Source organism: Dyadobacter sp. BE31 (genome assembly GCF_031457695.1).
Lineage (GTDB): Bacteria > Bacteroidota > Bacteroidia > Cytophagales > Spirosomataceae > Dyadobacter.
Genome location: NZ_JAVDXA010000005.1, coordinates 461,235 through 518,905, shown reverse-complemented (window position 1 = coordinate 518,905; position 57,671 = coordinate 461,235). Strand labels below are relative to the sequence as shown.

Sequence of the window (57,671 nt, the reverse complement as noted above, 5' to 3'; positions counted from 1 at the left end):
GTTACAACGTCGCGCTTTCAAAACGCCGCGTAGATGCAGTGAAAAACTTCCTGATCAACGAAGCTGGTCTGCAAGACCCAAGCAAAGTGATCGTAGACTACTTCGGATCATTCAAACCTATCGCCGACAGCGCAACCCGTGCAGGTTTGCAGAAAAACCGTCGCGTAGAATTGAAACTTCTTCCCTAATAGTTGAAGAAACGACTTAAAGAGAAAGGCTCCCGTCGGGAGCCTTTCTCTTTTTAATATATTCACACGCCAAATCAATTAGCCACATCATAACAACGCAACAGGAATTAATGAAACAATATGATTATCTGGTAGTAGGAGCAGGTTTGTGGGGATCGGTATTTGCCCATGAGGCAACCAAACGCGGCAAGAAATGTCTGGTAATCGATCGCCGCGACCATATCGGCGGTAACGTATATTGCGAGAATGTCGAGGGCATTAATGTCCATAAATACGGCGCCCATATATTTCACACCAACGACAAGGACATCTGGGATTACGTGAACTCCTTCGTGGAATTCAACCGTTACACCAATTCACCAGTAGCCAATTTCAACGGTGAGCTCTACAATCTTCCCTTTAACATGAACACTTTCTACCAGCTGTGGAAAGTACGTACGCCTGAGGAAGCTAAGGAAAAAATCCGTCAGCAGGTGGAAGAAGCAGGTATTAAGGACCCGCAAAACCTGGAAGAACAAGCGATCTCATTAGTTGGTACCGACATCTACGAAAAGCTGATCAAGGCTTATACAGAGAAACAATGGGGAAGGAAAGCCACCGAGCTGCCCGCGTTCATTATCAAGCGACTTCCCGTACGGTTCACGTTCGACAATAACTACTTCAACGACCGCTACCAGGGCATTCCTATTGGAGGCTACAATAAGCTTACCGAAGGACTGTTGAAAGGCGTAGATGTTCGTCTGGGTGTGGATTTCTTCAAAGAAAGGGAAGCATTGGCGGCCCTGGCAGAAACGATCGTTTACACCGGTCCTATCGACGAGTATTTCGATTTCCGCTTCGGCCAGCTCGAATACCGCAGCCTGCGCTTTGAAAATCAGCTGCTGGATCAAGACAATTACCAGGGAAATGCGGTGGTAAACTACACGGATGGCGAAACGCCTTTTACCCGCATTATAGAGCATAAGCACTTTGAATTCGGCACGCAGTCCAAAACCGTGATCACCCATGAGTATCCGCAAGAATGGGTGAAAGGCGCCGAACCCTATTACCCGGTGAACGACGACAAAAACACGGCGGTATTTAATCAATACAAAGCCCTGGCAACCGAAGAGCCTAACGTTATTTTTGGCGGAAGGCTCGCTGAATACCGGTACTACGACATGCACCAGGTAGTGGCATCAGCACTTAAAAAAGTGAAAGTACATTTCGATTCCTAAAAATATTTTTTTGCTAGAAAACCCTGTTTCAAGCCATTAGAACAGGGTTTTTCTTTTTTTCGGCGAAATTCTGAAAAAAACTTTTGTAGAAGTCGCGTTACCAAAATTACAAGCCAACGTCTAAATGCTATCACCTAAACCGTGCAGGCAATGTTGGCACACAAAATTCAGATTGCAGATTTCGCAGCATTTCAAGACTGGTCGGAGCACCCGCTTTGGAAAGCGATCCGGTTCCGTTGGTACTGGTTTCTTATTTCACCGGCGCTCTCGGTGTTGGTTGGATTCACTTTCCTGCGGTATAAAACGCCGCATTATACCATTACAGCCTCCCTGCTGGTTCAGGACGACTCGCGAGGCAGTGACTTTCATGAAACGGCCCTATTGGAAGAGCTCGGGCTACCCGACGCTACCAGTAGTGTGGAAAACGAAATTGAAATACTCAAAAGCCGGACCCTGCTGAGCCAGGTCATCGCCGACCTGCATTTAACAATTCAATACTTCGCCTCCGGTCATCTCAAAACGACCGAATTGTACGAGAAAACACCTTACAGAATCAGGTTTATCAAAACTCGTCCTGCAAAACCAGTAACCTATCACCTCAGCCGGCAACCCGGCGGCACATTTACGCTTCAAACACCAGACGGTATTTACAAAGGTCATTTTGGTCAGGGCTTGAAACTTCCACACGGGACGGCGATCATTGATACCACGCGTTTCAAACCTGCTTCCGAGTATCAATATTCCTTCAAAATATCGGAAACAGAACCGGTACTCGACCATTATTCGCGCGTTTTGAGCGTCCAGGCGCCCAACAAAACAGCCAGTCTGGTGAATCTGTCGGTACAGGACGTTTTGCCCATGAAAGGCGAGGCTATTTTGAGGCAACTCCTTGCGCGGTATCAAAAGGCGAGTATCGGCGAGAAGAACAAAGTGGCCGACAACACCATTGCGTTCATTAATACCAACCTGACACGCATTTCACACGAACTGGCGCAGGTTGAAACAAACATCGAACACTTCCGCAAACGCCACAGGGTCATTGATATGACGGAAGACAGCCGCCAGGCGCTTCAAAGGTCAGCGAGCAATGCGATGGAAGAAAAAGAGTTAGCTATCCGCCTGAAAATCGTACAACTACTCGAAGCACATCTGCGCGAAAGGCCCGCTACCGCCATTCCCTCCTCATTGTATCCACAGGAGGGCAGTTTTGAGGCATTAGCAGGAAAATACAACGAAATGCAGCTCACGAGGATCGCAGCGCTCGCGACAATGGCACCGGATCACCCTCAATTGAGGTCGCTCGAAAAACAAATAGGGGCTCTGAGAAATAACCTGTTCGATGCGGTTCAACATCAAATGCGGGAACTCAAACTGAGCCTCGCCGCCATCCACCGACATGCCCAAGAATCCGAGGCCGAAATAGCGCAGCTGCCCGGACATCAGCGGGCGTTTCTCTCACAGTCGCGCGAGCAGGGTATCCAGCAAGAACTGTATTTGTTTTTGCTCAAAAAACGCATGGAAACCGCGATCTCCCGCTCTGCAAACATTGCCAACGCAAGGGTAATCGACCCGCCAAAGGCCGGCCGGCTTCCCGCATATCCCAACCGGCAACTGACCATCCTGATAGCAGTTTTCACGGGCATTCTGGCGCCAGTCGGGGTGTTGTATACCGGGCAGATCTTCAACAATAAAATCACTTCGAAAGAAGATATTCTGCGACACTGCGATGTGGTGATCGTCGGAGAGATCAGCCAGCAAAGCCGCGCCGCTTTGTTGAAAATGGCGGATAATCGCAGCCTTGTCAGGGAGCAGTTCCGTTCGTTGCGTACGAATATTCAGTTTATAACAGGCGCAAGACAATGTACGGTGCTATTACTTACCTCCGCAATGGCCAACGAAGGGAAATCGTTCGTAGCCATGCACCTCGCGGATTCACTTGCGCTCGCATGTAAGAAAGTCCTCCTCATCGATTTCGATTTAAGAAAACCGTCCCTGGCTAACTTGCTAAACCTGCGACCGGAAGGAGTAACAGAATGCATTACATCCGGAAACGAACCGCTGATTCAACGAAACGCCGCCGGATCACCTTTTGACTTCCTCGCAGCCGGGCTACAACACCCCGGAACAGGTGAAATAATACTGTCCGCCAAAGTCGCCGACCTTATTTCAGGCCTTAAAACCCGCTACGATTATGTACTGCTCGATAGTCCACCCGTTGGCCTGGTAGCCGACGCACGTCTCCTCGGCGCTCATGCCGACATGACATTGTACATCGTCCGGCAAAATTTCACATTCATTCACCAACTTGCCGAGATACAAAAGGCCCGCAATCAGTCACATCTGCCTGATTTGCACGTCGTCCTCAACGGGACCCGCGGCTTGCACCGGTACCAATACAACTACTATTAATATCCATCTAATCCACAAAACACACCTATGAAACAGCACATTTATGTTATCGGGGAAGTGGGCCAGGCCCACGAAGGCAGCATCGGCCTCGCACATGCGTACATCGACGCACTCGCTTATGCGGGGGCAAATGCGGCCAAGTTCCAGGTTCACATTGCCGACGCGGAAAGCAGCATTTATGAAGATTTCCGCGTCAAAATCCCCTACCAGAACGGTTCGCGATTCGACTACTGGAAAAGCATGGAATTTAGCCCGGATGAATGGGATGGGCTCAAAAAACATTGCGAAAAAGTGGGGCTGGACTTTCTCGCCAGCCCGTTTTCCCTGGCGGCAGTCGAATTACTGAATGCGATCGGGGTATTCGGCTTCAAAATCGGTTCCGGGGAGGTGGATAACCTGCCGATGCTCGACAAAATAGCCAGTACCGGAAAGCCCGTCATTCTATCGTCGGGGCTTAGTTCCTGGACAGAACTGGACCAAGCCATGGCCTTTCTGCAATCGCGGGGAACGCCGGTCTCCATTCTTCAATGCACAACCGCCTATCCCACCAAGCCGCATCAGTGGGGGCTCAACGTCATGTTTGAGATGAGTCAGCGTTACCAGGTTGCGGTAGGTTTTTCGGATCACTCGGGCGACATTTTCGCATGCCTCGCCGCGGCTGCCCTCGGCGCGCGCCTGCTCGAATTTCATGTCACCTTCGACAAGCGGATGAGCAATCCAGATGCCTCTTCATCGCTGACTCTGCGACAAGCGACCACGCTGATCGCAGGTATACGAAAAATTGAAACTGCCTTGAACTTCCCAGTCAACAAAGATGCGAATGCTGCTTTTTCGAGAATGAAAAGCATGTTTGGCAAGTCCCTGGCCGTCAACCGCGATCTGCGGAAAGGCGAACAAATCCAATGCTCCGATCTGGAAACCAAAAAGCCGGCCGGATTTGGAATGGCAGCGGCAAGGTACCAGGAAGTTTTGGGTAAAACACTGACCAGAGATATTGCTAAATGGGAGTTTCTCACCGAAAACCACCTTCATCATGCGTAAAATCTGCGTTGTACTCACCGCCCGTGCCAGTTACAGCCGGGTTAAAACCGTGCTGACAGCCATCCACGCGCACCCCGGGCTCTCATTACAAATTGTCATAACGGGAAGCGCATTGGTCGATAGGTTTGGAAACATTCTTCCACACCTGGAAGCGGAGAACTTACCGGTTTCAGCCATTATCCCAAACCTGCTGGATGTAGAAAGCGACACCGCCTCGGCCAAAACCACCGGGCTTGCCGTCGTCGAGCTGGCTACATTTTTTGCCAATCATCGCCCGGATGTGGTGGTTACCGTCGCCGACCGCTTCGAAACCATTGCCACAGCCATCGCAGCCGTGAACATGAATATTCCGCTCGCTCACATTCAGGGCGGCGAAATTACCGGCAACATCGACGACCGGATCAGAAACAGCATTTCCCAGCTGGCCGACTTACATTTTACAGCCACTGAAAATGCGCGGGCACGTCTTATCCAAATGGGAGCTTTGCCACAGAAGGTTTACCACACCGGCTGTCCTGCTATCGACCTCGTTTATCAACATAAAAGTTCCGATTTCAATCCCTATGAAACCTATGGAGGCGTAGGTGTGCAGCCGGATTTGAATACGCCGTATTTGATGGTACTACAACACCCCGTAACCACCGAAACGGCGCACTCCAAATGGCAGATTGGCAATACCCTTCGTGCCATGGCAGCTCTGAATATGCCCGGCATCTGGTTTTGGCCTAATGCAGATCCGGGAACCGCCGGTACCGCCCAGGGCATACGGGCATTTAGGGAAGAGCATCCTGAGCTTCCTTTTCATTTTTTCAAAAATATGGAATCCGCTCACTTCATCCAGTTGCTTCGAAAATGCGCATGCTTTGTCGGCAATTCCAGCGTCGGGATACGCGAATGCAGTGCACTAGGCGTACCGGCAGTGAATATCGGAAGCAGGCAAAACGGCCGTGAGCGCGGTCCGAATGTTACGGATTGCCTACCCGACACCGAGGCCATTATAGCCGCCGTCCGGCGCCAGCTAGCGCACGGGCCTTTCGCGCCCGTAAGATTATACGGAAAGGGCAACGCCGGAGAGCAGATATCCAGGCAACTGGCGACCATTCCATTCATTCTCAAAAAACACCTTCTCACAATATAATGGCGCCATTTTCGAAAATCCTCGGCCTCATTCCGGCGAGAATGGGATCCAAAAGCGTTCCCGGCAAGAATATGAAACTGCTTGACGGAACGCCGCTGATCCAATACACTTTTGAAGCAGCGGAGCAGTCGGAGTTACTGAATACGATCCTGGTTTCAACGGATTGCCCGGAAACCGCATTCTTTTCCAATTGTTTTGCCAAAATAACCGCTCCGTTTCTGCGGCCGGCGAATCTGGCCACGGACTACTCGCCGATGATCGATGTAGCGAATCACGCGCTGAACTATGCGGAGGAGCATTTGGGTGCCTTCGAATACATCGTGCTGCTCCAACCTACCTGCCCGTTCCGTGCACCGGGCATTATCGACGAAGCTATCCGGCACGTCGTCCGGCAAAATGCCGACAGCCTGGTCACCTTGCGAAAAATCCCCGACGCATTCAATCCCCACTGGGCATACGCTTTCGGGCAAAACGGACTTGAAAAAGTCGTCGAACGCCACACATTCACCCGACGACAAGACCTCCCCGCGACCTATCACCGCGACGGCGAGATCTACATCACGCGCACCGCACTCATCCGCGAAGGACTGATTACCGGCGGCAAGGCAATAGCCTGGCTGAATGACCATGCATTTGGAATCAATATCGACACGCCTGCCGATTGGGCACGGGCAGAAAACCTTGTTCAACAATGGAAAAAGCAAACCAAAAACATATTCTCGTACTGATTACCAATCCGTTTGCGTTGATCAACGTCATTCATTCCGGGTTGATCGGCGAACTTGCGGAACATTACCGGATTTCCGTCATGTCGGATTTACTGACAATCGCCGACATCGAGCGATTCAACAGGCACTTCGGGTTAAATATGACCCTGCTGCCATTGCCGGTTCCGACAGTTTCAAAGCCTCTGAAATGGGTACGGAGCATCCAGATGCTGCTTTTCGGGCACCATCATAATGTGGACACTATCCGTATCAAACTCATGGAACGGAGCCCGTTGGCGTATCGGCTATTCTCTGTTTCTCAAAAGAGCCCTATGCTCATATTTCTGAGCGGAACGCTATTAGGCTTCATCAGAAACTGGCTCATTCGCCGCACAACGCTGCCGGGTATCGACACGTTGGTTGCCAAATATCACATCCAGGCAGTGATTTCAACTTCTCCGCTCGACCTGCGCGAGAATACTGTCGCTAATTCGCTTAACGTTCATGGAATCCCCATTATATCGATCATCGTCAGTTGGGATAATCTGACTTCAAAAGGCGTCATCAATTCTAAATCAGACCTGGTGCTGGTCTGGAATAAGCAGGTCGCCCTCGAATACAACCGGTTCTATACTTCTTTGGGAGATCATACGTTCGTGCGCATTGCCGGCATTCCGAGGTTTGACACCTATTTCCGGAAACTACCGGATCGACGCCATCACCTGGCCGATAGCGCAGAGCCCCACCTCCCGACGCGGATGATCCTTTTCGCGACAGGCGCGGTCAAACACCACACTTGCCAGAACTACATTATCCGCGACCTGATCGAGTATGCGCAAAATCGCCCTGAAATCATGATTTTGGTAAGATGCCATCCTGGCGACGATCCGAGGCGCTACAATGGTTTCACGAGCATTCAGAACATTCGCTTTTTCCAACCGTTTGGTCAAAATCAGATCCCTCCCGCCGATTTTCTTGAAATGCTCCATTCGCAGCTGATAACATGCGCGGTATGCGTGCAAGTCGCGTCTACCATGCTGCTGGATGCATTTGCTTGCAACAAACCTTGTATCAGCATTGCATACGACGCGCACGAAGGCATGCATTATGCGAAATCGGTGCGGCGGTTTTATGACTACTCCCACCAACAACTGCTACCGGATTACCTGAAAGCCCAAACTGTTTACCATCGTCGGGAGCTATTTGAGAAGCTGGATGAAATAATGCTAGGCCGCTATGCTCCCGGCAACCTCAGCAATGCGCTAAAACAGGCGATTCATCACACCACGCCCGATTCCGTGCAGTTGACCACTCAATATATCCGGGAATGGCTAGGCTGATCGTCGCGGCGGGCAGCATGAGCTTGCTATCCGTTGGCATTGCCTGGCTCATCCTGTTGCTTTTCGACTCACTGCACATTTTCGGAGGAAGCACCATTCAAACTGTATTCGTTTTCGGTTTCTATACCTATTGTGTTGCCGTACTGATCATCCCGTCGGAACACAAGGCATTTTATGTACTTAGCATGCCCGTTCTGAGCCAGTTTTTACATCTATTTCAGAAATACGACTTCCCGGCCGGAGCCAACTCGCTGTGGCGGCTATTTCCTTTCCTATTGGGAGATCTTTACATGCTCTCTGTACTAGCCCGTTTCAAAACGGATCTTTCCGATATTGAAAAAAGCCTGATCGCATCATGGATTGCATTCAATTTCCTGGTGATCGCCATTTCCCCTAACCTCGCAGGGATCATCACCGGCGCATTCACGTTGTTTCTCGTCACCATTCCCCTGTATTTTCTTTACCTGAGCATCCTTTCGCAGCATCCCTCATTTCCCGCTACCCTGGAACGGTCGCTTTGCCTTACTTTCATTCTGCTGGCGCTCGGGACATTTGGTCTGGTGTATTTCGGAGCACAATACAAAGGTGCCAGCAACCTGCTGGTAACCCGGAACATTTCGGATACCAATATAACGATGGCCTATTTCATACTCCTCTGGCCGTTTGCCATAAGTTATGCCATGCGCTCAGCATACTCCTGGCTGGCAGCTCCGTTGTTGATTCTCCTTTTTCTGCTCGTAGTCATACTATCCTTTTCACGCGGGGCAGTCTTTATTGTGCTGCCCTATCTCGTCGCTTCAATATGGATTATGAGTAGTTGGAAGCAAATGTTATGGCTTATGGTACCTGCCGCTGTGCTCAGCGCTGGTTTCGATAATCTGATCCCTCTCATCAATCCGGATCTGGCGTATTCATGGCAATTGCGTTTTGCGGATTTCCGGACTCTCGGGCCGTCGGTACGGAACATTCAGGAAGCGAGCGGAAGGGCGGAAATCCAGCGGCTGGCATACGAGCTGTTTCTTGAAAGTCCTATTTACGGGCATGGCACAGGGAGTTTCGAAATGCTCGGCCCCGGTTATCGTGAAGCGCATTCAATGTTTTTTACCATTCTGGCTGAGCAGGGGCTGATCGGAATGTTGTATCTGTACGGGTTGTTCGCGGCATTAGGCTATGGCCTGATCAAAACCACTGCGCCTCCACGCCCGATACTGCCCGTAGCACTGGGCGTCTACCTGGTATTCGTGCATTCGGTAGGATATGCATTTGTAATTGTCCCCTCCAAAAGCCTCACAATCAACTGCATTGCACCAGTCCTGCTTATCTGCATTTATTTTTATTCCAAAACCATCGGAAACGATCCTGTTCCTACCGCTCATGGCTAAACTTCTGATTATGGGAAAAATGCCGCCACCGATCGGAGGCGTGAGCATGCACGTACAACGACTCACACGAGGTCTGCGGCAGCAGAGATTTGACTTCGACTTTTGCGACTACGGGAAGACCTCCATTTTCAAAATCTTCTTTAAAATAGCCACACATGCAACCATCCATGTCCATTTTTCGAACCCCATTGCGCAGGCGGTACTGGCCGTATTCTGTCGGCTTACCGGTAAGAAACTAATTATTACCTATCACGGGCGATGGGGCAGATACCCGGCGCTCGGAAACCGGGCCGTAAAGTTATCCGCACGCCTCACGCACGTACCCATTGTTCAGGACCGCGCAAGCCTGCTGCAAGCGCTACGCTGCAACCCACGCTCACGCGAAATTTCAACTTACATCGCCGACCCGGAGATACTACCCCTGGCCGCCCCCTTGCGGGCAATACTAACCTCCCGTCGTAAGTACTACCGCGCGACATTTTGCACGAATGCATGGAATGTAACATTTGATAGAAGCGGCCGGGAGATCTACGGCGTTTCAGAAATGATCAGTTGCTTCGCAAGTTATCCGGAGTACCAATTGCTCGTATCGGACCCATCCGGCAATTACCGATCGTACATCCAGCAGCGCATCCCACACATTTCAAGCAACATCTTTTTTATCAACCACTTACACGACTTCAAAAGTATTCTATTGCTTTCCGAGGCATTCATCCGAAATACTACTACCGATGGCGTATCCTTATCGGTTCACGAGGCACGTGAACTGGGAATACCGGTTATGGCATCTGCGGCGGTGCAGAGGCCGCCATTTTGCAGCGTTTTTAAAGACCTTTCGAAAACCGATTTAACGGCAAAACTGGAAGAAGCGAGACGACGGATTACCTTACCTTATGAGGCTCCCGATGTAGTAGTAAAGCTTGTTGAATTGTATCGCGAGATCACGCGGGAGTAGTACTAATTAACTGATAAACAGTCTATAAAAAACAAAGGCATAGAAAAATTTCCATGCCCTGTTTCACACTATACACACACTATATTTTTAATATCTATATATCGCTCGGATAAATTTCGAATTGAATTTCAATACCGCAAAATAACAAACTAAAGTAATCAGAAAAAAACTTTAGGATGCGAATTTCTAAATTCTAATCAGAAAATAATGGACATTTCCTTAAATATTTTTTGACGGATTGTCCTATACCTCAAAATTACGGAAAATTGGCGTAATTATTGCTCAAACTACTCTGCCTGATTACTTTCGTACAATTAACACTCACCAACTCATTCATGGAATCACTTTTTACCACCGACGCACTCATCAGTTTACTCACACTGACGTTACTGGAAGTCGTCCTTGGCATTGACAACGTAATTTTCATCACAATCGTTTCGGGCAAACTGCCTGTCAGCCAAAGAAAAAAAGCGCAAAACAATGGTTTGCTCATCGCACTGGTGCTACGGATCGCACTTTTGTTTGCCATTTCGTGGGTGATCGGCCTCAAAGAAGACGTTCTGACCTTGTTCGGCCATGGTTTTAGCGGACGCGATCTTATCCTGCTCGGCGGGGGACTTTTCCTGCTTTACAGCACCACCAAGGAAATTCACCACAAGCTCGAAGGCGAGCCGGAAGACCTGCCATCAGGTGATATTTCAGGTAAAAAATCCATGTCATTCGGCAGTGCGCTGGTACAGATCGCTTTGCTGAACATCATCTTCTCGTTCGACTCCGTGCTTACGGCAGTCGGTCTGGTGAAAGAGGTCCCGATTATGATCATCGCCGTCATCGCGTCGACGTTCATTATGATTGCTTTTGCGGCCAAAATCGGGGATTTTGTAAATAATCACCCTTCCATCAAAATTTTAGCGCTGTCATTTTTGTTGATGATTGGCACGCTGCTCGTGGCAGAGGCATTCCACTACGAAATCCCGAAAGGCTACGCCTATTTCGCGATGGCATTCTCGTTCTTCGTGGAATTGCTCAATATGAGGCTGGATAAGAAGAAAAATCCGGTGAAGCTGCGCGACCGCGTGAACTGAACATTTAGAAAATTATGCGCATTAACCCCGAAACGGTAGAGAGGATTAAGCACGCCGCAGATATTGTGGAAGTGGTAGGGGATTTTGTGTCCTTGAAGAAAAAAGGGGCCAACTATTCGGCTTGCTGCCCGTTTCATAACGAAAAAACGCCATCCTTTAACGTCAACCCGGTAAGGCAAATCTACAAATGCTTTGGCTGCGGGGCTGCGGGCGATTCCATCAAGTTTGTGATGGACATCGATGGCATTGGCTACGGTGAAGCATTGCGTTACCTGGCCGGCAAGTACAATATCGAGATTGAGGAAGAGGAACTTACAGATGAAGAGACCATCCGGCAGAATGTGCGGGAGAGTTTGTACATCATCCTCAACTATGCCAAAAACTATTACCAGCACCAGCTCCATAACAGCGAGGAAGGCCAGGCGATCGGTCTGAGTTATTTCCGGGAGCGTGGTTTTACGAATGAAATCCGCAAGAAGTTCGAGCTCGGTTACAGCCTCGACAATTGGGATTCGTTTTCCAAAGAAGCATTAGAAAAGGGGTACTCGGCGGAGATTCTTGAAAAAGCCGGTCTGCTAATCCATAAGGAGGGCAGCCACACGGCTGGTTACGACCGTTTCCGTGGCCGGGTTATTTTCCCCATCCACAATATCGCAGGGAAGACGATCGCCTTCGGTGCGCGGATATTGAAGTCTGACAAAAATCAGCCGAAATACCTCAACTCGCCCGAAACGGAAGTTTACCACAAAAGCGAAGTCCTCTACGGCATTTACCAGGCAAAGAACGCGATCCGCAGCCTCGAACATTGTTACCTGGTTGAAGGATACACGGACGTTATCTCGCTGCATCAGGCGGGGATAGAGAACGTCGTCGCCTCGTCCGGGACGTCGCTCACGGTCGAGCAAATCCGGCTGATCGGCCGCTTTACACCCAACATCACCATCCTGTATGATGGAGATATGGCGGGTATCAAAGCCGCATTGCGTGGTTTGGACCTTGTTTTGGAGGAAGGTCTGAATGTAAATGTCGTCCTTTTCCCCGACAACGAAGATCCCGACAGCTATGTGCGCAGGGTAGGTGCCGAGGCATTCAAAGCACATTTGAAGAAAGCCTCGAAGGACTTTATCACCTTCAAAACGGAAATCCTGTTGCAGGACGCCGGAAACGACCCTTTCAGGCTGGCGGCGGTGATCCAGGAAGTCGTCAACAGCATTGTCAAAATCCCCGACGCAATCAAACGGCAGGTGTTTTTCCACCGCACGTCGGAAATGATGCGGGTGGACGAGCAAATGCTGATCACCGAGGGCAACAAGCTGATGCGGAAGCAGCAGACCGCCAAACCAACCGAACGGCAGCCCCGGCAAAATAATGCAGGTTCGCAAGGGTATACTAATTCCAAAGGCCCGGAAATCGACGGTCCGCCCGATCTGGACGCGCTGTTTAGCGACGGTTTCGGACCATTTGCGGGCGAACCGGATGCTAACCCGTTCGTACCGGAGGAAGCTGCGCCCGAAACGTTCCAACGAACGAAGCTGCATTACCAGGAGGAAGCATTCGTGCGCCTGCTCGTCGTACATGGCGCGCGTGAGCTGGAACCTTCCATTACGGTTTGTCAGTATGTTTTGGGGCAAATCGAGGGGATCGAGCTGAAAGATCCTGTATTCAGCCATTTGCTGACCCTATTCCGTGAAAATTTCAACCGGAACCACGTCCTCACCACCGACTACTTCCTGCAACACCACGAGGCGGATATCCGGAACCTGACCATCGAATGGCTAACTCAAAAACACGAGCTTAGCGAACTTTGGCAGGAGAAATACGAGATTTACGTGCCGTTTGAGACGGACGTGCTGGACAAAACTGCATTCAACAATATTCTCAGGCTGAAAAAAGCATTCATTGAAGAAAAAATGAAGGTTTGCCTGCAACAAGCGGTACACGCGCAGACGGAAGAGGAACAACATGCCATTATGACGGAATTTATGTTCTACAAAGGCATCAGCATGGCAGCCGCCAAGGAATTGGGAAGCGTAATCGGATGATTTAACCTTAATACTCGCTGTCATGAAAAATGCCCCGGCCTTTTTGTGTTTTTTTTTGCTGATTACCGCGTGCAGCCCATCCTATAAATTACTGAAAGTCAAAAAAGAAGACTCCTTCAAGCTCTCCGACTTCCCTACTTATGGCTTTTACGATATCGAGGCCAAGGGCGATACGGTTTCCCAAAACTTTGAGAAAAACGTAGGCATTATCAAGGAAGCTATTGCCAAAAACCTGCAAGCCCGCGGGCTCGACGAGGCGCGTGACCCCAGCCTGAAAATCAATATTGCATTGAATGTGCAGGAGCAATTGCAAACGCGGCAAACAGACTTCCGCACCGACGGCCTGCCGCGGTACATGGGCCAGCGGCGCTACTCCTGGAAAAGTGAAGAGGTAGTAACCGGCAAATACCGCGAAGGCACGATCGTGATCGACCTGGTAGATGCTGCGAATAACCGGATGGTTTGGCAAGGTGGGGCGAGCGGCATCATCCCTGAAAAAACGAAGAACTTTACCGAAGATATCAACCAGGTAATCAGCGAAGTAGTGGCTAAAATACCCTGATTACGGACAACAAAAAGGGTCGCTTCGTTATCGGAAACAACCCTTTCAATGTCGTGAATATCGGAGTTACTAAGCATTGTTGTTGACTACGCCGCGAGCTTTTTCGCTCACATTCTCGGCCACACCATTTGCTTTTTCTTTTGCGCTGCTTACGTTTTTCAGGAACCCATCTTTGAGTTTGTCTGCCAGGTGCGACAGTTCTTCAAGGCTTTTCTCATATTTGTCCTTAGCGTTTCCACCCAGGTCATTTGCCTTATTTTTGATCAATTTGCGGGTTTCTTTTCCGTTTTTAGGAGCTACCAAAAGGCCAATCGCGATGCCTGTTAACAGTGCTCCGATCGAGCCAATCAAAAATTTTTGGTTCTTGTTCATACGAATTCCCTATTTTGTGTTGATAAAAACATTAGAACTGAAAATAACAAAATACTGTGCCACTTCGCAAGTCAGCGCGCCGATTTTCCATAAACGGCATTTTCTCTCCCCTGCTTTTATCCCTATTCCTGATTACAGCGGGGAAAAGCACGGCGCAATGGAAGGTCATCGATATCAAAACGAAGATCCATATGCGTGCAGTACACGCCGTATCACCTACTATTTGCTGGATCGGCGGCACGCGGGGCACTGTTTTGAAGACTACCAACGGCGGGCATACCTGGACTACCTACAAAGTTTCCGGCGCCGACTCGCTCGACTTCCGCGACATTCACGCGTTCGACAAACAGGTGGCCATCGCGATGAGCGCCGGTGAGTCGGAAACAGACAAAGCGAAAATCTACAAAACAGAGGACGGCGGAGAAAGCTGGAAGCTTGTGTACCAAACTACACAGAATGGGGTTTTTCTGGATGGAATCGACTTTTGGGATAAAAATAAAGGCATTTGCCTCGGTGACCCGACCCAGGGCAGACTGTTCATTCTCACAACCGAAGACGGTGGCAACAGCTGGCAGGAACTCCCGCTGGACAAACGCCCGGTAGCCGAACCCGGTGAAGCGTGTTTCGCGGCGAGCGGCACATCCATCCTTACCAATGGCAAAGGTGTAGCTTTCATCGGTACCGGTGGTAGCAAAATGGCCAGGGTTTTCAGGACGGAAGACTACGGCCAGAGCTGGCAGGTATCCTCCACTCCATTGCCCGCCGGACCGACTGCCGGTATTTTCGGGTTGAGATTCTGGTCTAAAAAGAATGGGATAGCCGTAGGCGGAGACTATAAAAAGACCACGGATTCAACGCAAAACGTGCTCCTTACCACCGACGGCGGCATTACCTGGACATTATCCGGCATGACCAAGCCTACCGGCCTGAAAGAATCGGTAGCCATTTACCATAAAACTAATGCTACCTGGAACGGCGACACGCAAATCCGTTCGGACAACTATGCGCTGGTGTCCTCCGGTCCTTCCGGCAACAGCGTCTCCTTAGACCGTGGGAAAAGCTGGATTTCACTCGGTACCGAAGGTTTCCATTCCCTGAGTTTCGCCGGAAATGTAGGCTACGGCGTCGGAGCCAATGGCTTGATTGGCAAAATCGAGAAGATTTCGTCTAAAAAGAAAAAGAAGAAGCTGGTATTAGTAGATCAGTGAGCTTCGTGTTCATTCACGGTCGGCCGCAGCCGTGCCTTCGTGGCAGTTTAGATTCGATCAATCAACTCATTCACCTTCCGAACTTCGCGGCCAGCCAAATGATCAGCGATAGCAGCTGCATGCTCACGGCCATTCTCAATAAATACCTTTTCAGTAAATACACCGGCTAATACAGTCCCGCACAAATACAGCCCCGGCACATTGGTTTCAAATGTTTCCTTATCATACTCCGGCACCTTTGTAACCGGGTCGAGCGTCACGCCACATCGCGCGAGTAAATGCTCGTCGGGCAGGTAACCTACCAATAGAAAAACGAAATCCGCCGGTAACCACTCCTGCTCGCCCGTTTCCAGATTTTCGATTAAAAGTCGTCCCGGCTCGATCGCCCGCGTCACCGAATTGAAACGTGTATGAATCTTTCCTTCCTTCACGCGGTTTTTCACGTCCGGCACGAGCCAGTATTTCACTTTGGTACGGAAGTCGGCTTCCTTATGCACGATCGTCACTTTCGCATCGTGGCGATATAGCTCCAAAGCAGCTTCTACCGAGGAGTTGGACCCGCCAACCAACACCACATTGGTGTAAGAGTATTTGAACGGCTCATCATAATAATGCGAAACGTGCGGCAAGTTCTCACCTGGCACATTCAACATACGCGGCACATCGAAATAGCCCGTCGCAAGGATCACATTTTTGGATTGAAACACCTGACCATCGTTCGAATAGGTCAGGAAAGTGCCGTCCGCTTGCTTTTCCGTCCGGTCCACATCCACAAACAGCCTGAAATTCAGGTGATAATACCCGGCAACCTTCCGATAATACTGCAAAGCCTCATTACGATTGGCCTTTACATCCGAAATCGCAAACGGTATGCCGCCTATCTCGATATTTTCAGCGGTGGAGAAAAACTTCATCCGTCGTGGGTACCGCCGGATAGATTCTGTGAGATTTCCTTTTTCGAGGATCAGGTAGTTAAGGCCGCTTTTGGCCAGCTCTACACCCATTGCGAGGCCGCAAGGGCCACCGCCGATTATGATTGCGTCGTAAATGTGCATTGTATGGATGGTGGCCTTTTGCTCGCGGCCGCCCTTAGTCTTTTAACCCTCTAATTTAGCTATTGGTTTCTGAACTTTGTAAATTAGCTAGCTGTTCAGGAAGTCTGATAATACCACTTTTAGCTTGGAAAACGCGGCCGGGGACTTTACGGAGAAACTGAATGAATGGGGCAAAGCCAAAACCCCGTTCTTTTTTTTGGTGGACTACCAATTTCAAAAACCGCTTGCCTGGAAGCTCAGCGACGTCGATTCGAGCGAAATCCTCTTCAATCTGAATGGTTTTACCAATGATGCTTCGGGGTTCAGTGATGACCTTCCCGAGCACATTCAGTTCGATAAACATCCGCTCGCTTTTGAGGATTATCAGCCCAAATTCAACTGCGTACTGCATCATTTGAATGCAGGAAACTCGTTCCTCGTCAATCTCTCGGTACCGACGCCCGTTGAAACCAACCTCACGCTGGAACAAATATTCCGGCATAGCGAAGCACCTTACCGGCTGCTGTTCAAAAACCGGTTCGTTTGTTTCTCCCCCGAAATTTTCGTGCGTATCCGGGGCAACCGCATTGCCTCGTTCCCGATGAAAGGCACCATCGACGCCTCCGTGCCGAATGCAGAGCAAGTCATACTTTCTGATTACAAAGAAGCGGCCGAGCACGCTACGATCGTGGATTTGATTAGAAATGACATGAGTATGGTGGCCGAAAAAGTGTGGGTGGAGCGCTATCGTTATATCGATCGCATTCAGGCTTCCGACAAAGCACTTTTGCAAGTGAGTTCTGAAATAGCAGGTGTTCTTCCGGCCAATTTTAATGGCCACTACGGCGATCTTTTGAAAAAACTACTCCCTGCCGGTTCCATTACCGGTGCGCCGAAACCACGTACATTGGAAATCATTCAGGAGGCCGAACAATATAACCGTGGTTATTACACCGGCGTGATGGGCTATTTTGATGGGGAGAACTTTGAAAGCGCGGTAATGATCCGTTTTATCGAGCAGCAGGATCAACAACTGGTATTCAAAAGTGGTGGTGGCATTACGGCATTGAGCAATGCAAGAAGCGAGTATCAGGAAGTGATTGACAAAGTTTATCTCCCATTTAGCCACACCCCGCATGCTGTGCTTTGAAACGATCTGTGTCGAACACCGGCGATTGAAAAACCTGTCGTACCACGAAGCACGCCTCAATAAAACCCGCCGCGAACTATGGGGCTGCGATGATAACTGGGATTTAGCCGAATTGCTTCACGTCCCGAACCTCGTCGACGACACGATACATAAATGCCGTATTGCCTATGACAAAGTGGTTGGCAATATCCAATGGGAACCCTATTCCCGCCGTGTAATCCGCAAAATCAGGCGGGTTTATCACGATGAAATCGACTACCGATATAAGTACGACAACCGCGACACCCTGAATGCACTCTACGCGCAACGCGGGGACGCGGACGAAATCTTGATCATTAAGAAGGGCCTGGTCACCGATTCCAACTTTTGCAATGTCGCATTCTTCGACGGCGATCGCTGGCTCACACCCGCGAGCCCGCTCCTACCCGGCACGCAACGCGCGCTCCTGCTCGACCGAGGCGTTATTGAAACTGCCGAAATCCGTGAAAGCGATATCGGGTCATTCAGGCAGATACGGCTTTTCAATGCGATGGTCGACTGGGCACAGGCCGCTACCCTCGATGTTGCATTGATTGCTTGACCACAAATTGCGAACTTGCGCCCGAATTAAAGCTTTGAACCAATGACCTCCCTTTTTGAGGAAGAAATAACCTTATTTGCCGACCTGATCCTTCCGGTACCCATTCCGAACCTGTTTACATACCGGGTTCCGCGGGAAATGGCTTCGCTGATCAAGGTTGGGGCGAGGGTAATCGTGCAGTTTGGTCAGAAAAGGGTCATTACGGCCGTGGTGGCGCAGCTGCATTCCAATCCGCCGGTGAAATATCAGGCCAAGTATATCCTGGAATTGCTCGACGAGCAGCCAATCGTTACCCAGCAACAACTCGAACTTTTCGCCTGGGTGGCCGAATATTACCTGTGCAATATCGGCGAGGTGATGAATGTGGCGTTGCCGGCAGGCCTGAAAATCACCAGCCAGTCGCGCATTCAGCTCAATCCTGAGTTTGAGCATGAAGATCTGCTGACCGATCAGGAGATGCTCGTTGTGGAAGAAATAAAAAAGCATCAGACGCTTTCCTACGAGGAAGTGGAAAGGCTTTTACAAAAATCCAATATAACCTCAATTATCAAATCGCTCGTCGGGAAAAGGGCGGTGATTTTATATGAAGAGGTAAAAGAGCGCTACAAGCCGAAAGTCGCAAAAAAAATAAGGCTGACCGCTGCTTATACCACGAATGAAGCGCTTTCCAAACTCGCAGCCGACCTCGACAAGACGCCCAAGCAGCAGGAAATCCTTTTGAAATACCTCAGTTTCATCCCGGTTTATAACAATCCGGATTTGAATTACAAGGGTTTGGATAAGTCGGTGTTCAGCCAGGACGACACTATTTCGGATGCCTCGCTGAATACGCTCATTAAAAAAGGCATTTTCGAACAGTTCGAAATATTCGTCTCCCGCTTCGATGATATCCCTACGGGCAATATGGGCATCATTACGCTCACTGAAACCCAGAAAGAGGCTTCACGACAGATCCATGAACTTTTCCGCGAGAAGGAAGTGGTGCTGCTGCATGGCATTACGGGAAGCGGTAAAACCGAAGTTTATATCGAGCTGATCAAACAGGCGCTCGAAAGCGGCACACAGGTATTGTTCCTCCTTCCTGAAATTGCACTGACGACGCAGATTGTGATCCGGCTTCGGAAAGTTTTTGGCGATGTGATGGGCATTTACCATTCCAAATTCTCCGATAATGAGCGGGTAGAGGTTTGGAAAGGTATCCTCGACGGCAAATTTCAATTTGTAGTCGGTGTACGCTCTGCCATTTTCCTGCCATTCGATAACCTCGGTTTAATTATCGTGGACGAAGAGCATGAAACCTCCTACAAGCAGCACGACCCCGCACCGCGTTACAATGCACGCGATGTGGCGGTGATTATGTCGTACATGCACAAGGGCAAAACGCTGCTCGGTTCGGCGACGCCCTCGTTGGAAAGCTATTTCCACGCACAAAGCGGCCGGTACGGGCTGGTAGAAATGAAGCAACGTTTCGGCAATGCCGCATTACCGCGCTTTGAACTGATCGATACTAAAAAAGAAAAGCGGCAGAAGCAGATGAAAAACGAGTTTTCGTCCGTGCTGCTCAACCATTTGGAATACAATCTCAAAAATAAGGAGCAGACGATCCTCTTCCAGAACCGCCGGGGGTATTCGCCTTACCTGCAATGCGAGGAATGCAACTGGATTTCGGAATGCTCTAATTGCGACGTGAGCCTCACCTATCATATGAAGGCCCGCGAGCTGCGCTGCCATTATTGCGGACATAAGGAAGAGGTGCCGCGAACTTGCCCGCATTGCGGCTCGCCCAAAGTGAAAACGATGGGATATGGAACTGAAAAAATTGAGGAGGAAATCAATGTGATGTACCCCGAGGCGCGTGTACAGCGCATGGACCTCGATACGACGCGTGCCAAAAACGCCTATCAGCAGATTATTTCCGAGTTTGAAGAAGGCGGCATTGACATACTGGTAGGGACGCAAATGGTAAGCAAAGGCCTCGATTTCGATAATGTAAGCGTGGTAGGTATTTTCGACGCCGATCGCATTATCCACTTCCCTGAGTTTCGTGCTTCGGAGCGGGCGTTCCAGATGCTTACGCAGGTGAGCGGGCGGGCGGGCAGGCGGGCGGACAAGCCCGGGAAGGTGTTGATCCAAACCGCTAATCCATCGCAGCCATTACTCGAAAAGATCGTCAATAACGACTATGAGGGGATGTACGAGACCGAAATCGCGGAGCGCGAACGGTTTAGTTACCCGCCATTTACGAGGCTCATCAAGGTTACCGTAAAGCATATCGACGAAGGAACTGCCGCAAGAGCCGCGAAAGTGCTGGCCGAAAAACTGACGTCTCATTTGGGAGCCAGCAGGGTTCTGGGGCCACAGCCACCACTGGTCGAAAGAGTAAGAAATCAGTTTTTGTTCGATATTCTCATCAAACTTGAACGAGAAAAGATTAATTTTAAGGCGGCAAAGTCATTTATACAGGAAAAAGTAATTGACACTCTGACTGACAAGACGCTAAAAAGCATCCAGGTTGTGATCGACGTGGATTGTTTATAAAAACATCATTTACTGCACATTAACTTTATGTCTTCCAAAAAAACCAGAATTGTTGCAACCGTAGGCCCGACCTCGGAATCGAAAGAAACATTATATGCATTGGCCAAAGCAGGAGTGAACGTGTTCCGTCTCAACTTCTCCCACGGCTCCCACGCTGACCACCTGCAAAGACTTACCAACATCCGCGAGATCAACGAAGAGCACGGCCTTAACCTGGCGATTCTTCAAGATTTGCAAGGACCTAAAATCCGTATCGGTCTGGTGGCTGAAAAAGACGGTGTTCTGATCGAACCTGGCAAAAAACTGATCCTTTCCAACACGGAAGTACTCGGTACTGCCGAGAAAGTGAGCACGCCTTACGACGGGATGTACAATGATGTGAAAATCGGTGACCGCGTGTTGATGGATGATGGTAAACTGGAAGTGCTGGTAACAGGCATCGAAGGAACGGATGTAATTACCGAGGTTATTTACGGTGGTTACCTGAAATCTAAAAAAGGCGTTAACCTGCCTAATACAAGGGTTTCGATGCCTTCGGTAACACCAAAGGACTATGAAGACCTGGATTTTGGTCTGGAAAACAATGTGGAATGGATCGCATTGTCGTTCGTTCGCACGGCTGAAGAAATCACGAAAGTGAAAGAATATATCGCCAACAAAGGCAAGCAAGCCCGTGTTGTAGCGAAAATCGAGAAGCCTGAGGCTATTCTCAATATCGACGAAATCATCGAAGCTACCGACGCTATCATGGTGGCCCGTGGTGACCTCGGGGTTGAACTTCCTGCGGAAGAGGTTCCGATGATCCAGAAAATGATCGTTGAAAAATGTAATCGTGCCGGCAAGCCTGTAATCGTGGCTACACAAATGCTGGAATCCATGATCGAAAGCCCCCGCGCAACCCGCGCCGAACTGAACGACGTGGCAAACTCGGTACTCGACGGCGCTGACGCGGTAATGCTTTCGGCTGAAACGGCCTCCGGTAAATACCCTATTCTGGCCGTTGAAAGCATGAGTCGCACCATTGAAAAAGTGGAGGCAAACAGCAACGCTATCTATTTCAGACACCATGCTGCCGTAAACGACTCGCCGGGAGCCTACAAACTGAACGACAACGTGGTAATGAGCGCGTGCCGTCTGGCACGTGATACACAAGCTGCGGCGATCATCGGTATTACACGTTCGGGGTACACTTCTTTCCGCCTGTCGCACCACCGCCCGAAAGCGAACTTGCTGATCTTCACATCCAACAGAATGCTGATGAATCAGCTCGCATTGTACTGGGGCACCAAGGTATTCTATTACGACCGCGACCAGGGCGTTTCGACCGACGACCTGATCGAGGACATCAAAACTTTCCTCGTTGAAAAAGGCGAATTGCAGAAAGGCGATGTGTTCATCAACACATTGAGCATGCCGGTTTCAAGACAGCGCAAGACGAATACAGTGAAGTTGAGCGTAGTGGAGTAAGCATTACGTGAAAATATAATTTGGAAAAGCAGCTGGGTAATCGGCTGCTTTTCTGCATTTATACCTTTTGCAAGATCCGAACCGCCACATGAAAAGAATTTAATTCACTTGTCGGGGATTGTCTCCTATTTATTGGAACAATCAAGACTGACAATTATGATCGCATCAATTAAACCGGGGGTTCTATTCCCCGAAAGTGAAGCCGAAAACATTCCCTGCGACTTCATTTACGACATTATCGACGGAAAGCCATATTGCCGCAAATCTTCCCCCGGCGTATTTTCACTCGCCATCATCAGAAGTCATCTCCTCAAAATACTTTTTGAAGGATTAACAGAAGAATCAAATGTACTGATTGCAAGCACTCCCGCCCTTTTCATGAATGATAGAAACCTCGTTACAGGCGATATCATGGTTTTCGAAAGTTGCAAACTGACAATTGACGAAAATTACGTACAGATACCGCCCAAGATAATAATTGAACTAGACATCAAAGTAGAGCTAGGCGATATGCAACAAGAAGAATATGTTTTCTTAAAAGCTAGTAAGCTGGTCAATTTCGGTGTCGAGAAGGTCCTCTGGTTTTTTTCGGAAAGCGAGAAGGTCATTGTGGTAGACAGTAAAAGTTGGACTTCGCAAGGATGGGACGGCGACGTAAACATTCTCCCTGGCATCAGCTGCAACATTGGCCAATACATGCGCAATGTTAATAACCGGAAAAACGCATTCATTTTCAAAAACTTACAATTATAGATACTATACTTCGACATGGTATCTTTTTATTTTTTCGCAATAACTAATAAAATAGTTTTGAAACTAACAAAATAGTAATACATTTGAATTACCCATTACTTATAACCCATTTTAAAGAAAGAAACATTATGGAAATCCGTAACCTGACGAGGGCTGAGGAAGAGGTCATGAGAATTCTCTGGCAGCTGAAAAAGGCATTTGTAAAAGACATCCTCGCCGAAATGCCGGAGCCCAAACCGGCCTACAACACCGTATCGACGATCATCCGCATCCTCGAAAAGAAAGAGGTGGTAGGTTACAACGCCTACGGCAAAACACACGAATACTATCCGCTCATTTCAGAGGAGGAATATAAACGCCACGAAATGAAGCAATTGATGGTCAATTACTTCGACAATTCGCTCCCCAACCTGGTTTCCTTTTTTGTAAAGGATAATGATCTCAACACCAAAGACCTGGACGAGATCATGAAGCTGATTAATCAACATAAAAACGACCAGTAAACCGTCTGTTAGCCATGGAAAATTTCATATACATCGGCAAGGTGAGCCTTTACTGGGTGTTGCTATACCTCTGTTACTGGCTGATGCTGCGCAAGCATACATTCTTCCAATGGAACCGCTGGTACCTGCTAGGCTCCCTGCTGATCGCATTTGCGTTGCCCGAGATCATCTACCCCGCCTCCGCACCGGAACTGCCCGTGATATACGAAGTGAATGTATCGGCATTCTCGGTGATTGGCAAGGCGCCGGAAAAGCCGGAAACGTGGACCTGGATGCAGGTACTGACGGTGATCTACGTCGCCGGACTGGCCGTAGCCGCTACCCAACTGGCGAGGAACATCGCCCAGCTCGTGCAATACCTGCGTTCAGGCGAGCGCATTGAGCTGGAAGATTGCACAGTGATCCTGATCGACTCCAACCAGGTGGGTTCCTTTTCATTCCTGAAATGGATCGTCATTAACCGCAATGATTATGAAAATCATTTCGACGCCATTTTACGGCATGAAATGGTGCATACCGAACAGCGGCATAGCCTCGATATTCTTCTGGTCGAAATCATTAGGACCATTTTCTGGTTCAACCCGGTGCTGCTGTTGTACAAGCGGTCGCTGCAAGAAATTCACGAGTACCTGGCCGATGCGCAAGCCCCGAACCGTGAATATTATGCCCAGTTCCTCGTCGCATATGCGCTCAATGCACCTGTCGCGTCGCTGACTAACCACTTTTTCAAACCATCTCAATTAAAAAACCGTATTCAGATGATCTATAAGAACCGTACATCCAAATGGATGCTGGGCACCTACGTGGTGGCCGCAACGATGATCGGAACCAGCGCATTGCTTGTCGCCGGCTGCGAGAGCCAGGTTTCAAAGGAGAATGAAGTAGTGAAGACCGAGTCCAAAGCAGGCGACAACGAACGAATTTTTACAGTTGTGGAAGAGCAGCCGGAATATCCCGGCGGCAACGAAGAAATGTTTAAGTTTCTTGGTCGGAAGATCCATTACCCTACATCCGCATCGAGGGCCGGTATACAAGGCAAGGTTTTTGTCAATTTCGTTGTGACGTCGGAAGGAGATATTAAAGATGTGTCGGTGCTGAAAGGCATCGGTTACGGCTGTGACGAAGAAGCGGTCCGTGTTATTTCCAAATTCCCTAAATGGACCCCGGGCAAGCAGAGCGGGAAGGCTGTTAGCGTGAAATTTACGGTCCCGATCAACTTCCAGCTGGCAGAAGAAGGCGAGGATACGAGCACCGATAAAGAGACGACAGTCGTCGGATTCAAGCCCGTGTCGCAAAAAATTAAGGATGAGAATATATTGCAAGCCGTTACTTTCGAGGCTCAGAACGATCTTAAAACAGAAGATGGCCCAGGTGCCAAAGTCACAATCCGCGGAAACTCAGGCCCATTTACAGCGGAAACGCAGCCGCTTTACCTTCTCGATGGAGAAGAATTGGATCCTCTGATATTCAAGACTATTGATCCCAATACGATTTCAAGCATTAACGTCCTGAAAGGAGAATCCGCGACCAAAATTTACGGTTCCAAAGGTGCAAATGGTGTTGTTTTGATCAACTCCAAAAACAAGTAGCAAATTTCAATAACGCTGCCCCACATGGAAACGCTCCTCTATCTGGCGAAAGTCAATGCATACTGGTTACTTTTTTACGCCTGCTATTGGCTTTTGCTTCGAAAGCACACCTTCTTTTATTGGAACCGCTTTTACCTGCTGGGCACGTTAGTGATCGCATTTGCATTGCCCGCTATCCATTTTGCAGAGCCGGTCTCGACCATCTACGTGCCGGAGGCTGTTTACCAGAAAGCTACGATCTCCGTGTCCGTAATCGCCAGCCAAACACCGGAAACGGGCATTGACCTATGGCGCTGGGTATCCGTACTGTACATAGCGGTCGCATTGATCCTGGCCTGGAAATTTGTTTCGAGTCTTTTCAGGCTTTTTAAAATGGCGAGCCAAGGCGAAAGGATCGATATGGGTAACTATTCATTAGTAATGCTGTCCGAAAGCACCGGTAGTCGGAACGGGAGTTCGTTTTCATTCTTTCGCTGGCTTTTTCTAAGTTCCCATGACTACCGCCACAACCCCGACACCATCATCCGGCACGAATGTGAGCATATCAGGCAATGGCATACCGCGGATGTCCTTCTGATCGAACTACTGAAAATAGCTTTCTGGATTAACCCTGTTGTCTGGCTTTACAAGCGCTCGATAGAAACCGTCCATGAATACCTGGCAGATCGGTCGGTGCCAAACCGGAACGATTATGCTTCATTCCTGGTCACCTATGCGATGCGCAGCCCTGGTATTGCCATTGCCAATCATTTTTTTAATTCATCATTGCTAAAACGCCGGATTCAGATGATTTACAAAAAACGCAGTTCGAAGTGGCTACTGGCTAAATACTTGATGATTCTACCGGCTGTCGCGTGCTCGGTTGCCATGTCAGCCTCCCGGTCGCCGTTGCAGGCTATCGATCAGCTTAAAGGAGAGGTTGAAAAGACCATCCGTGTAAGAGGCCTCATTATCGACGAGATAGATGGAGCGATCGAAGATGCAACCATCATCATAGCAGGAACGACCCGTGGCACAACCTCTGATCGCAATGGCCGGTTTGAACTGCAAAATGTACCGGCCAATTCCAAGCTCGTTATTACGCACGTAGCATATGAAACACAGGAATTTAAACTGACGGATAATAATCAGGAGCTTGGACTGATCGTCAAAAAGGCGGTAAACCAAATTACCGGACCAGTAATTGTCGGTCGACCGATAACCGGTGCCGATACTGTTGCAGCTGTTTCAAGTTCTTCACCGCCTAGTGGTGATATGAAAATAGCGGAGCAACGCCCCTCATTTCCTGGCGGTAACGAAGCATTGATGCAATACCTTCTTCAAAACCTGCAATACCCGGAAGCCGCTCGCAAAATAAATGTAGAGGCGATTGCGCTGGTGTCTTTTACCGTGGATAAAAATGGAGATATCCGCAATGCTAAAAGTCTGAAAAACATTGGTTACGGCATCGATAAGGAAGCTTTGCGCGTCGTAAATGAAATGCCGAAGTGGAATCCGGCATTACAGAATGGCAAGCCGGTTGAAATGGAATATACTTTGGAGGTCAATTTTAAACTGGACAAAGAGAATCAGGACAAACGCCAGGGGTTTCTGGATTACAAATCAGATAGCTTTTCGCCAGCTCCGAATATGGAGCAGATCGATGCTTTTTTCAAAGGAAAACTCAACCTTTCTAAATGGGGGAAATTTACGGATATTGCCGTGAATGGGCCATGGTTTGTCATTCCTAAAACTACTTCCAGAGGCTACGTCGATGAACGGACCGGCAAGCAGAAGTTCATCAATTATGGTGGCGTGTACCTGAATTATCCCCCATCGATTAATGGAAAGTAGAAATTGCGGATATTTGGAAGAATAATTAACCTATTCTTCCTATTCATGTCAATCCTGAAAGCCGCTATCATCGGCGGCGGGCACATTGCCGACCAGAACCACCTTCCGGCATTAGCCCAATTATCCGATCGCGTGAAGGCCGTATCGATATGCAGCCGCGACATTCATAAGGCTCAGGCGCTCGCCGACAAGCACGGCGTGCCGTTTGCGTACGACAGCCCCGACGAAATGTACCGCAGCGAAGGCAAGCCGGACATCATGATTAACTGCACGGCCAATAACCTGCATTACCCGTTCACCATGCAGGCGCTTGAAAACGGCTGTCATGTGTTTTGTGAAAAACCGCCGGCTATGCATGCCAGCGAAGCCCGCGAAATGGCCGATCTGGCCCAAAAGAAGGGCTTAACCCTGGCTTACAACTTCCAGCGCCGCCATGCGCCGGAATATACGACGCTGAAAAACTATCATGCACTCGGCAATCTGGGTGAAATTTACCATATCAAGGCCAACTACCTGCGCCGACGGGGCATTCCTGGCTGGGGTAATTTTACCAATAAAACGATCCAGGGCGGCGGCGCATTGATCGACCTCGGCGTACATATCCTCGACTTGGCTTTGGGCCTGACAGGCTACCAGCATCCCACCCGCATTGTAGCCAATACGTACGATTTCATTGGCAAAACCGGTGGAAAGGGACTGAAAGGAGCCTGGAACCCGGCCACATTCGAAGTCGAAGACGCCTGTTTTGCACACCTGTCATTTCCTGGGAACGTCAGCATTGCATTATCCACCTCATTTGCCCTGAATATGGAGCAAGAGGAAGCGATCAATCTGGAAGTTTTCGGCACAAAGGGTGGTGCCAAATTATTCCCGTTGTCGGTACACACCGAAATCGCGGGGGAACTAGCCGATATCCGCTTTCCGTATTTGGGTGATGTCGATGCACAATTGCAGAACACAACCGCATTCATGGATCTTTGCGACGGCAAATCTGCCAACATTTGCGATGGCGAGCAAGGGGCCATCCTGCAATCCATCGTGGAGCAGATCTACCAAAGTGCGGCCAATCAATAAAAGCAAAAAGGGCTTGAAGATCAAATCTCCAAGCCCTTTCCTTTCTCCTTTCTCTCCCTTCCTTCTTCCCAAAAATCTATTTAGCCGTAGCCATTACCATTTTGATATCGTTCTTCGCACCTATTTCGAGCACATCCACCAAGTCCTGTACAGCGAGGTTCTTATCTACCCGCAATACCACGGTACGTTCTTCCACGCCGGCAAAAATACTTTGCAGCTGCGTTTCCAGATTATCGAAAGGGACGGGCTCTTTATCGATAAAATAGGCCTTATGCTCATCAACCGAGAGCGTAATCTGCTTTTTATACATCTGCTGCGTAGCCGATGCCTTAGGCAGCATCAGTTTGATCACGTTCGGATTGGACATCGTAGAGATGATCAAAAAGAACAACAACAGGAAGAACATGATATCGTTGAGCGAGTGCGTGAACACCTCCGGGGCAAACCGGCTCTTCCGACGTATTTTCATATTTATAATGAGGTTTAAACCGGGCAACTTTGAAACCCTGCCTGGTTATCAATAGCTATTTTGCAGCAACCGGCTTTGAAAGCACATCCAGAAAATCGGATGCGGCCATTTGCAGGCGCAATGCAAAACGGTCGATTTTCATGTTCAGCAAGTGGTAACCGGCGTAGGCGATCAAACCGATGATCAGACCGGAACCGGAAGTGATCATTTTTTCATACATACCACCGGCGATGGTGCTGATATTAAAGTCGTTAGAAATTGAGATATCGTAGAAAATACGGATGATACCGGAAATCGTACCCACAAACCCGAGCATCGGCGCGATACCCGCGATCACCCCCAGGTAAGGCAGGTTCCCTTCCATACGTTGGATCTCGATCTGGCTGGCGTTTTCAATGGTAGTTTCAATGTCTTTGATCGGGTAACCAATGCGACCGATTGCTCTTTCGAGAATGCGGCCGGCGGCATTACGTTGGTTTCTGCAAAGCGACTCAGCCGATTTCAAATTTCCCTGCTGAATAAAATCCTTCACATTATCAACAAATTGGGGCTCGATCTTACCATTGGCGCCGATACCCAGGAAACGTTCGATAATGAGAAACAGCGTTGCCAGGAACAGCAATCCCAATGGCAACATTACCCACCCCCCTTTGGCGAGCAAATCGATTACAGAAAGGCCCTGCTCAGCGACGGGTGCGGCCGCAGTAGAGTCAGTAAGTGCTTGCAGAAGCATCATATCAGAAATAAAAAGTGAATGGTTAAGCGAATGAAACAGAGGTCGATTCTATTCAAAAACGATTTTGATCTTAAACGGAGCAAAAAGCCCCTTATTGTTTAAAGGGCAAATATAGGAAAATTACTCTTTGGGCGGGGGCAAGAGGCTGCTTACATTCTCGGTACCGTCGTAAAGGTCGGCCATTTGCAGCGTAGCGTCTATTGTTTGAATGGTAATAGATTCGGCAAGGGAGAATGCATCATCGGCCAGGATCCATTGATTAGCGGCGTTGCGACGCCAGACCTCGGCTTGTACCGTAAGTGAATCAATTGTGACGTACTCCTGCAAGCTTTCGATATCTCGGTACAATCTGAATTTCAAGCCACGATCATAATCCACGGTGGACGGGGAAAGCACTTCGATGAGTACAGAAGGATTAACAATCGTGTTGCGATCAAATTCCGCAAATTTGGTCGGCCCGCAAACAATCACGATATCCGGATAAGTGTACACCGAACTAGCGGGAACATGGATTCGCTGGTCACTTGAATAACTTTTGCAAGACTTTCCTTTTTTTAGCACCGAATAGATCTCGCCGACAATATTGTCTTTGATCCGGTTGTGATTCGGCGTCGCACCTGCCATCATTACGATTTTCCCCTGAAAGAATTCGCTCTTTTCAAGGGCGTCGTTTTCAAGCCGGAGGTATTCCTCTTCTGAGTACATGGTCGGATACGGAATTACTAATGCTTGTGCTGCCATAGTGTGTTTTTTCTCAAATATACTTTTATTAGCCCGAATCCAATGCGCTTGAAAAGAGCGATTATCCTGCGGTGGCAACGATATTCTGCACATTCATCATTACCTTTGCCCCGCTAACACCATTTCATTCGGCTTGTTCGTTTTTGATATTGTGAGAAATTCTGCGAAACAATGGATATCCCTTAGCCTGCTTGGCCTTATGCTGGTCAAAGTGTGGGTGATTCCTTTGTTGTACCTGGATTTTGAAATCCGGCGCGAATATATCGTTGCGAACCTCTGCGAAAACAAAAACCGGCCGCAAATGCATTGCGATGGGAAATGCTACCTCGCCAAACGCATTGCGGCACTGGATGAGCAAGAAAAACGCCAGGCCGAAAAAACTTATATGTCCCGGCTCATCGACCAGGTAATGGACCAGCGCGCGTTTTTTTCGTTTGCGCAACAACCGGTGGTCGTCGAACTGCTGCGCCGGGCAGTTTTCTCTCTTACCCCTTGCTTCACACCCCGCGTTGCGGTGGACGATATTTTTCATCCCCCGCTCGTCTGATTTAGCATAAAATCACCCCGTTTACAGTTCTATCATTAGCTGGAACAGATTCTGTTCGCCATTTTTGCCGGCTTAAAGCACGCCTATGGGTGCGTGCAAACTTCATTTTACAAAAACTACATGATGAAAAGGACATTTTCATGGCTGTCGGCGTGGGCGCTGACCTCGGGGTTGCTGATGTTTTCCTGCTCTTTCCCGGACGAAGACGACGATACCGATCCGATTGAAACAGGCACCATTCAGCTGCAATTCGATAACGTCGTAGGTGATAAGGATTTGCAGCTCGACAGCACACGATATATGAATGCGGCAGGCGAGGATTTCACAGTCAGCAAGCTCAATTATTACATTTCGAATATCAAACTTATCAAATTGGACGGCGGCCTGTTCACGGTACCGCAGGATTCGAGTTACTTCCTGATCCGTGAGGCGAATAAGGAATCGCAAAAGCTGACGATCCGGAATGTGCTGACAGGCGATTATACAGGCATCGAGTTCACCGTGGGCGTCGACAGTGTACGCAGCGTGATGGAGCCGGATTCGCCCGGGCGAAAGGGGATTCTGGACATTTATACAGGGCCTACCAATGAAGAGGCGATGTATTGGGATTGGAACCCGGGCTACATTTTCCTGAAACTGGAAGGCTCCTCCGATTCCGCAACGACCGCCAATGGCAAATACTATTACCATATCGGCTTTTTCGGCGGCAGAACAGAGAGGACAATCAACAACCTCAGGACCGTTAAACTGACTTTCCCTGGTCAGAAGGCGATCGTTACCACGAGCGTTGTTTCCAATGTGCTGATCCAGGCCGATATCCAGAAAATTTTCAATGGCCCGTCGCAATTAAGTATCAAGAAAAGCTCGGCATTGATGTTTACCGACTCCACCAAGTATGTCGCCGACAACTATGCCGGGATGTTTAATGTCAAGGAAATAAAGATCAATTAACGCTGCATTCACTGCGAAATGAAGAAGGTTACGGGCATATTGGGCTTTTTGACGGCACTGCTGGCGTTGGCTGTTTCTTGCAAAAAGAGCAGCACCGACGACCCGGGACCTAAGCCAACGGACAATACGCCTACGCCATTGCAATGGACGAAGCCTTCCTATTTCCCGGACCCGGTTTATGATTTGTCCAAAAATCCGCTGACTGTGGAAGGCGTCGAACTGGGGAAATTCCTGTTTTACGATGGCATTCTCTCGCGGACGGACAATATCGGTTGCGGAACATGTCACCAGCAGCAGGCTGCATTTACACACCATGGCCATGATCTGAGCCACGGCGTGGATGATCAGATCGGTACGCGTAATGCGCCGTCGGTACAGAATATGGCCTGGAATACTTCCTTCTTTTGGGATGGCGGCGTGCATGACATGGATATGGTGCCGCCGGTACCCATTCAAAACAAGGTGGAAATGGACGAACGGGTCGGTAATGTGATTGAGAAGTTGAAAAAAACGCCGGTAACAGGCGCCGCCAAGCAGGTAGATTATCCCAAAATGTTTAAAGCGGCGTTCGGTAGCGATAGCATTACCGCCGACCGGATGATGAAGGCGCTGTCGCAGTTTATGATGACAATGGTTTCGGCCACGTCGCGGTACGATTATTTTTTAAAAGGCGACGCTTTCGCACTGACCGCACAGGAAAAAGATGGTTTATCTGTTTTTAAACAAAAATGTGCTTCCTGCCATGCCGGAGAGCTTTTTACAGACCAGAAATTCAGAAATAATGGCCTGGTACCCAACCGGATCAACGACCAGGGCAGGTATACCATTACTTTGAATGCCGACGACCGGTTGAAATTTAAGGTACCGAGCTTGCGCAATGTGGGCCTGACCGCGCCTTACATGCACGACGGCCGTTTCACTACCCTGGAACAAGTGCTCGATCATTACGCGAACGACAAGCCGGGCAGCAAGGACAGCATTTACGTCTCCCCAACTTTGGACCCACTGCTGAATGTGGCAGGCCAAAAACGCGGGATCAGCCTCACGGCGGCAGAAAAGCAATCGATCATAGCCTTTCTCAAAACATTAAATGACGACGATTTCATTAAAGACAAACGTTTTTCCGACCCCGGTATAGGGACATCGTTTTAAAGGTACTTCGGCCGTCGGCTATGGGCTTTCGAACTTTCGTTTGGACAAAAAAGCCGACAGCCGAGAGCCGAAAGACGAAGTAAAAATATGCGCTCCGTTATAGCCTACATATTGCTCGCAGCTATTATGCTACCCACGCTCAGCCCGTGGGGAACGATCGCGTATTTTAAATTGAACCGGGAATACATTGCCAAGGTACTTTGCGAAAACCGGAAACGCCCCGAGCTGCATTGCGACGGCAAATGCTACCTGGCCAAAAAGCTCAAACAGCAGAAGGAAAAACAGGACAAAGAGACTTCAGAAAAAGTCCATAATACGCCTGTTATCCAACTATTTACCCCCCAACGCTATACTTACAACTTTGAACCGGAGACCGTAGAATTCCGGGAACCGGTTCGTTTCTTCCACCAGTTACTTTTTTACTCTGCGCCGATCGGCAAATTGCTGCGCCCGCCCAGGAGATAAAATTCATGATACCTAACTGAATTTTAATCTCTTAAAGCATTATAATGAACCTGAAAATATTTTTACAGGCGCTATTCCTGTATGTATGCGCGCATGCGGCTGTCGCGCAGGGCATCGAAGGCAGTGTATTCGATACCCAGACCAAAGAGCCCATCCCCGGGGCTACGGTGCAGATCGTATCGGCGAACCTCGGTACGACAACCGACAATAACGGCCATTTTGTATTCAATAGCCCGGTTTCCAATGCAGTACTCCGCATTTCCAGCATCGGGTTTTCCGCCAAAGAAATCCAGATCGAAAATGGCAAAAGTGTTAAAATCGGCTTGGACGCCGCTACGGAAAACCTGCAATCGGTCGTTGTGACGGGCAACCGTGAGGCTACATTGCGTACGGAGAGCCCGATCGCCATTTCCAAACTCACCCCGCGGATGATCGACGAGGCCAAACCGACGGCTATGTACGAGATCGTAAACAAAGTACCGGGCGTGATGATGGTGAACCTCGGCAACGAGCAGCATTCGATGGCGATCCGCCAGCCCTTTACCACCAATGCGTATTTCCTATATATGGAAGACGGCGTGCCGATCAGGCCGATGGGCGTTTTCAATCACAACTCCATTCTGGAATTCAACCAGTTTGCGATCAGCTCGGTGGAAGTGGTAAAAGGCCCAGTTTCCTCTATTTACGGCCCGGAAGCGGTGGGTGGCGCGATCAACTTTATCACGCAGCGACCTACGATATTGCCAACCGCCAAAATCGGTGTGCAGGCTGATCAATGGGGCTATAAGCGCATTCAGTATGGTGCGGGCGGCATGATCGGGAAGTTCGGCGTTTACGTGGGCGGGTTCGTTGCCAACCAGCGCGACTCCTGGATGAAAAGCTCCGATTATGACAAAAACGCGATCAATGCCCGGCTGGAATATCATTTCACACCGTCGACACGCTTGATTTACACGTTGGCTTACAGCAAATATGATTCGCAAACCAGCGGTAGCGTCGACAGCCTTGCTTTTTACTCGCGCCGGTATGTGAGTACCACCGATTTCACCTACCGTAAAGTGAGCTCGCTGCGCAGCCGGCTTACCCTTGAAAAAGATTGGAAAAATGGCTCGCAGACATTCGTGACAGCTTTCGCCAGAAAAAACGAGCACGGTCAGAACCCCAACTATGGCATCCGCTGGACGTCCGGGCAAACGACCGCCAGGGGCGAAATCAATTCGAGCGATTTCAAAAGCCTTGGCATACTCGCCCAGCACAGCCAGCGGTTCAGTTTCCTTAATTCCAAACTGATCACAGGCGCCGTTTTCGACTTTTCGCCATCCAACTATTGGTCCTACCAGATCGACCTGGCAGCCCAGCTGCGTCCTGACGGAAAATCGGTGGAGAAATATACTATCGTGCAAGAGCGCCCGGACATCAGAAATGCAGATTATGATGCGGATATCAAAAACACGGCTGCTTATGCACAGTATGATTTCGAACTGCTACCGAAACTCCGTGTGTCGGCAGGGTTGCGTTACGACCGGATGTCGTTTACCTACACCAATTTCCTCGACAATACTTCGGGCAGCAAATCGTATAGCAAGGTTACTCCGAAAATCGGGGCTACTTATGATTTGGGTAAAGGAAAAGGGATTTATGCCAACTATTCGAGAGGATTTTCTCCTCCGGGGTTGACGTCGGTGTTCCGCAAACGCACTATGCCCGCCGAGAACGGGGATTTGTTCTACTACAATCTGAAACCGGCTGAATTTAACAATGCAGAAATCGGCGGCTGGGCATCCGTCCTTGACAATAAGGTTTACATTGACCTGGCATTCTACCAAATGAACGGCCGCAACGAGCTGCTGAACGTACGGCTTCCGGACAACTCCTACGATTACCAATCGGCGGGAAAAACCCTGCACCGCGGCGCGGAATTCGGGGTAACCTACAAGCCGACGAAGGAGTTTTTCTTCCGTTTTGGTGGTACTACGGCCATTCACAGGTATGATGAGTTCATTCTGAGCAGCCGCGAGTCCGACGCTGTGAAGAATGTCAATGGCAAGGATATGCCGTCTTCGCCGCGCTGGCTTTGGAATACGGAGTTTAGCTATTATCCCAAATGGTTCAAAAACTTCCGGTCGTCGGTGGAATGGCAGCATGTGGCTTCCTACTATCAGAACCAGATCAATTCGGTCAAATACGAAGGTTACGACATTCTTAACATGAGATTGGGGTACAACTGGAAAGGCGTCGAGCTGTTCACCAACGTTCTCAATCTCACCGATGTGCTCTACGCCACCAATGCAACCCGGGGCAACAACGCTACCGACCGGACGACTTACAATGCTGCTGCGCCGCGGACATTCGTTTTCGGCGCGCAATACACTTTCACCGGCAAAAAATAACAGGTTATGATCGAGGAAATTGCCATTCAACCCAAGGAATCATTCAAGGCAAAAGCCAAAAAGACGATCCGCAGGAACATTTATCGCTGGCACCGCATGTTAGGGCTGCTGGCACTCGTTCCTACCATTTTCTGGACCGCCTCCGGCGTGATGCACCCATTCATGTCGCATTGGTTCAAGACGACCATCGCGCATGAATTTTACAAAGCCGAGCCAGTAGCATCCGCGGATGTGGCATTACAGCTCGGGCCGGTTTTAGCTCAAAACAAAATCACGGAATTCAAGAATTTCCGGCTCGTCAAGTTTGAAGGCAACCCGTGGTATCAGGTCAAAGGCATCGATGACAAGATCCGGTATTTCAGTACTATCAATGGCTCCGAACTGCCCGAAGGCGACCGGAAGTATGCCGAACACATGGCGCGCTACATGCTCGGCGAGCCAAAATCGAAAATCATTTCCAGCACGTTGCTCACCGAATTCACCGATCAGTATAAATATGTGAACCGGTTTTTGCCCGTGTGGAAAGTCAGCTTCGACGACGACCGAAAGATGGACATTTATGTCGAAACCGGCCAGAGCCGCTTTGCTACATTTAACGATAGCGGGCGTAAAGCGTTCATCTGGATATTCAGCACGTTTCATAACTGGGGATTTATGGACATGATCACCAACAATACCATCCGCATTACGGTAATGGTGACCTTCCTGAGCCTCATTGTCCTTTCGGCAGTCGCCGGTGTGCTGGTATACGGGTTGATGTGGAAAAAGTTTAAAACCGGCCGCTCGGGCAACCAGCGTGGGATTTTGCGCAAATACCACCGTTCGATCGGCATATGGTGCAGCATTTTCACATTCACGTTCGCATTCTCAGGCGCATACCACGCCGTGCAAAAGCTCGATCCCGACCAGCGGCAGAAATATGTGTACGACCCGGTGATCAAAACCGAAGAAATCGCCCAGGCATCTATTATAGATCTTAAAGGCGTGACTAATATCGGGCTGATCAAATGGGGAGAGAACATTTTCTGGCAAACCGTGCGGAAAGACTGGGAAACCGATAAAACCGTGGTGGATTACACCAACATTCGCGACGGGAAAAGGCTGGAAGACGGCAATATCCGTTTCGCGAAGTACCTCGCACGCAAGTTCGCCGCACAGGAGGAGCGCAACGCCGAAAGCTGCTGCGACCTGATGGAAGCCCAGATTTCTTCGCCCATTTCGGATGCAGAAGTCGAGAAAGCTTCACTCGTAACCAGTTTTGCAGGCGAATATGGTTTTGTCAACAAACGGCTGCCGGTCGTAAAACTCGCCTACGATACACCCGATCACACGACGTACTACATCGAAACCACTACCAGCCGCCTTTCAACGAAAGTGGAAGATCGCAACCGTCGTGAGGGTTTCAGCTTCGCATTCCTGCATAAATACAGCGGCCTGGATTTCCTGGGCAAGAACGCGCGCGATGGGGTTATGACCGCCGCGGCTGCAAGTGTTTTGGTTGTAAGCGTGCTGGGGTTGCTCGTATTTTTGAAGATTAAATAAATGCTCCCGCCTTTCACGAACTCGGCTATTAAACCTTCATTAAAACCAAGGATTTTTGCGATTCGCGTTGTTTCTTTGCAGGAAATTCAGTCGCAGTCAATACAATAACATATATGCAAAGCGGAGAAAAGAATGCACAGCCCTGGTTGGGCAAAATGCAGGAAAAATGGGGATTGGAAACAACCAGGCAGGTTTTATTGGTACTCGCAGTTTTCAGTTTGTCGGGTTCGTCGGTCGTATGGCTCCGGAAAGGGCTTTTTTATCTGCTGGGATATGACGACACCACGCCCATGTGGCTCAAAACGATTACCTACATTCTGTTCATTTTCCCGACTTACCAAAGCTTGTTGCTGCTGTATGGTTTTCTGCTAGGTCAGTTCTCGTTTTTCTGGGAAAAAGAGAAGAAAATGTTCCGCTGGATCGCCGCCAAGTTCAAGAAGTAAGCGCAATTCAAAGTATACTCCTAAGGGTGAGCAAATGGTTACGAGCCATTGCTCACCCTTTTTTCATGATACTACTACCTTAAATAGAACAAATTCTACTCGAAGATTTTGTCTGCGCCGTTGCTAATGTCCGCGGAATGAGTGACTTTGCAACCGAATGCAATTTGCAGTCACAAACGTTTCACACATCACATCTCATTAAAACCTCTACAACATGAATTTCGACATCATCAAAGCGCAGATCTGGACGCTGGCAACACTCTATGGCGGCAAGATTTTGCTCGCTCTGCTGGCATTTATCATCGGCCGTTTCATTGTGGGCAAAATCAGCGCGATGCTCACCAATGTGATGGAAAAACGCAAGGTCGACCGTGACGTGCAGCCGTTCCTCAGCTCACTGATCGTTGTTTTGCTCAATGTAATGCTGCTGCTGAGTATAGCAGGCATTGTGGGCATCGAAACTTCCTCATTTGTGGCGGTACTTGGTGCGGCCGGTCTGGCAGTAGGTTTGGCATTGCAAGGCAGCCTGGCGAATTTCGCAGGCGGGGTGCTGATCCTCATTTTCAAGCCCTACCGCGTAGGAGATCTCATCAATGCCCAGGGATTCACCGGAACAGTAGAAGGTGTGCAGATTTTTAATACCATCCTGGTAACGCCGGATAACAAAACCATCATCCTGCCCAACGGAGCATTGTCGACGTCGCCGATCACCAATATTTCGGGGAAAGGAAAAATCCGCGTTGATATGGTATTCGCTGCCGGAAGCCAGAACGGCGTAGACAAAATCAGGGCCTCGGTGCAGAAGGTGGTGGACGCATGCCCTACCGCATTGAAGGATGTACAGCACGACATTCTGGTCACCAAACTCACTGAAAACGCCATTTTCTTCGACGTGCGCGTGTGGACGCCTAGCGCGACCTACTGGGAAACTTATTACGACGTGCACGAAGGCATCAGCCGCCAGTTCGCGATCGACGGCATTCAGGCACCGAAACCGGCCGAATTGAGCGTTGCGGTGAAGCAGTAACGGGTCCGAAGGGGAGCTTCGAACGAGCGGGAGCGGGAGCTTCGAGCCAACCGAATATTGAGGAGTACGGGAGGTAACCTTCCTGTACTCCTCATTTTATTTATACCTTTGTGTTTTATTTCAAATTCAGGTTCAGATTCATAGATATTATTCCATGTTTGAAAACTTACAGGACAAGCTTAATAACGCCTTTCGTACACTAAAAGGAAAGGATAGGATTTCAGATATAAATGTTGCCGCTACTACCAAGGAAGTCCGCAAAGCATTGGTCGACGCCGATGTTAACTTCAAAGTAGCCAAAGAAATTACCGACCGCATCCGTGAAAAGGCGATCGACAGAAAAATCCTGATTTCCGTTGAGCCAGGACAAATGTTCGTCAAAATCGTGCAGGAGGAGCTGACCGAACTGATGGGCGGCAATGCCGAGGGAATCAATATCAAGGGCGACCCGGCGGTAATCCTCATCGCAGGTCTACAAGGTTCCGGTAAAACGACTTTCTCCGGAAAACTCGCTTCATTGCTCAAAAAACAAGGTCGCCAGGTACTTCTTACCGCCTGCGACGTGTACCGCCCGGCGGCGATCGACCAGCTGAAAGTACTCGGCGAGCAGATTGGCGTGGAAGTATATTCCGAGCCTGAGAACAAAAATGCGGTAAGCATTGCGCAGAATGCGGTGGCTCACGCGAAAAAGTCCGGCAAGAAGATCGTGATCGTCGATACGGCGGGCCGTTTGGCGGTGGACGAAGTGATGATGAAGGAGGTGGAAGACATTAAATCTTCTGTAAAACCCTCCGAAATCCTCTTCGTGGTCGACTCCATGACCGGTCAGGATGCGGTGAATACGGCCAAGACATTTAATGAAAGACTCGATTTCGACGGTGTCGTTCTGACCAAACTCGACGGTGATGCCCGCGGTGGTGCGGCGCTTTCAATCCGCCAGGTGGTTGAAAAACCGATCAAATACATCAGTACCGGGGAAAAAATGGAGGCACTCGACTCCTTCTATCCCGATCGTATGGCGAGCCGGATCCTTGGTATGGGTGACGTGATCTCCCTCGTTGAACGCGCCCAACAGGCATTCGACGAAGACGAGGCGAAACGCATTAACGCCAAAATGCGTCAGAACAAATTCGATTTTGACGACTTCCTCGGCCAATTGCAGCAGATCAAAAAGATGGGTAACGTAAAAGACCTCATCGGAATGATTCCCGGCATGGGCTCTGCGATTAAAAACCTCGATATCGACAACGAATCGTTCAAACCGATCGAGGCGATTATCCAGTCGATGACTAAAAAGGAGCGTGAAAACCCGGATATTATTGACGGAAGCCGTAAAAAACGCATTGCCAATGGTAGCGGCACCACCATTCTGCAAGTCAACAACCTGATCAAACAGTTTGATGAAATGCGGAAAATGATGAAAAAAATGAATACCATGCAGGCGGCAGGTAAGCTCGGAAAAGCGATGCGCCGCTAATAAACACTCCTCGATGAAACGAGTTCTTTTTGTACTGGCGCTGTTGCTGCTGGCAAGTTTGGGAAAACTCCGGGCGCAGGCAACGGTGGGTTACTATCCTTGGAGCAGCCTGCTGACCGTCAGCACGAATGCGAAAAAGGTGATCTGGCTGGACACACGCCTACAAACCAACTCGCTGTTCAGCAGCCTGAGCATCGACCTGCTTCCGATGATCAACCTGAAAAGAGGCGAAGTAGCGCAATGGTACATCGGCGGAGGTCTCAGGCTCAATCCGTTGTATCGCATTGCGGATGCCGACGCAGACCTGATCACGATCGACGGTTACTCGGTGAACGTAGGCGTACGCATTGCGCCGCTGCCGATGAACCGGCGCATTATGCTGGCATTGGAGTTGAATCCGTACGTAAAGGACAAATTCGATAGCGGCGTGCTCAAAAGCCATTTCGGGATTGTGTATGCATTTGGCAAAAAGAAGAAAAACGACACAGCGCCGGAACAGCCGGTGAGCCCATAAAAACGAATAAGGAATTTTGAATTAATAATAATTTCTTAGTCTGAAAATCCCTCGAATTCGGCGAATTAGCCGTTAATTTGAGGGATTTTTTATTAAACAGTCATTCAATTTATGAAAACCCGTTTTTCCTTTCTGTTATGGCTAATATCGGCCACTATCATTGTTCCTAAGGCCTTCACGCAGGTTCCTAAAACTAAAAAGGTCGTCTTTGTGATCGTGGACGGCATTTCCAGCGACAGTAAGGAAAAGATCGCGACGCCACACCTGGACGCGATCGCGAAGGTAGGCGGGTATACGCGCGCGCATGTAGGCGGGGACAAAGGCACCTACTCGCAAACGCCGACCATTTCGGCAGTTGGTTACAACAGCCTGCTCACGGGCACGTGGGTGAATAAGCACAATGTTTGGGATAATGATATTAAAGACCCAAATTACCACTACTGGACGCTTTTCCGCTTCATGGAAGAACAATATCCGCTGAAACGCACCGCCATTTTCTCGACGTGGCTCGATAACCGCACCAAACTCGTAGGTACCAATCTGCCCCAAACCGACAAGCTCCAAATCGACTACGCATTTGATGGCTTCGAGCTGGATACCGTGCATTTCAAACACGACAAGCAAAGCGAATACATTCACCAAATCGACGAAAAAGTGGTGGATGAGGCAGCGACCTACATTCACGATAACGGACCGGATATGTCCTGGGTTTACCTCGAATACACCGACGATATGGGACACAAATACGGTGATAGCGAGCAATTTCATAAAGCCATTCAGATGATGGACGACCAGATGGGCCGCATTTGGAAATCCATTAACGATCGTGAAAAGCGTTTTAACGAGGACTGGCTGATGGTAGTCACTACCGATCACGGCCGCGATGCCAAAACCGGCAAAGGCCACGGCGGCCAGAGCGACCGCGAGCGCAGCACCTGGATTGTTACCAATGCAAAAGACCTGAACGCAAATTTCAAATCCACACCGGGCATAGTCGACATCTTTCCGACCGTGGCACGGCATATGGACATTAACATTCCGAAGGAGCAGGCATTTGAAGTCGACGGAGTACCATTCACGGGCAAACTGTCGGTTACGGCGCCGCAATTACAGAAATCGGCAGGCAAGGTGAATATTTCCTGGAAGGCAGTTCAAAAAGAAGGAAAAGTGAAGATCTGGCTGACCACCACCAACCAGTTCGAAAAAGGCGGTCGCGACCTTTACTACCTGATGGACGAAGTGAATGTTACCAATGAAAAAGCCGAAATAGATATTTCGAAATATCCTTCCGGCTTTTACAAGATCGTTTTAGAGGGGAAATATAATAGTGTGAACCGTTGGATTGTGGAAAAATAAGCTAGTTACCTCCACGTCCGGCTTTGTAGGAATCGTATTCTTCCAGCAGGCGAATCAGGTCGTCCTCGCCGGCGAAATCCAGCTGTTGTTCTTTGATCACGTAATTCAGCTTGTTTCTTTCGTCTGTCAGCAGTTTAAGGAAACTGTTGCGGTTTTCGAGCTGAACCGGATTCATTTTATCATCCTTCAACAAATACAACTTTGCGCCAGCGTCCATTTCCCTTGTGGCGCTGGCTTTTTCTACTTTTATGGGGTTGGTGTATTTTTTCAAAAGCTTCGTGTTGCCGTCGTAAAGCACGCGGTAAAAACTCTTTTCGGTGTAATTCCCTGCCGCGGGGTAACCACTTCTGAAAGTATACAACTCGACGCCGCTCGGTATAGTGAACTCCGCCACGCCTGACGCAACGCGGTACAGGTTCGAACCCACTTTGTATTCTATTTCGTCTTTCTGATAATCGTACCGGAGCTGGACACCATCATGAACGCGGTCGTCGCTTGTGCGGACCGCCCCTGAATACCATTCTTTCAAAAGGTAGGGGGACTTCTCCCCGGCCGCCGGTTGTGTTTCCTGGTAAGGCGTTCCCGCCAGTCCCGTCGAATCCTGTGCGTTCGCGTGAATGCACATGAGGCAGAATGCCAGCGGGAAAATTCTTAGCAGATATTTCATGATTTAAGTTGGTTAATTTGATAAGTTCGAGGTTTGGAAGCCGTTGTTTCCGTACTTTTGCACAAAAATTGTACCTGCTCTCTTGGATATCAACGACCAGCTCATACATATACGCCAGAGCCTCGGCGGAATCATCCCTGAAATTTTTCTGGCCTTATTCTTTTGTCTGTTCCTGCTCACCGAACTGATTTTTACCAAGCGCTTCGGCCAGGAAAAGTCGAAGTCCTATTTGCTAAATGTAGCGATTGTGGGGAGTTTGATCGCCCTATTACTAGTTATCGGTCAATGGAATGTGGAGCCGTCGTTCAGGTTTCAGCCGTTGCTATTCCTCGACAGGCAGGCCGTATTTTTCAAAATCCTGGTCACATTGGCCTGGATCTTCACGTTGCTGCATGTCCGCATTTTAAAATACGATTTCCCAGCCGAATACCACGCATTGCTGATCGCCGCTGTGGCGGGCATGCATTTGCTGACAATGTCAACACACCTGCTGTCTATTTACCTCTCGCTGGAACTGATTTCCATTAGTTCGTACCTGCTCGTCGCATTGTCGCCGTACAAAAAAGCGGCCGAGGGAGGCATTAAATACCTGCTTTTCGGAACCGCGAGTTCGGCTGTTATGCTTTACGGTATTTCGCTCATTTACGGCCTTACGGGCACGCTCGACATCACCAACGACGCCATGACCGTCGCCCTCAGCAACAACTCCGACCTCGTCGTAACGGTTACCATTGTACTCACACTCGCCGGGTTGCTCTTCAAGCTCTCGCTCGTGCCATTTCATATCTGGACGCCGGACGTTTACGAAGCTGCCCCCACACCTCTGGTGTCATTTCTCTCCGTGGCGCCCAAAGCGGCCGTTATACTGGTTCTCATGCGCCTGGCAGGCATATTACCGGCCCAATATTTCCCTGTTTTGGGAGGCATCGCATTGATCAGCATGACGATTGGCAATGTGGCTGCCCTTTGGCAAAGTAATGCGCGCCGTTTGCTCGCCTATTCGTCCATTGCCCAAGCTGGTTACCTCCTGGTTGGCATTGCGGCATACAGTCGTTTCGGCTTCGAGGCTGCCGTATTTTACACTGCTGCCTATTTGGTCATTAACCTCGCCGCCTTCTTCCTCGTCGACCTTCTACAACCCCGGCAAGAAACTCAACTTAAAGATTACGAAGGGCTTGGTCGCAATTACGTCTGGATTTCGGGCATTCTCACGGTAGTGATGGTTGCCCTGGCAGGCTTACCCCCTACCGGCGGCTTTACTTCTAAATTACTCGTATTCTCAGCGCTTTGGGAAAGCTACCACGATCAGGGACTTACCTGGATGCTGTGGCTGCTCGTCGGCGGCATCCTCAATGCAGCCATTTCTCTCGCCTATTATATGCGGTTGCCATATCTACTGTTTTTCAAAACGGTTAGGGCCGAAGCGGTTAGCACAAACAATAGCGCCTCGGGCAAGTTGGTTGCCGGATTGTTTTTGGTTGCGTTATTGATGCTGTTTTTCAGCCCGGAGTGGCTTACGCGTTGGATTTCGTCGTTTTGAGTTAATTATCGCTGTTCAAACGTTTCCTTTTTGGCCCCAGATGTCTTGGCAGTGGACTCTCAGTCAGATATTCAATCGCTTTTTGCATTTTTCTCAGCAGAAACGGATCGTTGGACAAGTCGGGAAATGACTTCTTAAAAGTACGGTCCTTCTCTTTCAATAATTCACTTGATTGATCTTTCATACCTGTTCATTTATTGTATTTCAGTCGTAGCTATTTACGAAACAAAGTGAACGCATCGTAGTTAACGCCTTTCTTGAAGGGCTGCCACTTTTTATTACGCCTTCCCCTGATAAAAAAACGTTTTTTAATCTCTGGCAAATACTTCTGGATATTCATTTGATAGAGCCTGTTTCTGGCGGAACTGCTACCAGATGCAAAAATCACTGCTTCCGGCTTCACTAAGAAGAAAGAATCAACAGCCTGGGCAATGGTCGCAAGGACCTTTATGGTATCCAGATTATTTGTAACTACCGAATCGTCAAGGCTCTGAGTCAATTCATCCCAATCTCCAAACGAAAGGTTGTAGAAACAACCTTCAACTCCCGAAATCGGTTTAAAAGCAATTACCTTCTCAATTCTCCCCTGCGGACCTTCACTGATAAACCTGAACATATGGCAATCTTCCTCAATACTCAGATCGTATTTTTCCTGATTCATATAGCAAGTGTGTGCAGGTAGAAAGCATTTTAGCACGCCAATATAATTCTACACTCACCAAGTTATAAACTGCGACTTGACACCAGTATACAAACGGCTTGCTATCAATTATCCTTTGGCCCTACCTCACCGCCTTCACTACAAATCCCTCCTTCCTCAACAAAGCAATAACCCCTTTTTCCCCTCCCAAGTGCGCCGCTCCCACTGCGAAAAACGTCGGCTTCGCGCTGGCGATCCTGCGTATGCGGGGGATCCATTTCTGGTTACGGGCGAAAAGCATTACTTCTTCATTACCTTCCATACCGAACTCGCTTTTCAGCGTCATTCCGTAGAGCTCGCTGATGTTTTGTGCCTTGTAAAGGGCCACGAGGCTTTTAAATTCCTTCCGGGCGGAAGGCAGGCTGTCGATCAGGGTCAGGAGCATTTTCGCCTGATCTTTGTAAGGGATAGTATCGAAAATGGCCATTTGTTCCTCCAAAGTTTCAATCCCAATCACCTCCGACTTCTGCTTGCCTGCCAACTCCACCAGCGCCATTTCATACGACTGCGGCTGGCAATCGAGCACAGTATTAAACAGCGGCCCCATAAGTACGAATGGCTTCGCCCGCTCGAACATCGCCAGGCCCACATGCACCGAATCTTTGAAAAAACGGTCGAGCCGCTGGTATTCCTGCTCGGTAACGAGCTTTTTCAACTCGTTACCGGCAGCCATATTCATCGTTTTCATCATCCCGGCCATCATGCCCGGGTCGTCCATATCCATTTCGAGCGCCACCTGCTGCGTGCGCGAGAGTGTACTTTTCAGGGAATCACTCAGGGAGAAATCGGTTGGGCAAATAAGGTGAATGGTACCAAACAAATAGGAAGGTTTCGCCAACCCACGACCGCTGATTTCCCAAAGCAGCGAATTTTCCACCGGCACTTGCGCCCATGAGGCGATGCTTAACATACAAAAAACCAGCAGCAACGAAACCCGTTTCATATTCGATAATTAGTTTAAAACAACCTTACTCCCCACGCGGGTCGCCCTTTCCTCCTTCCTCCCTTTCTTCCCTACGCAGGCCGCCCTTCCCCCAAAAACTACTCCTTATGACTATCCACCACAACGCGCTCATCGCGGTTCACCAGCTCCCACGCCGTGTAAAACACCAGTTTCACGATGTCCGATTGCTTGTCGAACAGGATTTTCTCCACGTCGTCGCCAGGACGGTGGTAATCTTCATGAACGCCCGTGAAATAGAAAATCACCGGAACGCCCATTTTGGCAAAATTGTAGTGGTCCGAGCGGTAATAGAAGCGGTTGGGATCTTTCGGGTCGTTGAAAGTATAATCGAGCTTGAAATTGACGTACTTCTTGTTGGCCTCCTCGCTGATCTCATGCAGTTTGGAAGACAGTTTATCGGAACCAATCAGATACACATACTTCGGATCGTTCTTATGAGCCTCATCCACACGGCCGATCATATCGATATTCAAGTCGGCGATTGTGTTTTTGAGTGGTAGCAATGGGTGTTCAGAATAATATTCCGAACCAAAAAGCCCCTTTTCTTCTCCCGTCACATTTAAAAAGAGAATACTCCTCCTCGGCCCTTTACCTTCGGCTTTCGCTTTGCTGAATGCTTCCGCCAGTTCCAGCAAAGACACCGTTCCCGAACCGTCGTCGTCCGCGCCGTTATTGATTTCTCCATTCTCGGAAATACCGATATGGTCCAGATGCGCGCTGATTACCAGCACCTCATCCTTCTTGTCGGTACCTTCCATAAATGCAGCCACGTTTTCGGTATCGATCGTTTCGCTCACGCGCCCCACTTTTAGAGAAACCGTGTTCGCGAAGTTTTCCAAAACAGGCTTACCCGACTTATCGATCTGGGATTTCAATTTCATGAGCTTCGCAACCGAAGTTCCCAGCATTTCTGCCGCCCCTTTCGCCGAAAAGACGAATGCAGCAGTTCCCGAAGGGTTTTCCTGCACCGGTTTCAACGTGGGTGCACTGAACCGCCGGGCCATTACCGCACGCTGACGGATCTCCTTGTCGAGATCCTCACCGGTTTTGTCCGTAATAATGAATACGTACTTAGCACCTTTTTCTTTCGCCAGTTTCGCTTTCACCTGCCACGAAACAGAGCCGCTCCATTTACTTTTCTCCGAATTGCCACTGATCACGTATTTACCACCCGAAGTCTGGGGCTCGCCATCGAACATGATCACGGATTGACCTTTTATGTTGATACCGGCATAATCACTATAACTTCCGTCCTCGATACCATAACCTACCGACACCAGGTCGGTGCTTACCTCCTCGGGAACATCCAGCAATCCGTTCAGATAGAAGTCCTTATTGAATTCATACTTCTTCCCTTGCGACGTCACATACACATCGCCCCAGCTACGCTTGTAGAGCTTGTATTTCTGCAAATAGCTTTTGGAGCCATCGGCATCGGTGGCGATAGGCTGTAATCCATATTGTTTGTAGTACTTCGAAACGTACTCTGCCGCCTTTTTCTGGCCCGGTGAACCCGTGTCCCGACCTTCCAGGCTATCGGAAGCGATAATGACGAGGTGCTTTTTGAGATCGGCCGGCGCGATGCTTGCCGCATACTTGGCCGCGTCATCTTGCGGCAGGCGATCCTGGGCCCATGCCAAAGTGTTGATAGACAGGAATAATCCAGCCAGTAGGTTCTTGTTCATCATGAGGTTTAATGGTATTTCAATCCTTACAAATTAACGAAACGCGTGGGCGAATGCAAAACCGCTTGTTACCTCGATTCTTCGTATCTTTGATTTAACAGCTTACACACTATATCATGCCTGAAATCAGCCGCTTCTTCGGTATCGTTATCCGAATGTTCTTTGATGACCATAATCCACCGCATTTTCATGCAGAATTTCAGGAGCACCGGGCTATATTCGATATACAAAATGTACGGTTGCTGGACGGGGGTCTTCCTCCAAAACAGTTGAAGCAAGTTCAGGCATGGGCTTTGCTGCATCAGCGAGAGTTGATGGAGAATTTTATTAATCTCGGAAAGGAATTTAAGAGCTACAACAAGATCGATCCGCTTCAATAGCTATGCTACACTACATCAAAAACATCATACAGATACATGATCACGCCGTGACCTGCGAGTTCAATACAGGTGAAATACGTACCGTGGACCTAAAAGAAGTAGTTGAAAAATACCGCAGGATAAATGATGGTTTGATCAGCAAACTCTCAGATCCGAATTACTTCAAAACCGTTAAACTTGATTCCTACGGGACGCTTACCTGGGACAATGGCGTCGACTTTGATCCGGATAACCTCTACCGGATGTCGGAAAAAGAAATCCCAACCATCTGACATTTCCCGCCCCTTTTTGCACTTCTTTTAGTTTAAAGGCTGTTTTTCACGGGATAACAATAAATTAATTGTAAAATACTGTTATTCAGAGGAAAACTACGTACCTTTGCACCCTGTTTGGCCTAATTACATCCAGACAAAAGCCAAATCGGCCCTGACACGCATTCAAAGCATTTCGTAGCAGCGCCGTAAACAACTGATCCATAAAACAATGCAAGCCATTCGTAACATCGCAATTATTGCGCACGTTGACCACGGTAAAACGACTTTGGTCGACAAAATCATCCACGCGTCAAAGCTGTTTCGCGACAATCAGGAGTTCGACGACCTGATCCTCGACAACAACGATCTGGAACGTGAGCGTGGGATTACAATTGTTTCCAAAAACGTATCGGTGCGTTACAAAGATGTGAAAATCAATGTAATTGATACACCAGGTCACGCAGACTTCGGTGGTGAGGTGGAACGCGTACTTAAAATGGCGGATGGCGTATTGTTGCTGGTCGATGCATTCGAAGGTCCGATGCCACAAACCCGTTTCGTATTGGGTAAAGCCATTGGTCTTGGCCTGAAACCGATCGTGGTTGTCAACAAAGTAGATAAAGAAAACTGCCGCCCGGAGGAAGTTCAGGAGAATGTATTCGACCTGATGTTCAACCTTGGCGCTACCGAAGACCAGCTTGACTTCGTAACTGTTTACGGTTCGTCGAAACAAGGCTGGATGGGCCCGGACTGGCAGAAACCAACCGAAGATATTACTTTCCTCCTCGACACTATTATTGAGCAAATCCCTGCTCCGGTAATCGAAGAAGGAAATACGCAAATGCAGATCACTTCTCTCGACTACAATGCATTCGTTGGCCGTATCGCCATCGGTCGCGTAAAAAGAGGAACGATCAAGGAAGGATCGACCGTGACGCTTTGCAAAGCAGGCGGTGTGATGAAGAAAGTGAAAATCAAAGAAGTTCAGCTGTTCGAAGGTTTGGGTAAATCCAAAGTAAGCGAAGTAAGCGCTGGTGATATTTGCGCCGTAACGGGTATCGAAGATTTCGAAATCGGTGATACTATCGCTGATGCTGAAAACCCTGAGGCATTGCCACGTATCGCGGTGGATGAGCCTACGATGAACATGCTCTTCACGATCAACAACTCACCATTCTTTGGTAAGGAAGGTAAATTCGTTACCTCACGCCACATCCGCGACAGGTTGTTGAAAGAAACGGAGAAAAACCTCGCATTGCGCGTGGAACCAACTGATACTGAGGATAAATTCCTGGTTTATGGCCGTGGTATCCTCCACTTGTCGGTATTGATCGAAACCATGCGTCGCGAAGGTTACGAATTGCAGGTTGGTCAGCCGCAGGTATTGTATAAAGAAGACGAAAACGGCCAGCGCCTTGAACCAATCGAGACCTTGGTAGTAGACGTACCGGAAGAAACTGCCGGAAAAGTGATCGAATTGGCTACCCAGCGTAAAGGCGAGCTGCTGATCATGGAACCGAAAGGCGATTTGCAACACCTTGAATTCGAAATCCCTTCACGCGGATTAATCGGTTTGCGCTCGAACGTACTGACCGCTACCCAAGGTGAAGCTGTAATGACGCACCGTTTCAAAAGCTTCGAGCCATTCCGCGGACCAATCCCGGGCCGTCAGAACGGATCGATCATTTCGAAAAACACAGGTCCTGCAACCGGTTATACCCTTGATAAACTGCAAGATCGCGGACGTTTCTTCGTAGATCCGGGTGATGAAATCTACGGTGGACAAGTAGTAGGTGAGCACAACCGTCCTAACGACATCGTGGTGAACCTCCAAGAAGCGAAAAAGCTGACCAACATGCGTGCTTCCGGCTCGGACGACGGTCTGCGTATCGCTCCGAAAATCAACTTCTCTCTGGAAGAATCGATGGAATACATCCAGAAAGACGAATACCTCGAAGTTACCCCGCAAAACATGCGTATGCGGAAAATATACCTGGACGAGAACGAGCGCAAGCGCTACGCGTCCAAACTGGAAATGGCTTAATCGAAGCCCGATATTCCAAACCCGAAAAGGAGGCAAAATTTTGCCTCCTTTTTTTATTTTTCCTGCATTTCAATATTTCCCCCGATCCCGCCAGAAAATTTGGGATTCCCGCCAAAACCTGTGGTATAATTTTAATGTTTGTCACTCCCCTGAAACATTCTACTCCGGCCATATTTTATTACTATTTCAAGAAATTTTAGTTTTTTGCTTTTATAATAACAAATAGCGTAGTTTGTATCGGCAGCTCAGCCCATTTGAGCTAACTATTTTAATATCAACATTTTAAAGATCAAATGATGTCTTACATAGAACCGGCTCCGATTAAGGATAAAGACAATCCGTTGGAGTCAATGATGCAGCGATTTGATAAAGCCGTAGACCTCCTCGGAATATCCGAAGAAATGTATTATATCCTCAAAGTGCCCCGTAAACAGGTGACGGTCGGCTTGCCGGTGACCATGGATTCCGGGGAGATCCGGACCTTCGAAGGTTACCGCGTGATCCACTCCACCATTCTCGGCCCCAGCAAAGGCGGGATCCGTTTCGATCCCGACGTAAACCTCGACGAAGTGCGTGCATTGGCGGCATGGATGACCTGGAAATGCGCCGTGGTGGATATTCCTTACGGCGGTGCCAAAGGCGGAGTGGCCTGCAACCCGCGCGAAATGTCCCCCGGCGAGATCGAGCGCCTCATGCGTGCGTACACGACGGCATTGCTGGACGTTTTCGGACCGGACCAGGACATTCCCGCGCCGGACATGGGCACCGGCCCCCGCGAAATGGCGTGGCTGATGGATGAGTATTCCAAATCAAAGGGCATGACGATCCCGGCCGTAGTTACCGGTAAACCGCTGGTACTCGGCGGCTCACTCGGCCGTACCGAAGCCACGGGTCGTGGTGTAATGGTGTCTGCATTGGCAGGTATGGAAAAGCTGCGCATTAATCCCTACCGTGCTACGGCGGCAGTTCAGGGCTTCGGTAACGTCGGTTCGCACGCAGCCCTGCTCCTGCGCGAGCGCGGCACGGCCATCCACGCGATCAGCGATATTTCGGGAGCCTATTATAATGATAAAGGAATTGACGTGGCGGATGCCATTGCCTACCGCGATGCGAACAAAGGCTCGTTGGAAGGTTATGCCAAAGCAGAACTCATTTCCGGCGACGATCTTTTCAGCTTGCCAGTAGATGTATTGGTGCCGGCCGCGAAAGAGGACGTTATCACTCGTAAAAACGTATCCAGCATTCAGGCACGCATGATTGTGGAAGGCGCCAACGGCCCTACTTCCGCCAAAGCCGATGACATTATCAATGAAAAAGGCATTATGGTGGTACCCGACATTCTCGCGAACGCAGGCGGCGTGACGGTTTCCTATTTCGAATGGGTACAAAACCGCATCGGCTATAAATGGACGCTTGAACGTATCAACCGCCGCACCGACCGCATTATGAAGGATGCATTCGACAAAGTGTATGAAACATCGCTGAAATACAAAGTGTCGCTCCGCATTGCGGCGTATATCGTGGCGATTGATAAGGTCGCTAGTACGTACAAGTACCGCGGGGGATTTTAAGGTCAGGTATGGTCATTCGTGGTCAGGTGTAGTCATTTGTAGTCAGGAATAGTCAGTTCTTGTTTGAGGTTGAAACAAGAATTGACTATCCCTGACAATACCTGACAACACCTGACCACCCTGACCACACCTGACAAAACAAGTAGCAGCCAGACCAGAAGTTATACCCCTGAAAATGCCGTCAGGCATGCAACAACAATGCTCGGTTGTTGCATGCCTGACGGCATTTTGACGTAATCCGGGCCGGCTGTGTTTTCTACCAATGTTATATGCCTGACGGCATTTACCGCCGATCAAAAGCTGCGCATACAACGAACCACTATTCTTGACAATACCTGACCACCAATGACAATACCTGACAACACCTGACCATCCCTGACTACTCCTGACAAGACAAGCGTTAACAATTTCTTAACAAGCCACTTCCGAGGCGAAACCGAATCTAAACCGGTTTCAAAGTGTTAACTTTAAGGCTAAAATTTCAACAGATTCGCTTCACGCGGGAGAAAGTGCTTCCGCGTGAAGCAAGCTTTAAAGTAACATGTCGTTAAGTCCCCGTTTCATTGCCGTCATTCTGGCGTTCCTGATATCCCTCATTACCACCACGTTCCTCGCATTTGTGGATGGGGTTTCGAAAGGGATGCTGTTCGTTTCGGCTATTTCCTCCTTCATTTCTTCCTTTTTCCTGGTACTTTACGCCGTCGACATTCTGGTTTTCCGTGAGGTGAACAAAATGTACCGGACTATCCACAAGCTGAAAATGCGGGATTTCAATATGGCCCCGCGCAAGAAGCTGATCAGGGAATCCAATCCGTTGAAGACGATCAACGACGAGATTTTTGTGTATGTAACCAAAAAACAAAAGGAAATCGATGAGCTGAAAAAGCTAGAATTGTTCCGCAGGGAATTTCTGGCCGATGTTTCGCACGAGTTCAAAACACCGATCTTTGCCGCGCAGGGATTTATCCACACGCTGCTCGATGGAGCGATGGACGATGAAAATGTGCGCGAACGCTTTTTACGCAAAGCTGCCAATAACCTCGATAGCCTCGACGTGCTCGTAAAAGACCTTCTCGTATTATCGCAGATGGAAACCGGAGATATTAAAATGAATATCGTCCCAACCGACCTGCGCAAGCTTACCCTCGGCATTTTCAGCCGTCTCGAACACATTGCTAAGAACCGCAACGTGACCTTGAAAGTGAAACCGGACGACATGCCCGAAGCGTGGATCAAGGCCGATGCCGACCGGATGGAGCAGGTAATGCTGAACCTGATCGAAAATGCGATCAAATATGGCAACGAGAATGGCAAGGTGATCGTCCATTTCAGCGAGAGCAAAAAATACATTGAAGTGGAGGTAAAAGACAATGGCCCGGGCATTCCGCACGAACATTTGAACCGCATTTTCGAGCGTTTTTACCGCATCGACAAGAGCCGCAGCAAAGAAATCGGCGGCACCGGTTTGGGACTTGCCATTGTTAAGCATATATTGAACGCCCACGACACGAAAATCGCTGTGATGTCGAAGCCGGACAAGGGAACTACGTTTTCTTTCAAGCTCGAAAAAGCGTATCACCAGCAGTTGCCGGAAACGAAAACGGACGATGTAGTCAATCAATTGAATCCATAATCAATTTCTAACACCATAAACCATTATCCATGTTTATCCACAACGTATTCTTCTGGTTGAAAGAGAAGGACAACGAAGAGGCCAGGGCCGCCCTGCTCGCAGGTATCAAATCACTTGAGGCAATCGAGTCTATCGAATCGGCATACATTGGCCCTCCTGCCGCTACCCGCAGACCGGTTATCGACGCCACTTACGACTTCGCAGAGATTCTCATTTTCAAGGATGAGGCTGCGCACGACGTATATCAGGTTCACCCTTTGCACAAGAAATTCGTGGAAGAATGCGCACATCTTTGGGAGAAGGTCGTGATCTACGATGTTGAGGCATAAAGCCAATATTTGTTAACAAGTTATCCACACCGAAAATGTGTATAACTTGTTAACAACTTTCAATAATGCAGATTATCAAGCAATTAACCCGCCGTTAAGCATTATCCACAGTGTGGATAACTTTTTCTGCCGCCCCCTTTGTCCCCCTCCACGGCACTATCCTGCCATCCAATTCGTTTAAAGATTAGTACAAAACGAACTAGAACCGTGAAAAAGAACAGTGTCTTGCTGTCGGTCATCATTACCCTGATCGCAGCCATTTCGATTTCATCCTGTACCTATCGTTCCTACGAACCGGGCTATGACTATGGTTACCGGCATGGTTACAGGTACTATCACGCTCCGCCACCACCACCTCGTGTAGTAGTGGTAAAACCGGCGCCGCCGCGGGTTATCTATGCCGACCGTCACAGGTACCGCCGTCATGATAACCGTGCTTACCGTAAGCAATACCGCCACAACGACCATTACGGAAACAATGGCCGCCATCGCGGACACAGACGATAATTTGGACATACCTTTCGATAAAAAAGGCCCGATACTGTGCATTAAGCCACTTTTATCTGGCCTTTTCTTTTTATTTTGCAGTTTATGGATATACTTGATGTACTAAAAACCAATGCCGGATTACATCCTGACAAACTTGCCTATGGTTATATCGGCAAAGAGGGTGAAATCACCGAGCAACTTCACTATCATGAACTTCATCAGCATGTACTCGCGGCATCCCATCTGCTGAGCTCCAAGTTCCCGGTCAACGCCAGGGTGATCCTCCTCCTGCCTGCTGAAGCGGCTTTTGTATGTTCGTTCCTGGGCGCTCTGCATGCGGGTATTATCGCGGTTCCAACGCCTATCAGCTATTCCGAGCCGGGAATAAACCGCATTCTGAGCATCATGCGTGACTGCGCAGCTTCGGGGATCATTACCAATGCCAAAACCTACAAAATGCTGTTTCAGCGGAAAAACGATGCTTCCTCCGCATTACAGGAATACGATGCCGAATGGATTTTCACGGACGATCTGATGGCCGCGCCGGCCGCATCAGGCGCTATTCGCAGACATAAGGAATCCATCGAAACAGCCTATTTGCAATATACCTCCGGCTCTACCAGCCAACCCAAGGGGGTGATGATCAGCCATACCAACCTGACGGCCAATCTGCGGGCGATCAACAATTGCTTCGGACGCACCGCTGAGGATACGTCGGTTACGTGGCTGCCGCATTACCATGATATGGGCTTGGTGGACGGCCTGCTGTCCCCGCTTTTTACCGGCGGTACCGGCTTTGTGATCTCTCCGCTGCTGTTTATCACCAAGCCCGCGTTACTGCTGCAAACAATCAGTACCTACCATGCGGGGTTTTGCGGCGGACCTGGCTTCGGGCTTGACCATTGCCTCGCGCGCATTCCGCAGGAACAGCTGGATGCCTTGGACCTTAGCTCCCTCCGCGTCCTCTACGTGGGCGCAGAGCCGATCCGGATTTCAACCCTCGAAAGATTCGCCGCTGCGACGCAAACCGCCGGTTTCAGAAAAAACAGCCTTGTCCCGTCCTATGGCCTCGCCGAAGCCACACTGGCCGTAAGCCTGCATTTGAACGGCACGCCCACTACCTATCGCAAACTGACGGATTCCAAGGAGGTTGTCGCTTGCGGCCCTCCCGTAGAATTTACAGAGGTATCGATCGTAGACCCGGTGAGCAACCTCAGCTTGCCGGACGGGAAAGAGGGGGAAATATGGGTAAAAAACGACGGCATAGCGGCAGGTTACTGGGAAAAACCAGATGCTACCAAAGCTACTTTCCAGGCTTACACCAGCAGCGGTGAAGGCCCCTATTTGCGCACGGGCGATTTAGGTTTTATGGAAAATGGTCTTCTTTTTATCACCGGCCGTACTAAAGAACTGATCATCATCCGCGGGGTCAATTATTATCCGCAGGACATTGAAGAGGTTGTAAGCGAAAGCCACCCGGATATCCAGCCCAACGCGGCGGCGGCATTCTCCGTCGAGACAGACCAGGGTGAAGCACTGATGATCGTGAGCGAAGTGCGGAGAGTGGCGCAAACGCCGGACGATGAGAAGATCATCAAAAACAAGATGGCGCAGAGCGTCGGGTTAGCATTCGGGCTCATTCCCCACGAAATCATGCTGATCCAGCCAGGCAAGCTGCCCAAAACATCGAGCGGAAAGATCCAGCGCTTAAAGGCTCGTGAATTATTCGCCAAAAAGAGTATTGTAGATTAATATCGGTTACTTAAAAAGGCCCCTAATTTTTTAAAAACCTGCGAAAGTACTATTTTCACGTAGCATTCAGTGCTTGTTACAAACTTCAACTAAATGAGTAAAACATTTACCGAAATTTCCGGCTGGATAGTTGAGCGTATTGCTCACCATGCGGAAATAGATCCCTCCGAAGTAGATCTGGACGCCGAAATCATCGATTACCGATTGGATTCCCTTCTTATGGTCGACATTACAACCGAGTTACAGGAATGGCTCGGGATCGAGTTAAGCCCATCCATTTTCTGGGAAATGGGCACTATCAATGCTACTACTCAATGGATTGTAGAAAACCAGGAAGCCTAAAAACATGCTGGCCTTTTCCATTCTGGCATACCTGCTGGCAAACCTTGGAATAGGCCTCTGGGCCTCAAAAAGAATCACTACCACCCAGGATTTTGTGCTGGCAGGGCGCCAGCTACCACTGATCCTCGCCGCTTCCGCAACATTTGCAACGTGGTTCGGATCGGAAACCATCATGGGCGCCCCCACCGAGTTTATCGAGCATGGCGTATTAGGTATCATCGAGGACCCCTTCGGTGCTTCGCTGTGCCTGTTTCTGGTAGGGTTGTTCTTCGCCCGGCGGTTCTACAAAATGAATATCATCACATTTTGCGATTTTTTCAGGATCCGCTACGGGCGGAATGCCGAATTGCTCTCCGCCATTCTCATCATTCCGTCCTATTTCAGCTGGATAGCAGCCCAGTTACTCGCCATGGGCATTGTATTGAAAGTCGTGCTGGGCTGGTCGCTGCTTGCGTGCATTCTCGCAAGTTCCTTTGTCGTGATCCTGTATACGATCTGGGGTGGCATGTGGTCGATATCGATCACCGACTTCATTCAGACGATCATGATCATCGTCGGCCTGCTCATTGTCGCCGCGGTGCTGTACAAGGAAGTAGGCGGTTTTCAGCCATTGCTAGACGCTGCTCCAACAGGATTTTTCCGCTTTTTCCCCGAAAATACCCTCAAAGGCCACCTCGAATACTTCGCGGCGTGGATCACCATCGGACTCGGCTCGATTCCGCAGCAGGATGTTTTTCAAAGAGTTATGTCTGCTAAATCGGCCCGCGTGTCGGTGCAGTCGACGCTGCTTTCTTCGTTCATGTACCTCACGATTGCCCTGCTGCCGCTGTTCATTGGGCTTTGCGGGCACCATCTGTACCCCGGTGAAGAAAAGGACGGGCAAATGATCATCCCCAATATGGTGCTGAAACATATGAACCTGCCGCTTCAAATCCTGTTTTTCGGCGCGCTGGTCTCCGCGATCCTCAGTACCACGAGCAGCGCTATTATGGCTCCGGCAGTTGTATTGGGGGAGAATATTTTCAAATACTTCAAGCCGGACCTCGACGATAAAGAACTGCTGAAAATCATTCGTGCAGGCATCATCGGCATCACGCTGGTGTGCATTTTCATGGCAGCAACCCGCGAAAGCATTTTCGAGCTCGTCGCGGAATCGTCTGCATTCAGTCTTGTATCATTATTTGTTCCATTGGCCGCGGGACTTTACTGGAAATCCAGTACCCCCCTCGGTTGTATGCTCTCGATGGTCATTGGGCTGGCGGTGTGGCTGTTTTGCGTTTTCATCGAAACCGAATACCCGGCCCTGGTCTACGGCCTGCTCGCGAGCTTTCTGGGCATGGTAGC

At 49.2% G+C, this 57,671-nt stretch carries 54 protein-coding genes (2 of these 54 cut by a window edge); 44 read left to right on the top strand and 10 right to left on the bottom strand.

The window, feature by feature from the left end; genetic code table 11:
* From J2Y43_RS25475 to J2Y43_RS25420, 12 genes are all read left to right on the top strand, one after another.
* A protein-coding gene (locus tag J2Y43_RS25475; RefSeq protein ID WP_309987997.1) for an OmpA family protein crosses the window boundary here: on the top strand, positions 1-188 show its final stretch. The gene continues 1,270 nt to the left of window position 1, outside the view; the window shows 188 of its 1,458 coding nt (coding positions 1,271-1,458); its start codon lies beyond the left edge, outside the window; its stop codon occupies positions 186-188.
* A gap of 110 nt (positions 189-298) precedes the next feature.
* Positions 299-1,405: a UDP-galactopyranose mutase gene (gene glf / locus J2Y43_RS25470; protein ID WP_309987999.1), complete on the top strand. Its 1,107-nt coding sequence runs from the start codon at positions 299-301 to the stop codon at positions 1,403-1,405.
* 150 nt (positions 1,406-1,555) lie between these two features.
* Positions 1,556-3,814 carry a Wzz/FepE/Etk N-terminal domain-containing protein gene (locus tag J2Y43_RS25465; protein WP_309988001.1) on the top strand — a complete coding sequence of 753 codons (2,259 nt, stop codon included), beginning with the start codon at positions 1,556-1,558 and terminating at the stop codon, positions 3,812-3,814.
* 27 nt (positions 3,815-3,841) lie between these two features.
* The gene (locus tag J2Y43_RS25460) at positions 3,842-4,855 is read left to right on the top strand and encodes an N-acetylneuraminate synthase family protein (RefSeq protein ID WP_309988003.1); all 1,014 of its coding nucleotides are present in this window, start codon (positions 3,842-3,844) and stop codon (positions 4,853-4,855) included.
* Positions 4,848-5,993: a UDP-N-acetylglucosamine 2-epimerase gene (gene neuC / locus J2Y43_RS25455; protein WP_309988005.1), complete on the top strand. Its 1,146-nt coding sequence runs from the start codon at positions 4,848-4,850 to the stop codon at positions 5,991-5,993. The genes J2Y43_RS25460 and neuC overlap by 8 nt, the downstream gene beginning before the upstream one ends.
* The gene (locus J2Y43_RS25450) at positions 5,993-6,721 is read left to right on the top strand and encodes an acylneuraminate cytidylyltransferase family protein (RefSeq protein ID WP_309988007.1); all 729 of its coding nucleotides are present in this window, start codon (positions 5,993-5,995) and stop codon (positions 6,719-6,721) included. Before neuC ends, J2Y43_RS25450 begins: the two co-directional genes overlap by 1 nt.
* Positions 6,685-8,040 carry a hypothetical protein gene (locus J2Y43_RS25445; RefSeq protein ID WP_309988008.1) on the top strand — a complete coding sequence of 452 codons (1,356 nt, stop codon included), beginning with the start codon at positions 6,685-6,687 and terminating at the stop codon, positions 8,038-8,040. Before J2Y43_RS25450 ends, J2Y43_RS25445 begins: the two co-directional genes overlap by 37 nt.
* Entirely contained in the window at positions 8,028-9,422 is a 1,395-nt protein-coding gene (locus J2Y43_RS25440) for an O-antigen ligase family protein (protein WP_309988010.1), read from the top strand. Before J2Y43_RS25445 ends, J2Y43_RS25440 begins: the two co-directional genes overlap by 13 nt.
* Positions 9,415-10,377: a hypothetical protein gene (locus J2Y43_RS25435; RefSeq protein ID WP_309988012.1), complete on the top strand. Its 963-nt coding sequence runs from the start codon at positions 9,415-9,417 to the stop codon at positions 10,375-10,377. The genes J2Y43_RS25440 and J2Y43_RS25435 overlap by 8 nt, the downstream gene beginning before the upstream one ends.
* Positions 10,378-10,712: 335 nt before the next feature.
* Positions 10,713-11,462 (top strand): TerC family protein, encoded by a 750-nt coding sequence (locus J2Y43_RS25430; protein ID WP_309988013.1) that lies wholly within the window; start codon positions 10,713-10,715, stop codon positions 11,460-11,462.
* Between the two features lie 14 nt (positions 11,463-11,476).
* On the top strand, positions 11,477-13,504 hold the full coding sequence (gene dnaG / locus J2Y43_RS25425) for a DNA primase (RefSeq protein ID WP_309988015.1): 2,028 nt from the start codon (positions 11,477-11,479) through the stop codon (positions 13,502-13,504).
* A gap of 22 nt (positions 13,505-13,526) precedes the next feature.
* Positions 13,527-14,066 (top strand): DUF4136 domain-containing protein, encoded by a 540-nt coding sequence (locus tag J2Y43_RS25420; protein ID WP_309988016.1) that lies wholly within the window; start codon positions 13,527-13,529, stop codon positions 14,064-14,066.
* Between the two features lie 69 nt (positions 14,067-14,135).
* On the opposite strand, the gene J2Y43_RS25415 is transcribed toward J2Y43_RS25420, so the two are convergent.
* Positions 14,136-14,438, bottom strand: a complete 303-nt coding sequence (locus J2Y43_RS25415) for a YtxH domain-containing protein (RefSeq protein WP_309988018.1) — start codon at positions 14,436-14,438, stop codon at positions 14,136-14,138.
* A gap of 191 nt (positions 14,439-14,629) precedes the next feature.
* Between J2Y43_RS25415 and J2Y43_RS25410 the strand changes: the two genes are divergently transcribed.
* Positions 14,630-15,646: a YCF48-related protein gene (locus tag J2Y43_RS25410; protein ID WP_309988020.1), complete on the top strand. Its 1,017-nt coding sequence runs from the start codon at positions 14,630-14,632 to the stop codon at positions 15,644-15,646.
* Positions 15,647-15,693: 47 nt separating this feature from the next.
* On the opposite strand, the gene J2Y43_RS25405 is transcribed toward J2Y43_RS25410, so the two are convergent.
* Positions 15,694-16,701: a YpdA family putative bacillithiol disulfide reductase gene (locus tag J2Y43_RS25405; protein ID WP_309988022.1), complete on the bottom strand. Its 1,008-nt coding sequence runs from the start codon at positions 16,699-16,701 to the stop codon at positions 15,694-15,696.
* Between the two features lie 124 nt (positions 16,702-16,825).
* Between J2Y43_RS25405 and J2Y43_RS25400 the strand changes: the two genes are divergently transcribed.
* From J2Y43_RS25400 to J2Y43_RS25360, 9 genes are all read left to right on the top strand, one after another.
* Positions 16,826-17,830: an aminodeoxychorismate synthase component I gene (locus J2Y43_RS25400; protein WP_309988023.1), complete on the top strand. Its 1,005-nt coding sequence runs from the start codon at positions 16,826-16,828 to the stop codon at positions 17,828-17,830.
* The gene (locus J2Y43_RS25395) at positions 17,817-18,410 is read left to right on the top strand and encodes an aminotransferase class IV (RefSeq protein ID WP_309988025.1); all 594 of its coding nucleotides are present in this window, start codon (positions 17,817-17,819) and stop codon (positions 18,408-18,410) included. Before J2Y43_RS25400 ends, J2Y43_RS25395 begins: the two co-directional genes overlap by 14 nt.
* A 42-nt stretch (positions 18,411-18,452) precedes the next feature.
* Positions 18,453-20,948, top strand: coding sequence for a primosomal protein N' (priA, locus tag J2Y43_RS25390; protein WP_309988026.1), 2,496 nt, complete (start codon positions 18,453-18,455; stop codon positions 20,946-20,948).
* Between the two features lie 27 nt (positions 20,949-20,975).
* Entirely contained in the window at positions 20,976-22,415 is a 1,440-nt protein-coding gene (pyk, locus tag J2Y43_RS25385) for a pyruvate kinase (protein WP_223410725.1), read from the top strand.
* Positions 22,416-22,571: 156 nt separating this feature from the next.
* Positions 22,572-23,168, top strand: coding sequence for a hypothetical protein (locus J2Y43_RS25380; RefSeq protein ID WP_309988030.1), 597 nt, complete (start codon positions 22,572-22,574; stop codon positions 23,166-23,168).
* A gap of 128 nt (positions 23,169-23,296) precedes the next feature.
* Positions 23,297-23,671 (top strand): BlaI/MecI/CopY family transcriptional regulator, encoded by a 375-nt coding sequence (locus J2Y43_RS25375; RefSeq protein WP_015812834.1) that lies wholly within the window; start codon positions 23,297-23,299, stop codon positions 23,669-23,671.
* A 14-nt stretch (positions 23,672-23,685) separates the two neighbouring features.
* On the top strand, positions 23,686-25,260 hold the full coding sequence (locus J2Y43_RS25370) for a TonB family protein (RefSeq protein WP_309988034.1): 1,575 nt from the start codon (positions 23,686-23,688) through the stop codon (positions 25,258-25,260).
* Between the two features lie 24 nt (positions 25,261-25,284).
* Positions 25,285-27,093 (top strand): M56 family metallopeptidase, encoded by a 1,809-nt coding sequence (locus J2Y43_RS25365; protein WP_309988035.1) that lies wholly within the window; start codon positions 25,285-25,287, stop codon positions 27,091-27,093.
* Positions 27,094-27,138: 45 nt separating this feature from the next.
* Positions 27,139-28,167, top strand: coding sequence for a Gfo/Idh/MocA family oxidoreductase (locus J2Y43_RS25360; RefSeq protein WP_309988036.1), 1,029 nt, complete (start codon positions 27,139-27,141; stop codon positions 28,165-28,167).
* Between the two features lie 76 nt (positions 28,168-28,243).
* Here the strand turns inward: J2Y43_RS25360 and J2Y43_RS25355 are convergent, their stop codons facing one another.
* The 3 genes from J2Y43_RS25355 to J2Y43_RS25345 form a co-directional block, all read right to left on the bottom strand.
* A complete protein-coding gene (locus J2Y43_RS25355; protein WP_106595503.1) occupies positions 28,244-28,636 on the bottom strand; it encodes a biopolymer transporter ExbD in 393 nt (130 codons plus the stop codon).
* A 55-nt stretch (positions 28,637-28,691) separates the two neighbouring features.
* Complete coding sequence (locus J2Y43_RS25350; RefSeq protein ID WP_019944977.1) at positions 28,692-29,372, bottom strand: MotA/TolQ/ExbB proton channel family protein; 681 nt, start codon at positions 29,370-29,372, stop codon at positions 28,692-28,694.
* A gap of 120 nt (positions 29,373-29,492) precedes the next feature.
* A complete protein-coding gene (locus tag J2Y43_RS25345) occupies positions 29,493-30,113 on the bottom strand; it encodes a Uma2 family endonuclease (protein ID WP_309988038.1) in 621 nt (206 codons plus the stop codon).
* A 199-nt stretch (positions 30,114-30,312) separates the two neighbouring features.
* Here J2Y43_RS25345 and J2Y43_RS25340 point away from each other — a divergent pair, with 199 nt between their 5' ends.
* The 11 genes from J2Y43_RS25340 (at position 30,313) to J2Y43_RS25290 (ending at position 41,977) form a co-directional block, all read left to right on the top strand.
* On the top strand, positions 30,313-30,660 hold the full coding sequence (locus J2Y43_RS25340; protein ID WP_309988039.1) for a hypothetical protein: 348 nt from the start codon (positions 30,313-30,315) through the stop codon (positions 30,658-30,660).
* A gap of 120 nt (positions 30,661-30,780) precedes the next feature.
* Positions 30,781-31,611 (top strand): MbnP family protein, encoded by an 831-nt coding sequence (locus J2Y43_RS25335; protein ID WP_309988040.1) that lies wholly within the window; start codon positions 30,781-30,783, stop codon positions 31,609-31,611.
* A gap of 18 nt (positions 31,612-31,629) precedes the next feature.
* The gene (locus tag J2Y43_RS25330) at positions 31,630-32,763 is read left to right on the top strand and encodes a cytochrome c peroxidase (protein WP_309988042.1); all 1,134 of its coding nucleotides are present in this window, start codon (positions 31,630-31,632) and stop codon (positions 32,761-32,763) included.
* Between the two features lie 87 nt (positions 32,764-32,850).
* Positions 32,851-33,228, top strand: a complete 378-nt coding sequence (locus J2Y43_RS25325; RefSeq protein ID WP_309988043.1) for a hypothetical protein — start codon at positions 32,851-32,853, stop codon at positions 33,226-33,228.
* Between the two features lie 44 nt (positions 33,229-33,272).
* Positions 33,273-35,618: a TonB-dependent receptor gene (locus tag J2Y43_RS25320; protein ID WP_309988045.1), complete on the top strand. Its 2,346-nt coding sequence runs from the start codon at positions 33,273-33,275 to the stop codon at positions 35,616-35,618.
* A gap of 6 nt (positions 35,619-35,624) precedes the next feature.
* Positions 35,625-37,160 carry a PepSY domain-containing protein gene (locus J2Y43_RS25315; protein WP_309988047.1) on the top strand — a complete coding sequence of 512 codons (1,536 nt, stop codon included), beginning with the start codon at positions 35,625-35,627 and terminating at the stop codon, positions 37,158-37,160.
* A 113-nt stretch (positions 37,161-37,273) separates the two neighbouring features.
* The gene (locus J2Y43_RS25310) at positions 37,274-37,603 is read left to right on the top strand and encodes a DUF6787 family protein (RefSeq protein ID WP_019944969.1); all 330 of its coding nucleotides are present in this window, start codon (positions 37,274-37,276) and stop codon (positions 37,601-37,603) included.
* Positions 37,604-37,817: 214 nt separating this feature from the next.
* A complete protein-coding gene (locus J2Y43_RS25305) occupies positions 37,818-38,630 on the top strand; it encodes a mechanosensitive ion channel domain-containing protein (RefSeq protein ID WP_309988050.1) in 813 nt (270 codons plus the stop codon).
* Positions 38,631-38,784: 154 nt separating this feature from the next.
* The gene (gene ffh / locus J2Y43_RS25300) at positions 38,785-40,107 is read left to right on the top strand and encodes a signal recognition particle protein (RefSeq protein ID WP_223410699.1); all 1,323 of its coding nucleotides are present in this window, start codon (positions 38,785-38,787) and stop codon (positions 40,105-40,107) included.
* Between the two features lie 13 nt (positions 40,108-40,120).
* Positions 40,121-40,621 (top strand): hypothetical protein, encoded by a 501-nt coding sequence (locus J2Y43_RS25295; RefSeq protein WP_309988053.1) that lies wholly within the window; start codon positions 40,121-40,123, stop codon positions 40,619-40,621.
* A gap of 111 nt (positions 40,622-40,732) precedes the next feature.
* On the top strand, positions 40,733-41,977 hold the full coding sequence (locus tag J2Y43_RS25290; RefSeq protein ID WP_309988055.1) for an alkaline phosphatase family protein: 1,245 nt from the start codon (positions 40,733-40,735) through the stop codon (positions 41,975-41,977).
* A gap of 1 nt (position 41,978) precedes the next feature.
* On the opposite strand, the gene J2Y43_RS25285 is transcribed toward J2Y43_RS25290, so the two are convergent.
* Positions 41,979-42,644, bottom strand: a complete 666-nt coding sequence (locus J2Y43_RS25285) for a hypothetical protein (protein WP_309988057.1) — start codon at positions 42,642-42,644, stop codon at positions 41,979-41,981.
* A gap of 82 nt (positions 42,645-42,726) precedes the next feature.
* Between J2Y43_RS25285 and J2Y43_RS25280 the strand changes: the two genes are divergently transcribed.
* A complete protein-coding gene (locus J2Y43_RS25280) occupies positions 42,727-44,184 on the top strand; it encodes an NADH-quinone oxidoreductase subunit N (RefSeq protein ID WP_309988059.1) in 1,458 nt (485 codons plus the stop codon).
* 1 nt (position 44,185) lies between these two features.
* On the opposite strand, the gene J2Y43_RS25275 is transcribed toward J2Y43_RS25280, so the two are convergent.
* From J2Y43_RS25275 to J2Y43_RS25260, 4 genes are all read right to left on the bottom strand, one after another.
* Positions 44,186-44,368: a hypothetical protein gene (locus J2Y43_RS25275; RefSeq protein ID WP_309988061.1), complete on the bottom strand. Its 183-nt coding sequence runs from the start codon at positions 44,366-44,368 to the stop codon at positions 44,186-44,188.
* A 30-nt stretch (positions 44,369-44,398) separates the two neighbouring features.
* On the bottom strand, positions 44,399-44,845 hold the full coding sequence (locus tag J2Y43_RS25270) for a DUF6934 family protein (protein ID WP_309988063.1): 447 nt from the start codon (positions 44,843-44,845) through the stop codon (positions 44,399-44,401).
* Between the two features lie 121 nt (positions 44,846-44,966).
* Positions 44,967-45,827 carry a TraB/GumN family protein gene (locus J2Y43_RS25265; RefSeq protein ID WP_309988065.1) on the bottom strand — a complete coding sequence of 287 codons (861 nt, stop codon included), beginning with the start codon at positions 45,825-45,827 and terminating at the stop codon, positions 44,967-44,969.
* A gap of 98 nt (positions 45,828-45,925) precedes the next feature.
* Positions 45,926-47,536, bottom strand: a complete 1,611-nt coding sequence (locus J2Y43_RS25260) for a M28 family peptidase (RefSeq protein WP_309988066.1) — start codon at positions 47,534-47,536, stop codon at positions 45,926-45,928.
* Positions 47,537-47,649: 113 nt separating this feature from the next.
* Here J2Y43_RS25260 and J2Y43_RS25255 point away from each other — a divergent pair, with 113 nt between their 5' ends.
* The 10 genes from J2Y43_RS25255 to J2Y43_RS25210 all read left to right on the top strand — a co-directional run.
* Positions 47,650-47,913, top strand: a complete 264-nt coding sequence (locus J2Y43_RS25255; RefSeq protein WP_309988068.1) for a DUF4160 domain-containing protein — start codon at positions 47,650-47,652, stop codon at positions 47,911-47,913.
* A gap of 2 nt (positions 47,914-47,915) precedes the next feature.
* The gene (locus J2Y43_RS25250) at positions 47,916-48,185 is read left to right on the top strand and encodes a DUF2442 domain-containing protein (protein ID WP_309988069.1); all 270 of its coding nucleotides are present in this window, start codon (positions 47,916-47,918) and stop codon (positions 48,183-48,185) included.
* A 211-nt stretch (positions 48,186-48,396) separates the two neighbouring features.
* Positions 48,397-50,211 (top strand): translational GTPase TypA, encoded by a 1,815-nt coding sequence (gene typA / locus J2Y43_RS25245; protein WP_223400626.1) that lies wholly within the window; start codon positions 48,397-48,399, stop codon positions 50,209-50,211.
* 296 nt (positions 50,212-50,507) lie between these two features.
* Entirely contained in the window at positions 50,508-51,782 is a 1,275-nt protein-coding gene (locus J2Y43_RS25240; RefSeq protein ID WP_309988954.1) for a Glu/Leu/Phe/Val dehydrogenase, read from the top strand.
* 541 nt (positions 51,783-52,323) lie between these two features.
* Positions 52,324-53,415 (top strand): ATP-binding protein, encoded by a 1,092-nt coding sequence (locus tag J2Y43_RS25235; protein WP_309988072.1) that lies wholly within the window; start codon positions 52,324-52,326, stop codon positions 53,413-53,415.
* A gap of 29 nt (positions 53,416-53,444) precedes the next feature.
* The gene (locus J2Y43_RS25230; protein WP_223400628.1) at positions 53,445-53,744 is read left to right on the top strand and encodes a Dabb family protein; all 300 of its coding nucleotides are present in this window, start codon (positions 53,445-53,447) and stop codon (positions 53,742-53,744) included.
* Between the two features lie 207 nt (positions 53,745-53,951).
* Positions 53,952-54,251: a hypothetical protein gene (locus tag J2Y43_RS25225; RefSeq protein ID WP_309988074.1), complete on the top strand. Its 300-nt coding sequence runs from the start codon at positions 53,952-53,954 to the stop codon at positions 54,249-54,251.
* Positions 54,252-54,335: 84 nt separating this feature from the next.
* Positions 54,336-55,985, top strand: a complete 1,650-nt coding sequence (locus J2Y43_RS25220; protein ID WP_309988075.1) for a fatty acyl-AMP ligase — start codon at positions 54,336-54,338, stop codon at positions 55,983-55,985.
* Between the two features lie 93 nt (positions 55,986-56,078).
* On the top strand, positions 56,079-56,327 hold the full coding sequence (locus tag J2Y43_RS25215) for an acyl carrier protein (RefSeq protein ID WP_106595530.1): 249 nt from the start codon (positions 56,079-56,081) through the stop codon (positions 56,325-56,327).
* 4 nt (positions 56,328-56,331) lie between these two features.
* On the top strand, positions 56,332-57,671 hold the 5' portion of the coding sequence (locus tag J2Y43_RS25210) for a sodium:solute symporter family protein (protein ID WP_309988076.1). Its footprint extends 61 nt past the window's final position; only the first 1,340 of its 1,401 coding nucleotides appear in the window; it begins with the start codon at positions 56,332-56,334; its stop codon lies off the right edge, out of view.

Coding starts and splice junctions, on each gene's coding strand:
- J2Y43_RS25260 (WP_309988066.1), bottom strand. CDS start 47,536: ATGATGAACAAGAACCTACTGGCTGGATTATTCCTGTCTATCAACACT.
- J2Y43_RS25430 (WP_309988013.1), top strand. CDS start 10,713: ATGGAATCACTTTTTACCACCGACGCACTCATCAGTTTACTCACACTG.
- J2Y43_RS25375 (WP_015812834.1), top strand. CDS start 23,297: ATGGAAATCCGTAACCTGACGAGGGCTGAGGAAGAGGTCATGAGAATT.
- J2Y43_RS25440 (WP_309988010.1), top strand. CDS start 8,028: ATGGCTAGGCTGATCGTCGCGGCGGGCAGCATGAGCTTGCTATCCGTT.
- J2Y43_RS25465 (WP_309988001.1), top strand. CDS start 1,556: ATGTTGGCACACAAAATTCAGATTGCAGATTTCGCAGCATTTCAAGAC.
- J2Y43_RS25435 (WP_309988012.1), top strand. CDS start 9,415: ATGGCTAAACTTCTGATTATGGGAAAAATGCCGCCACCGATCGGAGGC.
- pyk (WP_223410725.1), top strand. CDS start 20,976: ATGTCTTCCAAAAAAACCAGAATTGTTGCAACCGTAGGCCCGACCTCG.
- J2Y43_RS25325 (WP_309988043.1), top strand. CDS start 32,851: ATGCGCTCCGTTATAGCCTACATATTGCTCGCAGCTATTATGCTACCC.
- typA (WP_223400626.1), top strand. CDS start 48,397: ATGCAAGCCATTCGTAACATCGCAATTATTGCGCACGTTGACCACGGT.
- dnaG (WP_309988015.1), top strand. CDS start 11,477: ATGCGCATTAACCCCGAAACGGTAGAGAGGATTAAGCACGCCGCAGAT.
- J2Y43_RS25360 (WP_309988036.1), top strand. CDS start 27,139: ATGTCAATCCTGAAAGCCGCTATCATCGGCGGCGGGCACATTGCCGAC.
- J2Y43_RS25220 (WP_309988075.1), top strand. CDS start 54,336: ATGGATATACTTGATGTACTAAAAACCAATGCCGGATTACATCCTGAC.
- J2Y43_RS25230 (WP_223400628.1), top strand. CDS start 53,445: ATGTTTATCCACAACGTATTCTTCTGGTTGAAAGAGAAGGACAACGAA.
- J2Y43_RS25330 (WP_309988042.1), top strand. CDS start 31,630: ATGAAGAAGGTTACGGGCATATTGGGCTTTTTGACGGCACTGCTGGCG.
- J2Y43_RS25310 (WP_019944969.1), top strand. CDS start 37,274: ATGCAAAGCGGAGAAAAGAATGCACAGCCCTGGTTGGGCAAAATGCAG.
- J2Y43_RS25415 (WP_309988018.1), bottom strand. CDS start 14,438: ATGAACAAGAACCAAAAATTTTTGATTGGCTCGATCGGAGCACTGTTA.
- ffh (WP_223410699.1), top strand. CDS start 38,785: ATGTTTGAAAACTTACAGGACAAGCTTAATAACGCCTTTCGTACACTA.
- J2Y43_RS25370 (WP_309988034.1), top strand. CDS start 23,686: ATGGAAAATTTCATATACATCGGCAAGGTGAGCCTTTACTGGGTGTTG.
- J2Y43_RS25405 (WP_309988022.1), bottom strand. CDS start 16,701: ATGCACATTTACGACGCAATCATAATCGGCGGTGGCCCTTGCGGCCTC.
- J2Y43_RS25250 (WP_309988069.1), top strand. CDS start 47,916: ATGCTACACTACATCAAAAACATCATACAGATACATGATCACGCCGTG.
- J2Y43_RS25285 (WP_309988057.1), bottom strand. CDS start 42,644: ATGAAATATCTGCTAAGAATTTTCCCGCTGGCATTCTGCCTCATGTGC.
- glf (WP_309987999.1), top strand. CDS start 299: ATGAAACAATATGATTATCTGGTAGTAGGAGCAGGTTTGTGGGGATCG.
- J2Y43_RS25450 (WP_309988007.1), top strand. CDS start 5,993: ATGGCGCCATTTTCGAAAATCCTCGGCCTCATTCCGGCGAGAATGGGA.
- neuC (WP_309988005.1), top strand. CDS start 4,848: ATGCGTAAAATCTGCGTTGTACTCACCGCCCGTGCCAGTTACAGCCGG.
- J2Y43_RS25305 (WP_309988050.1), top strand. CDS start 37,818: ATGAATTTCGACATCATCAAAGCGCAGATCTGGACGCTGGCAACACTC.
- J2Y43_RS25320 (WP_309988045.1), top strand. CDS start 33,273: ATGAACCTGAAAATATTTTTACAGGCGCTATTCCTGTATGTATGCGCG.
- J2Y43_RS25255 (WP_309988068.1), top strand. CDS start 47,650: ATGCCTGAAATCAGCCGCTTCTTCGGTATCGTTATCCGAATGTTCTTT.
- J2Y43_RS25340 (WP_309988039.1), top strand. CDS start 30,313: ATGCTGGTCAAAGTGTGGGTGATTCCTTTGTTGTACCTGGATTTTGAA.
- J2Y43_RS25215 (WP_106595530.1), top strand. CDS start 56,079: ATGAGTAAAACATTTACCGAAATTTCCGGCTGGATAGTTGAGCGTATT.
- J2Y43_RS25290 (WP_309988055.1), top strand. CDS start 40,733: ATGAAAACCCGTTTTTCCTTTCTGTTATGGCTAATATCGGCCACTATC.
- J2Y43_RS25420 (WP_309988016.1), top strand. CDS start 13,527: ATGAAAAATGCCCCGGCCTTTTTGTGTTTTTTTTTGCTGATTACCGCG.
- J2Y43_RS25295 (WP_309988053.1), top strand. CDS start 40,121: ATGAAACGAGTTCTTTTTGTACTGGCGCTGTTGCTGCTGGCAAGTTTG.
- J2Y43_RS25335 (WP_309988040.1), top strand. CDS start 30,781: ATGATGAAAAGGACATTTTCATGGCTGTCGGCGTGGGCGCTGACCTCG.
- J2Y43_RS25315 (WP_309988047.1), top strand. CDS start 35,625: ATGATCGAGGAAATTGCCATTCAACCCAAGGAATCATTCAAGGCAAAA.
- priA (WP_309988026.1), top strand. CDS start 18,453: ATGACCTCCCTTTTTGAGGAAGAAATAACCTTATTTGCCGACCTGATC.
- J2Y43_RS25240 (WP_309988954.1), top strand. CDS start 50,508: ATGTCTTACATAGAACCGGCTCCGATTAAGGATAAAGACAATCCGTTG.
- J2Y43_RS25410 (WP_309988020.1), top strand. CDS start 14,630: ATGCGTGCAGTACACGCCGTATCACCTACTATTTGCTGGATCGGCGGC.
- J2Y43_RS25365 (WP_309988035.1), top strand. CDS start 25,285: ATGGAAACGCTCCTCTATCTGGCGAAAGTCAATGCATACTGGTTACTT.
- J2Y43_RS25235 (WP_309988072.1), top strand. CDS start 52,324: ATGTCGTTAAGTCCCCGTTTCATTGCCGTCATTCTGGCGTTCCTGATA.
- J2Y43_RS25345 (WP_309988038.1), bottom strand. CDS start 30,113: ATGGCAGCACAAGCATTAGTAATTCCGTATCCGACCATGTACTCAGAA.
- J2Y43_RS25445 (WP_309988008.1), top strand. CDS start 6,685: ATGGAAAAAGCAAACCAAAAACATATTCTCGTACTGATTACCAATCCG.
- J2Y43_RS25275 (WP_309988061.1), bottom strand. CDS start 44,368: ATGAAAGATCAATCAAGTGAATTATTGAAAGAGAAGGACCGTACTTTT.
- J2Y43_RS25355 (WP_106595503.1), bottom strand. CDS start 28,636: ATGAAAATACGTCGGAAGAGCCGGTTTGCCCCGGAGGTGTTCACGCAC.
- J2Y43_RS25265 (WP_309988065.1), bottom strand. CDS start 45,827: ATGAAACGGGTTTCGTTGCTGCTGGTTTTTTGTATGTTAAGCATCGCC.
- J2Y43_RS25270 (WP_309988063.1), bottom strand. CDS start 44,845: ATGAATCAGGAAAAATACGATCTGAGTATTGAGGAAGATTGCCATATG.
- J2Y43_RS25380 (WP_309988030.1), top strand. CDS start 22,572: ATGATCGCATCAATTAAACCGGGGGTTCTATTCCCCGAAAGTGAAGCC.
- J2Y43_RS25395 (WP_309988025.1), top strand. CDS start 17,817: ATGCTGTGCTTTGAAACGATCTGTGTCGAACACCGGCGATTGAAAAAC.
- J2Y43_RS25460 (WP_309988003.1), top strand. CDS start 3,842: ATGAAACAGCACATTTATGTTATCGGGGAAGTGGGCCAGGCCCACGAA.
- J2Y43_RS25350 (WP_019944977.1), bottom strand. CDS start 29,372: ATGATGCTTCTGCAAGCACTTACTGACTCTACTGCGGCCGCACCCGTC.